General features: G+C 44.5%; 60 protein-coding genes (1 of these 60 cut by a window edge). 38 read left to right on the top strand and 22 right to left on the bottom strand.

All coding sequences use genetic code 11. From position 1 onward, the window contains the following. Positions 1-372: 372 nt before the first annotated feature. A complete protein-coding gene (gene yhfH / locus DYE48_RS13455; protein WP_074735206.1) occupies positions 373-501 on the bottom strand; it encodes a protein YhfH in 129 nt (42 codons plus the stop codon). Between the two features lie 120 nt (positions 502-621). Here yhfH and DYE48_RS13460 point away from each other — a divergent pair, with 120 nt between their 5' ends. From DYE48_RS13460 to DYE48_RS13480, 5 genes are all read left to right on the top strand, one after another. Beyond that, on the top strand, positions 622-1,353 hold the full coding sequence (locus DYE48_RS13460; protein WP_115824089.1) for an MBL fold metallo-hydrolase: 732 nt from the start codon (positions 622-624) through the stop codon (positions 1,351-1,353). A gap of 66 nt (positions 1,354-1,419) precedes the next feature. Then, positions 1,420-2,421, top strand: a complete 1,002-nt coding sequence (gene lplA / locus DYE48_RS13465; RefSeq protein ID WP_115824090.1) for a lipoate--protein ligase — start codon at positions 1,420-1,422, stop codon at positions 2,419-2,421. A 163-nt stretch (positions 2,422-2,584) separates the two neighbouring features. Further along, positions 2,585-4,126 carry a fatty acid--CoA ligase family protein gene (locus DYE48_RS13470; RefSeq protein ID WP_115824091.1) on the top strand — a complete coding sequence of 514 codons (1,542 nt, stop codon included), beginning with the start codon at positions 2,585-2,587 and terminating at the stop codon, positions 4,124-4,126. Positions 4,127-4,261: 135 nt separating this feature from the next. Further along, positions 4,262-5,197, top strand: coding sequence for a hypothetical protein (locus DYE48_RS13475; protein WP_115824092.1), 936 nt, complete (start codon positions 4,262-4,264; stop codon positions 5,195-5,197). 1,113 nt (positions 5,198-6,310) lie between these two features. Continuing rightward, entirely contained in the window at positions 6,311-7,057 is a 747-nt protein-coding gene (locus DYE48_RS13480; RefSeq protein WP_244199432.1) for an SDR family NAD(P)-dependent oxidoreductase, read from the top strand. Here the strand turns inward: DYE48_RS13480 and DYE48_RS13485 are convergent, their stop codons facing one another. Further along, positions 7,058-7,504, bottom strand: coding sequence for a DUF3939 domain-containing protein (locus DYE48_RS13485; protein WP_115824094.1), 447 nt, complete (start codon positions 7,502-7,504; stop codon positions 7,058-7,060). 307 nt (positions 7,505-7,811) lie between these two features. Between DYE48_RS13485 and DYE48_RS13490 the strand changes: the two genes are divergently transcribed. Further along, complete coding sequence (locus DYE48_RS13490; RefSeq protein WP_115824095.1) at positions 7,812-8,339, top strand: competence protein ComK; 528 nt, start codon at positions 7,812-7,814, stop codon at positions 8,337-8,339. Here DYE48_RS13490 and DYE48_RS13495 read toward each other — a convergent pair. Further along, entirely contained in the window at positions 8,260-8,676 is a 417-nt protein-coding gene (locus DYE48_RS13495) for a YhjD family protein (RefSeq protein ID WP_115824096.1), read from the bottom strand. The genes DYE48_RS13490 and DYE48_RS13495 overlap by 80 nt on opposite strands. Positions 8,677-8,887: 211 nt before the next feature. Between DYE48_RS13495 and DYE48_RS13500 the strand changes: the two genes are divergently transcribed. The 5 genes from DYE48_RS13500 to DYE48_RS13525 all read left to right on the top strand — a co-directional run bounded on the left by DYE48_RS13500 (position 8,888) and on the right by DYE48_RS13525 (position 18,454). Continuing rightward, the gene (locus DYE48_RS13500) at positions 8,888-9,535 is read left to right on the top strand and encodes a TVP38/TMEM64 family protein (protein WP_115824097.1); all 648 of its coding nucleotides are present in this window, start codon (positions 8,888-8,890) and stop codon (positions 9,533-9,535) included. A 54-nt stretch (positions 9,536-9,589) separates the two neighbouring features. Beyond that, a complete protein-coding gene (lepB, locus tag DYE48_RS13505; protein WP_115824098.1) occupies positions 9,590-10,126 on the top strand; it encodes a signal peptidase I in 537 nt (178 codons plus the stop codon). Between the two features lie 837 nt (positions 10,127-10,963). After that, positions 10,964-14,464 carry a helicase-exonuclease AddAB subunit AddB gene (gene addB / locus DYE48_RS13515; protein ID WP_115824100.1) on the top strand — a complete coding sequence of 1,167 codons (3,501 nt, stop codon included), beginning with the start codon at positions 10,964-10,966 and terminating at the stop codon, positions 14,462-14,464. Next, a complete protein-coding gene (gene addA, locus DYE48_RS13520; RefSeq protein WP_115824101.1) occupies positions 14,464-18,183 on the top strand; it encodes a helicase-exonuclease AddAB subunit AddA in 3,720 nt (1,239 codons plus the stop codon). The genes addB and addA overlap by 1 nt, the downstream gene beginning before the upstream one ends. Continuing rightward, positions 18,167-18,454 carry an HNH endonuclease gene (locus tag DYE48_RS13525; RefSeq protein WP_115824102.1) on the top strand — a complete coding sequence of 96 codons (288 nt, stop codon included), beginning with the start codon at positions 18,167-18,169 and terminating at the stop codon, positions 18,452-18,454. The genes addA and DYE48_RS13525 overlap by 17 nt, the downstream gene beginning before the upstream one ends. A 178-nt stretch (positions 18,455-18,632) precedes the next feature. Here DYE48_RS13525 and DYE48_RS13530 read toward each other — a convergent pair whose 3' ends face one another. The 6 genes from DYE48_RS13530 to DYE48_RS13555 form a co-directional block, all read right to left on the bottom strand. After that, on the bottom strand, positions 18,633-18,851 hold the full coding sequence (locus tag DYE48_RS13530; RefSeq protein ID WP_089654239.1) for a spore germination protein: 219 nt from the start codon (positions 18,849-18,851) through the stop codon (positions 18,633-18,635). Positions 18,852-18,914: 63 nt separating this feature from the next. Continuing rightward, entirely contained in the window at positions 18,915-19,319 is a 405-nt protein-coding gene (locus DYE48_RS13535; protein WP_244199433.1) for a spore germination protein GerPE, read from the bottom strand. Beyond that, positions 19,276-19,503: a spore gernimation protein GerPD gene (locus DYE48_RS21425; RefSeq protein WP_244199434.1), complete on the bottom strand. Its 228-nt coding sequence runs from the start codon at positions 19,501-19,503 to the stop codon at positions 19,276-19,278. The genes DYE48_RS13535 and DYE48_RS21425 overlap by 44 nt, the downstream gene beginning before the upstream one ends. Beyond that, the gene (gerPC, locus tag DYE48_RS13545; RefSeq protein ID WP_115824104.1) at positions 19,500-20,060 is read right to left on the bottom strand and encodes a spore germination protein GerPC; all 561 of its coding nucleotides are present in this window, start codon (positions 20,058-20,060) and stop codon (positions 19,500-19,502) included. Before gerPC ends, DYE48_RS21425 begins: the two co-directional genes overlap by 4 nt. Positions 20,061-20,104: 44 nt before the next feature. Continuing rightward, positions 20,105-20,332 carry a spore germination protein GerPB gene (locus tag DYE48_RS13550; RefSeq protein WP_089654243.1) on the bottom strand — a complete coding sequence of 76 codons (228 nt, stop codon included), beginning with the start codon at positions 20,330-20,332 and terminating at the stop codon, positions 20,105-20,107. Positions 20,333-20,343: 11 nt separating this feature from the next. Then, positions 20,344-20,565, bottom strand: a complete 222-nt coding sequence (locus DYE48_RS13555) for a spore germination protein (protein WP_089654244.1) — start codon at positions 20,563-20,565, stop codon at positions 20,344-20,346. Positions 20,566-20,652: 87 nt separating this feature from the next. Between DYE48_RS13555 and DYE48_RS13560 the strand changes: the two genes are divergently transcribed. The 3 genes from DYE48_RS13560 to DYE48_RS13570 are packed head-to-tail and all read left to right on the top strand — an operon-like array spanning position 20,653 to position 23,561. Further along, entirely contained in the window at positions 20,653-21,843 is a 1,191-nt protein-coding gene (locus tag DYE48_RS13560) for a DUF418 domain-containing protein (protein ID WP_115824105.1), read from the top strand. 18 nt (positions 21,844-21,861) lie between these two features. Then, on the top strand, positions 21,862-23,061 hold the full coding sequence (locus DYE48_RS13565; RefSeq protein WP_115824106.1) for a DUF2157 domain-containing protein: 1,200 nt from the start codon (positions 21,862-21,864) through the stop codon (positions 23,059-23,061). After that, positions 23,058-23,561 carry a GDYXXLXY domain-containing protein gene (locus tag DYE48_RS13570; protein ID WP_115824107.1) on the top strand — a complete coding sequence of 168 codons (504 nt, stop codon included), beginning with the start codon at positions 23,058-23,060 and terminating at the stop codon, positions 23,559-23,561. The genes DYE48_RS13565 and DYE48_RS13570 overlap by 4 nt, the downstream gene beginning before the upstream one ends. 41 nt (positions 23,562-23,602) lie before the next feature. Here DYE48_RS13570 and DYE48_RS13575 read toward each other — a convergent pair whose 3' ends face one another. Continuing rightward, complete coding sequence (locus tag DYE48_RS13575) at positions 23,603-24,799, bottom strand: ornithine--oxo-acid transaminase (protein WP_089654248.1); 1,197 nt, start codon at positions 24,797-24,799, stop codon at positions 23,603-23,605. 161 nt (positions 24,800-24,960) lie between these two features. On the opposite strand from DYE48_RS13575, the gene DYE48_RS13580 reads away from it, so the two are divergent. The 8 genes from DYE48_RS13580 (at position 24,961) to DYE48_RS13615 (ending at position 36,058) form a co-directional block, all read left to right on the top strand. Further along, positions 24,961-25,320, top strand: a complete 360-nt coding sequence (locus DYE48_RS13580) for a YisL family protein (RefSeq protein ID WP_115824108.1) — start codon at positions 24,961-24,963, stop codon at positions 25,318-25,320. A gap of 752 nt (positions 25,321-26,072) precedes the next feature. After that, the gene (gene asnB, locus DYE48_RS13585) at positions 26,073-27,914 is read left to right on the top strand and encodes an asparagine synthase (glutamine-hydrolyzing) (protein WP_115824109.1); all 1,842 of its coding nucleotides are present in this window, start codon (positions 26,073-26,075) and stop codon (positions 27,912-27,914) included. Positions 27,915-28,584: 670 nt separating this feature from the next. Next, positions 28,585-30,522, top strand: coding sequence for an N-acetylglucosamine-specific PTS transporter subunit IIBC (nagE, locus tag DYE48_RS13590; RefSeq protein WP_115824110.1), 1,938 nt, complete (start codon positions 28,585-28,587; stop codon positions 30,520-30,522). Beyond that, complete coding sequence (nagA, locus tag DYE48_RS13595; protein ID WP_115824111.1) at positions 30,515-31,699, top strand: N-acetylglucosamine-6-phosphate deacetylase; 1,185 nt, start codon at positions 30,515-30,517, stop codon at positions 31,697-31,699. The genes nagE and nagA overlap by 8 nt, the downstream gene beginning before the upstream one ends. After that, on the top strand, positions 31,696-32,433 hold the full coding sequence (gene nagB, locus DYE48_RS13600) for a glucosamine-6-phosphate deaminase (RefSeq protein ID WP_115824112.1): 738 nt from the start codon (positions 31,696-31,698) through the stop codon (positions 32,431-32,433). The genes nagA and nagB overlap by 4 nt, the downstream gene beginning before the upstream one ends. A 5-nt stretch (positions 32,434-32,438) precedes the next feature. Continuing rightward, positions 32,439-33,161: a GntR family transcriptional regulator gene (locus DYE48_RS13605; RefSeq protein ID WP_089654273.1), complete on the top strand. Its 723-nt coding sequence runs from the start codon at positions 32,439-32,441 to the stop codon at positions 33,159-33,161. 10 nt (positions 33,162-33,171) lie between these two features. Continuing rightward, on the top strand, positions 33,172-33,885 hold the full coding sequence (locus DYE48_RS13610; RefSeq protein WP_115824113.1) for an SIS domain-containing protein: 714 nt from the start codon (positions 33,172-33,174) through the stop codon (positions 33,883-33,885). 760 nt (positions 33,886-34,645) lie between these two features. Continuing rightward, entirely contained in the window at positions 34,646-36,058 is a 1,413-nt protein-coding gene (locus DYE48_RS13615) for an alpha-amylase family glycosyl hydrolase (RefSeq protein WP_167449515.1), read from the top strand. A 118-nt stretch (positions 36,059-36,176) separates the two neighbouring features. On the opposite strand, the gene DYE48_RS13620 is transcribed toward DYE48_RS13615, so the two are convergent. Both DYE48_RS13620 and DYE48_RS13625 read right to left on the bottom strand, forming a co-directional pair. Continuing rightward, on the bottom strand, positions 36,177-37,094 hold the full coding sequence (locus DYE48_RS13620; RefSeq protein ID WP_115824115.1) for a DUF4349 domain-containing protein: 918 nt from the start codon (positions 37,092-37,094) through the stop codon (positions 36,177-36,179). Between the two features lie 375 nt (positions 37,095-37,469). Further along, the gene (locus tag DYE48_RS13625) at positions 37,470-38,330 is read right to left on the bottom strand and encodes a DegV family protein (protein ID WP_115824116.1); all 861 of its coding nucleotides are present in this window, start codon (positions 38,328-38,330) and stop codon (positions 37,470-37,472) included. Between the two features lie 181 nt (positions 38,331-38,511). Between DYE48_RS13625 and DYE48_RS13630 the strand changes: the two genes are divergently transcribed. Together DYE48_RS13630 and DYE48_RS13635 are read left to right on the top strand one after the other, a co-directional pair. Next, a complete protein-coding gene (locus DYE48_RS13630; protein WP_089654259.1) occupies positions 38,512-39,357 on the top strand; it encodes a YitT family protein in 846 nt (281 codons plus the stop codon). A gap of 66 nt (positions 39,358-39,423) precedes the next feature. Next, positions 39,424-40,338: a BsuPI-related putative proteinase inhibitor gene (locus DYE48_RS13635; RefSeq protein WP_115824117.1), complete on the top strand. Its 915-nt coding sequence runs from the start codon at positions 39,424-39,426 to the stop codon at positions 40,336-40,338. Between the two features lie 28 nt (positions 40,339-40,366). Here the strand turns inward: DYE48_RS13635 and DYE48_RS13640 are convergent, their stop codons facing one another. Further along, positions 40,367-40,630, bottom strand: coding sequence for a NifU N-terminal domain-containing protein (locus DYE48_RS13640; protein ID WP_089654261.1), 264 nt, complete (start codon positions 40,628-40,630; stop codon positions 40,367-40,369). A 133-nt stretch (positions 40,631-40,763) separates the two neighbouring features. Here DYE48_RS13640 and DYE48_RS13645 point away from each other — a divergent pair, with 133 nt between their 5' ends. Beyond that, positions 40,764-41,591: a DUF2785 domain-containing protein gene (locus tag DYE48_RS13645; RefSeq protein WP_089654262.1), complete on the top strand. Its 828-nt coding sequence runs from the start codon at positions 40,764-40,766 to the stop codon at positions 41,589-41,591. 17 nt (positions 41,592-41,608) lie between these two features. Then, positions 41,609-42,034 carry a hypothetical protein gene (locus DYE48_RS13650; RefSeq protein WP_115824118.1) on the top strand — a complete coding sequence of 142 codons (426 nt, stop codon included), beginning with the start codon at positions 41,609-41,611 and terminating at the stop codon, positions 42,032-42,034. A gap of 31 nt (positions 42,035-42,065) precedes the next feature. On the opposite strand, the gene DYE48_RS13655 is transcribed toward DYE48_RS13650, so the two are convergent. Continuing rightward, on the bottom strand, positions 42,066-42,611 hold the full coding sequence (locus DYE48_RS13655) for a DUF6944 family repetitive protein (RefSeq protein ID WP_115824119.1): 546 nt from the start codon (positions 42,609-42,611) through the stop codon (positions 42,066-42,068). Between the two features lie 273 nt (positions 42,612-42,884). On the opposite strand from DYE48_RS13655, the gene DYE48_RS13660 reads away from it, so the two are divergent. Then, on the top strand, positions 42,885-43,706 hold the full coding sequence (locus tag DYE48_RS13660; protein WP_115824120.1) for an HAD family hydrolase: 822 nt from the start codon (positions 42,885-42,887) through the stop codon (positions 43,704-43,706). A gap of 755 nt (positions 43,707-44,461) precedes the next feature. Here the strand turns inward: DYE48_RS13660 and DYE48_RS13670 are convergent. The 3 genes from DYE48_RS13670 to DYE48_RS13675 all read right to left on the bottom strand — a co-directional run bounded on the left by DYE48_RS13670 (position 44,462) and on the right by DYE48_RS13675 (position 45,733). Next, positions 44,462-44,671 (bottom strand): DUF3813 domain-containing protein, encoded by a 210-nt coding sequence (locus tag DYE48_RS13670; RefSeq protein WP_089654266.1) that lies wholly within the window; start codon positions 44,669-44,671, stop codon positions 44,462-44,464. 2 nt (positions 44,672-44,673) lie between these two features. Further along, positions 44,674-44,820 carry a hypothetical protein gene (locus DYE48_RS21190; protein ID WP_167356111.1) on the bottom strand — a complete coding sequence of 49 codons (147 nt, stop codon included), beginning with the start codon at positions 44,818-44,820 and terminating at the stop codon, positions 44,674-44,676. Between the two features lie 94 nt (positions 44,821-44,914). Beyond that, on the bottom strand, positions 44,915-45,733 hold the full coding sequence (locus DYE48_RS13675) for a Cof-type HAD-IIB family hydrolase (RefSeq protein ID WP_181898588.1): 819 nt from the start codon (positions 45,731-45,733) through the stop codon (positions 44,915-44,917). 182 nt (positions 45,734-45,915) lie between these two features. Between DYE48_RS13675 and DYE48_RS13680 the strand changes: the two genes are divergently transcribed. From DYE48_RS13680 to moaD, 5 genes are all read left to right on the top strand, one after another. Continuing rightward, positions 45,916-46,680 carry an alpha/beta fold hydrolase gene (locus DYE48_RS13680; protein ID WP_115824123.1) on the top strand — a complete coding sequence of 255 codons (765 nt, stop codon included), beginning with the start codon at positions 45,916-45,918 and terminating at the stop codon, positions 46,678-46,680. 104 nt (positions 46,681-46,784) lie between these two features. Next, a complete protein-coding gene (locus DYE48_RS13685; RefSeq protein ID WP_089654274.1) occupies positions 46,785-47,069 on the top strand; it encodes a metal-sulfur cluster assembly factor in 285 nt (94 codons plus the stop codon). A 174-nt stretch (positions 47,070-47,243) separates the two neighbouring features. Then, on the top strand, positions 47,244-47,762 hold the full coding sequence (gene mobB, locus DYE48_RS13690) for a molybdopterin-guanine dinucleotide biosynthesis protein B (protein ID WP_115824124.1): 519 nt from the start codon (positions 47,244-47,246) through the stop codon (positions 47,760-47,762). Then, entirely contained in the window at positions 47,762-48,220 is a 459-nt protein-coding gene (locus tag DYE48_RS13695; protein WP_115824125.1) for a molybdenum cofactor biosynthesis protein MoaE, read from the top strand. Before mobB ends, DYE48_RS13695 begins: the two co-directional genes overlap by 1 nt. Then, entirely contained in the window at positions 48,217-48,450 is a 234-nt protein-coding gene (gene moaD / locus DYE48_RS13700) for a molybdopterin converting factor subunit 1 (RefSeq protein WP_115824126.1), read from the top strand. The genes DYE48_RS13695 and moaD overlap by 4 nt, the downstream gene beginning before the upstream one ends. Positions 48,451-48,515: 65 nt before the next feature. Here moaD and DYE48_RS13705 read toward each other — a convergent pair whose 3' ends face one another. Both DYE48_RS13705 and DYE48_RS13710 read right to left on the bottom strand, forming a co-directional pair. After that, entirely contained in the window at positions 48,516-49,334 is an 819-nt protein-coding gene (locus DYE48_RS13705) for an undecaprenyl-diphosphate phosphatase (RefSeq protein ID WP_115824127.1), read from the bottom strand. A gap of 194 nt (positions 49,335-49,528) precedes the next feature. After that, complete coding sequence (locus DYE48_RS13710; RefSeq protein WP_237417175.1) at positions 49,529-49,705, bottom strand: YjzD family protein; 177 nt, start codon at positions 49,703-49,705, stop codon at positions 49,529-49,531. Positions 49,706-49,837: 132 nt separating this feature from the next. Between DYE48_RS13710 and DYE48_RS13715 the strand changes: the two genes are divergently transcribed. Beyond that, positions 49,838-50,356 carry a hypothetical protein gene (locus tag DYE48_RS13715; protein ID WP_115824128.1) on the top strand — a complete coding sequence of 173 codons (519 nt, stop codon included), beginning with the start codon at positions 49,838-49,840 and terminating at the stop codon, positions 50,354-50,356. Between the two features lie 87 nt (positions 50,357-50,443). Beyond that, positions 50,444-51,400, top strand: coding sequence for a BMP family ABC transporter substrate-binding protein (locus DYE48_RS13720; RefSeq protein WP_244199435.1), 957 nt, complete (start codon positions 50,444-50,446; stop codon positions 51,398-51,400). 682 nt (positions 51,401-52,082) lie between these two features. On the opposite strand, the gene DYE48_RS21195 is transcribed toward DYE48_RS13720, so the two are convergent. Then, on the bottom strand, positions 52,083-52,259 hold the full coding sequence (locus tag DYE48_RS21195) for a hypothetical protein (RefSeq protein ID WP_160915310.1): 177 nt from the start codon (positions 52,257-52,259) through the stop codon (positions 52,083-52,085). A gap of 192 nt (positions 52,260-52,451) precedes the next feature. On the opposite strand from DYE48_RS21195, the gene DYE48_RS13725 reads away from it, so the two are divergent. Beyond that, positions 52,452-53,390, top strand: a complete 939-nt coding sequence (locus tag DYE48_RS13725) for a beta-ketoacyl-ACP synthase III (protein WP_115824129.1) — start codon at positions 52,452-52,454, stop codon at positions 53,388-53,390. Positions 53,391-53,408: 18 nt separating this feature from the next. Further along, a complete protein-coding gene (gene fabF, locus DYE48_RS13730; RefSeq protein ID WP_089654013.1) occupies positions 53,409-54,650 on the top strand; it encodes a beta-ketoacyl-ACP synthase II in 1,242 nt (413 codons plus the stop codon). 39 nt (positions 54,651-54,689) lie between these two features. On the opposite strand, the gene DYE48_RS13735 is transcribed toward fabF, so the two are convergent. After that, on the bottom strand, positions 54,690-55,685 hold the full coding sequence (locus tag DYE48_RS13735) for an LCP family protein (protein WP_244199436.1): 996 nt from the start codon (positions 55,683-55,685) through the stop codon (positions 54,690-54,692). A gap of 181 nt (positions 55,686-55,866) precedes the next feature. On the opposite strand from DYE48_RS13735, the gene DYE48_RS13740 reads away from it, so the two are divergent. Both DYE48_RS13740 and DYE48_RS13745 read left to right on the top strand, forming a co-directional pair. Beyond that, positions 55,867-56,067, top strand: coding sequence for a YuzI family membrane protein (locus DYE48_RS13740; protein WP_089653932.1), 201 nt, complete (start codon positions 55,867-55,869; stop codon positions 56,065-56,067). 90 nt (positions 56,068-56,157) lie between these two features. Next, complete coding sequence (locus DYE48_RS13745) at positions 56,158-56,919, top strand: YjbA family protein (protein WP_115824130.1); 762 nt, start codon at positions 56,158-56,160, stop codon at positions 56,917-56,919. Positions 56,920-56,945: 26 nt separating this feature from the next. Here the strand turns inward: DYE48_RS13745 and trpS are convergent, their stop codons facing one another. Further along, a protein-coding gene (trpS, locus tag DYE48_RS13750; protein WP_115824160.1) for a tryptophan--tRNA ligase crosses the window boundary here: on the bottom strand, positions 56,946-56,980 show its end. It continues 967 nt past the right edge of the window; only the last 35 of its 1,002 coding nucleotides appear in the window; its start codon lies beyond the right edge, outside the window; it ends in the stop codon at positions 56,946-56,948.

Below are 56,980 nucleotides of genomic sequence, written 5' to 3' on the forward strand. Positions count from 1 at the left end.
AATAAGGCGTGGGAATAGGGTCTGGGAAACGTCCGCATGAAAAGCGAATGGAGAAACGAACGTGTGTGTTTTTCTACTGACTGATCCAAAACACCGCAAATCGTCGTTTCCCTGACCCCGTATCCATGGCCAGGAATGGTCATTCATTATTTCAACTAGGCAAGGCTTCCCTTAAGGGTTCGCGATATGCGCTCACCGCACTCCCGCGAAAAGCGAGCTAATCCCCGCAGCCCCCATGCACTCACCAAAAGTCTCGAAACTGAGTCTTCCACAATAGGGAGCTATTATGAAAAAGGGGCAAAAAAAATAGCAGCCTTTGACAGCTGCTCCAAATCTCATGTTCTTTCTTATGTTTTTTGTGGAATACTAGACTTAGCGGGCCGGATGGTCACATTCGTCGCAAATGTTGCCGTAGCAGTCAGCTTTTTCCTGGATCACATTTCCACAGTTGGAGCAGTGCTTTTTCGGAAGGTTACGGAAGAACTCAAGAACACTCATCATCTGTAAATCGCCTCCAATTAATTTTTAATGTAAAACCATTGTATTATAACAATATTCAGAAATCAACCATCTGTTATAAAACAATCTACAATTAGGCAAAAAGTTTTAGGAGTGATGAAAATGAAAGTGACAATTATCGGTTATTGGGGAGCTTACCCTGCGGCGGGTAGTGCAACTTCAGGGTATTTATTTGAAAAAGACGGGTTTTCGATGCTAGTCGATTGTGGGAGCGGTGTGTTATCACGACTGCAACAATTTAAGAAGGTAGATGAACTGGATGCGGTCGTTCTTTCTCATTATCATCATGACCACATTGCAGATATTGGACCTCTTCAATATGCCTGCCTTGTTCAGAATACCATTGCAGAGACAAACAAAACGCTTTCAATCTATGGCCATAAAGAAGAGAAGGGGAAGTTTGAAACGTTAACACATCAATATACGAAAGGAATAGCTTATGACCCTGATAAAACGCTGGAAGTAGGTCCTTTTTCCATCCAATTCCAAAAAACGGATCATCCAGTCTCTTGTTATGGTATGCGGATTTCTGATGGTAATGACACGGCGGTTTACACAGCAGATACAAGCTATTTCAAAGAATGGGCGACATTTGCCAAAAATGCGGACCTTCTGATTACAGATACAAACTTTTATAAAGACATGGACGGAAAGAAAGCGGGGCATATGACGAGTACAGAGGCAGCCACCATCGCTGAAGAGGGCAATGTGAAGACATTATGGCTCAGTCATTTGCCACACTTTGGGCAGCTGACGAGGTTGCGTCAGGAAGCGGAGGATATCTTCGGCGGAACCATTCAATTGGCGGACGAAGGGCTTACATGGAGTAAATGAATTGTTTCCAAGCTCCTAAACGATTACAATGGTACATGGACATTACGGACTGAAAGGATGAAACGCATGCTTTTTATTGACCATGAGGGGATTAACGATCCTCGCATTAACTTGGCCATTGAAGAATACGCATTAAAAAATCTCGATATCAACGACACTTACTTACTGTTCTATATCAACGAACCTTCCATCATCATTGGTAAAAATCAAAATACGGTGGAAGAAATCAATACAAGCTATGTAGAGGAAAACGGGATCCATGTTGTTCGTCGTCTTTCCGGCGGAGGTGCGGTATATCATGATCTAGGAAACTTGAACTTCAGTTTCATTACGAAGGACGATGGGGACAGTTTTCATGATTTCGCTAAATTTACAAAACCGGTAACGGAAGCACTGAAGAAATTGGGTGTAAACGCAGAGTTGTCCGGGCGTAATGATATTGTGGCAGAAGATGGCAGGAAAATTTCAGGGAATGCCCAATTCTCAACCCGGGGCCGTATGTTCAGTCACGGTACATTAATGCTTGACTCAGAAATTGAGAACGTTGTTTCTGCTTTGAACGTGAAAACGGAGAAGATCAAGTCGAAGGGAATTAAATCGATTCGTAGTCGTGTCGCAAATATTTCTGAATTCCTTGATGAAAAAATCTCTATGGAAGAGTTCAAGAACTTGATCCTCCGCTATATTTTCAATGTCAAAGATGTGAAGGATGTTCCTCAATATAAGTTGACGAAAGAAGATTGGGAAAACATTTACAAGCTGGCAGAAGAACGCTATAAAAATTGGGACTGGAATTACGGCAAGTCTCCGAAGTTCAACATTCAGCATACGAAACGAATTGAAGGTGCAGGCAGCTATGACATTCGTCTCGATGTAGCCAAAGGGCACATTCAGAATGCGAAGATCTTTGGTGATTTCTTTGGTGTTGGAGACATCAATGAGATTGAAGAAAAACTAATTGGCACGAAGTATGAACGCCAGGCGATATCTGAAGCTCTAGGTGATGTGGATGTTTCTCACTACCTGGGTAAAATCAGCAAAGAAGATTTTCTTGATATGGTATATTAACAAAAAAGGAACGGTCCTCACCTAAGGACCGTTCCTTTTTTGTTAATTTCACTCCAGGTGTCTTAGGACGACAAATGTTGCTAAATAGTTTTCAGTATTTTATAATTATATTGAAAATTAATATAATGAATGACTATTCATTCATAATCAAGGGGGAGCATACATGAATCTAAGCGAACAACTGTCGCTTACGGCTCAGCGTCATCCCGCTAAAGATGCCTACATATTTCAAGGCGAGCGGGTGAGTTATCAAGAGTTTGATGCAACAGTCACTAAATTCGCTTCTAAGTTGTCTGAACTAGGTTATGGAAAAGGAGATCATTTGGCGCTTGTGAGCGGCAACAGTCCTTTGTTCATGATTGGACTTTACGGAGCACTCCGAGCAGGAACAACCGTCATACCAATTAATCCTACGTACACCGTTGATGAAATGAGTTACATTTTGAAAAATGGAGACGTCAAGGCTGTGATGACGATGGATGTATTGATCGAGAAGTTTGAAGTTATGGACCATGACCTCGATGTTGGCCACTATTTTGTAGCAGACACCGGAACAGGTGTGGATTTGGAGACTTCTTCATTAACCGAAAAAATGAAATCGTTTACAAGTGTTGTTGTAGAGGGAAGTTTAGATTATAAAGCCTCTCCACTTGATGATCAGGACGTGGGAGTTATTCTGTACACATCCGGAACAACAGGAAAGCCGAAAGGCGCGATGCTCACACATCAAAATTTATACTCGAACGCGACGGATGTAGCGGATTACCTGCAAATCACTTCAGATGATCGTGTGATTGCTACGTTACCAATGTTTCATGTTTTCTGCTTGACGGTCTGTTTAAACGCTCCCGTCATGAATGGCGGAACCGTTCTAATCGTACCTAAATTCTCTCCTCAAGAAGTATTTGCAACGGCGGAAGAACACCAGGCAACGGTGTTCGCGGGTGTACCGACCATGTATAACTATTTATTACAGACTGGAAAAGAACAGGCACAAACGTTCCGCCACATGCGTCTTTGCATTTCTGGAGGTTCCTCCTTGCCGGTCGCTTTATTGGAATCATTTGAAAAACAGTTCAACGTACGTGTTTCGGAAGGTTATGGACTCTCAGAAGCCTCACCTGTTACAGCTTTCAACCCCTTGGATCGACCAAGAAAAGCAGGATCCATCGGGCAAAATATTAAAAATGTCGAAAATAAAGTGGTGGATGAACTGGGCGAAGAGCTTCCTGACGGTGAGGTAGGCGAATTGATTGTCAAAGGTCCGAATGTCATGAAGGGATATTATAAACTTCCTGAAGAGACTGCTGTTACGATTCGGGATGGTTGGTTATATACAGGAGACATGGCTCGTCAGGATGAGGACGGATATTTTTACATCGTCGATCGTAAAAAAGATATGATCCTTGTTGGAGGATATAACGTCTATCCAAGAGAAGTAGAAGAAGTATTGTACCAACACGAAGATGTCACTGAAGTTGCAGTTGTAGGAACACCTGACCCTGAATTAGGGGAGACGGTCATCAGTTTTGTCGTTTCTAAAAATCCAACGTTAACAGAAGCACAACTGACCGAATATTGCCGGGATCATTTAGCGAAGTATAAGGTTCCTTCGCGCATTGAATTTATGTCAGAGCTCCCTAAAAATACGACAGGAAAAATCCTTCGCAAAAATTTACGGGAACAACTTACGAATTCTAAATAAGATCACACTATACAAAAAGCTCAAAGTCTCTCAGACTTTGAGCTTTTTAAATCTTCCTCTTCGCTTGTAATGTTATTGGGGATGGTTGGAACTTTTTCTTTTGCGAGACGTAGAAATTAGAAAGGGGGAAGAGTGATGGAAGAATTACATGAATCATTAATGGAAGCTAGAAGAAGATATCTCGAGAAAGAACGTCTACATAGAGAGAGGGAACAATTGAAAAAAGAACATAAAGAACTGTGTGCTAAAGAACAGCACTACTTAGAAAAGCTCAAGGAAGAACAAGAAGATGTCGAAAAGCTGGAACGTATGAGCCTTACCAATCTATTCGTTACGATAACAGGTAAGAAGCTGGAGAAAGTGGAACAAGAAAAGCAAGAGGCCCTGGAGGCACGTTTGAAATGGAGAGAAGCCCATCAATCCGCTTTTGAGGTGGAGAAAGAAGCAGAAGACCTTTCTAAAAGAATCACAGCTTGTGGAAATCCGAAAGCAGAGTATGAGGGGTTGTACCAGAGAAAAAAGCAATTCCTTATTTCTAAAGGTGAGGAAAAAGGCGAGCGGTTGCTTAAACTTAGTGAAAAACGTTCCTTGCTCCAGGCGGAGTTGGTTGAAATTAATGAGGCGATCCATGCAGGGAAGTCCGCCATGCAATCCTTGGAAAAAGCATCGGTTTCGTTGACTTCTGCTGAAAACTGGGGAGCACTGGATATGCTGGGAGGGGGGCTTTTGACTACGGCCGTCAAGCATTCGCGTGTAGATGATGCAGATACCGCCATCCATACCGCACAAAGACACTTGCGGAAGTTCGCAAATGAAATTGAGGACCTTGGCAATCATTACGATATTAACCTTCGTATATCTGGTGGTTTGACAGTTGGTGACTATTTTTTGGATGGTTTACTTGTGGATTGGTTCGTCCAGAATAAGATTCAATCTTCTCATGAAGAAGTAAGGGAAATTAGAAAAAAGACTTGTGAAGCTCTTCTTGATCTCGAATCACTTCAACGTCAATTTGCAACAGAAGAAAACCAATTGACAGAGGAGATGGATCATATTGTCCGATATACGTAATTGGAAGATTCAGTTGTCGCATGTCATTTACTAGAAAATTCGCACCAGTTTGCGGACCTCCGCAACTTTTTTTCGGTGAATCCGGACCTAGGATATATTACAATAGAAACAGATAAGCGGTGATGCTTATTTATCTCATAACTATTTATGATTTGGTTGTCATAAATAGGTCAGTAACGTTGTTTACTGATGAGTGTCATGGAAAAGTCTTTCCTCTCAAAAGAACTTTTCCAACAATTTATTCCCTCACTCAAAAGTTAACCAGTCGTCTCTTTTGGCCCATGCTCACGCGAGCATGGGCACTTTTTTTTCTTTTTTTGTCTTTTCTTATCCCACAAAAGCTCCCGTTTGTGGAAGACTCAGTTTCGAGACTCTTTCGGGTTTCGTTGCTGGGTTGAGCGTCAGGGGTGGTTGAGAAGCTACTCGCTTTCCTGTGGGGGAGTGGCGAGCTTCCTTGGACTACGTCCTGCGGGATCTCGCCTATCTCCTTTCTCCCACGGGAGTCTCGCAGCTTCCCAACCACCCCATTCGATATAGGTGCGTAACGAACCCCTTTACCAAGTTGGATTTGCCTTCCACGATCCCACTGTTAGAAGCATAAAGCGCGCTGTAACAAGCTTTCAGGATTCTAACACCTGAGCATGGGAGTTTATTCTTACAATTCCATCAAGCTGAATGGCTGCTTATTAGAGAAGTGGTTTCGAGACACTTAAATAGTAAAGGGGCGGAGGGGAATGGCGAGACTCCTACCTTAAGTGTACAGGCGCCTCGGTCAGCGGCGTATGGACTGGACTGAGCTGGCGGAGATAAAGGAAACACGAAGAACGGAGTGATTCGATGTTGACTTATCGTACAGAAGCGAGGGAAGTCTCACTAGCCGCTAGGCGCCGGAACCGGATATCTAATAGGAAAAAAGTGCATGGTGAGACCCCGCAGAGCGAAGCTTGAGGAGGCTCACCGCGCTCCCGCGGAAAGCGAGCTATTCCCCGCAGCCCCATCCACTCAACAAAAGTCTCGAAATCGAGTCTTACACAATCCTGCCAAATACTTTAATAAACTTTGTTGATTGTGTGAAAAATAACGGAATGATGGATGGAAGGGAGCTTAAACAGGGTGAAAAAATTAGAGGGTCAAGTTGTGTTGGTGACTGGTGCAAATCGTGGACAGGGAAAGGCAATTGCGGAATATTTGTTATCTCTTGGCGCAAAGGTGGCGTTTGGAGCGCGAAATGTCAACCTTGCTGAAAAGGTGGTAACATCTACAGGATCTTCGGAAGCATCTGCTGTACAGTTAGATGTTACGAAGAACGAGGAATGGATAGCTGCAACGGATAAGGTCGTGAAGAAATTCGGCCGGTTGGATGTGCTTGTGAACAATGCTGGCTTATTGATCCGCAAACCTTTTATAGAGATGAAAGCGGAGGAGTATGAGCAATTGATCCAAGTAAATCAGCTGGGGGTCTTTTTCGGAATGCAGGCAGCTATCCCTTATATGATCGAACAAGGCAAGGGTTCCATCGTGAATAACTTATCTATCTCTTCTTTCGCTCCGATTAGTCAGTCATCTGCATACGCAGCAACGAAAGCCTCTGTAGTGGCGATGTCGAAAGCTGCAGCTATTGAACTCGGACCGTCAGGGGTGCGTGTCAATATGGTTCACCCAGGTGGAGTGGAGACTGAGATGGCAACAGAGGGAAAAGGGGTTCCGGAATTTTATGATTCGATCCCTCTCGGCAGGATCGGGCAGCCCCGGGAAATAGCTAAAGCTATTGCTTTCCTTGCTTCTGACGATAGTTCTTATTGTACGGGAACGGAAATCGTTGTGGATGGTGGGATGACTTTAGGAACGTCTGATCGATGATCATTTAGGTTTTTTGTAGGTGATCATAAATTCTTCTTTTGTAAGATAAAAGTCACGTTCTGGTCTGCGTTGTAACAAATGGTGATTTTCGAGCTTATAATAACTTATCCGTTTATATGGGTCATCATCTATGACAGGAAGCTCCTGTGTCTGTTTCATATATTGGTCGACGGCATGTTGAACAAGATCGATATCCAGCGCAAGATTCCGGTCCTGTTCTTCAAACAACTCATAGGTTTCCCGGGACATGTAGAAGTTTTGAATAGGCACAGCCTTTAAGTAGGGGGCTAAAAGTTCATAATCCAAGGAAAGGTCCTCTTTGATGATCACACTCAGAGGAACATCTTTTGGTTTGGCATCCGCATAGGCATGGACGGCTTTTCGGACATCGTGGATGGATAAATCCTTCTTCTCCAGTTTCGGCTTCTTGTTTTTTCGGCTCCACATGTTGTATTCCTCCTAAATGAAATTTTGCTTGAGAGGTGTTTCAAATGAAAGATCAACCGGTTCAGCCTGAACTCGATTTCTTCACATTACTTAATCCTGACTTTGGTCGTGGTGAAGAGCAGAGAGGAAACAAAGGGCAGAAAGAAGAAAAGGTGTAATTGTAGTATAGCAGAATCGTCGAAATGAAACATTTTTTAAGAATGTTTAGACTTTTGTCGGGTGATTTGGTAAATTAAAGAAGATGAGCGGTAGGTTCGACCTGAGTGTAGAGCTGCCGCCACTTGAAATGAAAGAGGTGTTGTAGTGGATGACATATGTTCATGGAAAAGAATACGAGATTAATCCTCAGACCATTGCTCTTATTGCCACAAACAATGAGGATGGACAAGCTTTTACAGAAGTTATGGAAACGGATGAAAGCTTTGTCATTTCAAAATGGCCAAGTGATCTTATTGATCGTTCCTGCCGTTACTTTGCAAGCAGCCTTGATGGCCGGATTGCTGGCACAAAGCAATTGACCGGTTACACGCACAAACCACCGATTGTCATATCAGAAGCGATGGGCATTTATTTCTTCCCGATTATCTCCCCGAAACGAAAAGACTGCTCCTGGATCGCCCACAAATATATCCGCTCCTACCGTGGAGAGTCCAATAAAACGACGACTGTTCAATTCACGAACGGTATGACCGTGAATCTACCGGTTTCTGATGGCATGTTTGCCAATCAAGTGCAGCGAACCGCTCATTTGCGCGTCATTCTTGAGGACCGTTTCCATTCGACACCTGTGGTTGCTGACCATCGTGCCGAACGGATCGCTGAGACCTTCTCATAAGCTCGAACAAAATGTTTTCCACTTTTTTTCTGATGGCTGGATTGAAATAGTTGCGCTTCTCTTCATATCCATGAGCTAAAAAAAGGAAAGAGGTAAATGAATCGTTCCTTCCTGATTCAACCACCTGCAATTTCATCTGGTCCATTTGCTTTCTCAGTTCTCTCCGTTCCTTTCGCGCTTCCAGTTCCATTTTACCAAGCATCTCCATGTACGGCTCCTTGATTTTGAATTTCCCTTGTTCCATGTGTTTCCGATCCTGCCTAATCACAGTGATGGCCATAGATAAAAACAAATAGCGGGAAGCGAGATCCAATTCGTTTTGCTTTAGATACCTCATGTCATTCTCCTCCGAATACGAACAAGTGTTCTTGTTTGTATTATACCACGGAAAGGTCCAATGTATGCAAGATAGTTTTACAAAAAGGTTGAAAGTGGCAAGAGGGGGAAATACTAGATATGGGCTCACATACTGGTAGGCATGGAGCAGAATTTCAGATAAAATAAAGAAAAGCATACACTGGTCGCTAGTGTACATAAGGAGCAGCATCATGGATTCAGTGTTTGAAAAAATAAACCAATGGCGCCATTTAGCGGAGAATGATCAATTATTTGATTACATCATCAGGCAGCTTGAAGGATTGGAACGGTTTGGACCAATTCCGGGCATCCTATTTCCTCTTATCGAAGCGTTTTTGCCGATTTTGCCACTTGTCGCCTTTGTTTTAGCCAATGCTGTCGTGTATGGGTTATTCAAAGGGTTTCTTTATTCATGGCTTGGGGCTGTTTTCGGATCTTTGTGCGTATTTTTTATTATTCGCCGATTAGGGGATAAGCGTTTGTTCAAGAAGATTACGAGGCAAAAGCAAGTGAAGAAAGTGACGAAGTGGGTGGAAGAGCATGGGTTTGGCCCATTGTTCTTGCTCATGTGCTTCCCCTTTTCTCCATCCTCGATCATTAACGTGGTTTCTGGGTTATCCAATGTCAGTCGACAGCAATTCATTCTAGCCGTCCTTTTGGGCAAAGCAGTCATGATTTTCACAATTGCCTATGTAGGTTCGAGTATCGCATCGTTTGCGCAGAATCCAGTGAAATCGATTGTCGTCGGCGTTTGCATTCTGCTTTTCTGGGTGCTTGGGAAGTATATTGAGAAAAGAATACAAATAAAGGCGGAGCAGAAAGCGTACAGCGGGGATTAAGTTTGTCTCAGCAAGGGTAAAATGTTGGTAGCATAACACCTGGAGGCGCAAACTATGAAAAAATATCGAAGAGCGATCCGAACGGTATTAATCGCCCTATTGCTGGCTTTTGTATTCCGCTCTTATTTATTCGCAAGCTACATTGTAGATGGCGAGTCAATGGAACCGACGCTCTATGACGGGAATTTATTAATGGTCAATAAAGCAGTCTATGATTGGCAGGATATTGAAAGGCAACAGGTCATCGTTTTTCACGCAAATGAACAAGAGGATTATGTGAAGCGGGTCATCGGAATTAGCGGGGATGAAATTGCCGTTCGGGATGATCAGTTATATATCAACGGTGAACGTGTCGACGAAAGTTACCTCGATCCACTCCGTCCGAATGATGGCCTTCCTTTTACGGAAGATTTCACCTTGGAAGATGTGACGGGGCATCAGAAGGTCCCTGAAGGTCACTTATTCGTAATGGGGGACAACAGACGGGACAGTCTGGATAGTAGATATTTTGGGTTTGTACCCGCTGATACCGTCGTCGGAAAAGTGGATGTACGCTACTGGCCTATGAATCAACTCGGCGTGCAGTTTTAACCGCAACCGTCCTCAAAGGGCGGTTTTTTTATGTCTATCGTTATTCAACAATATGGCAGGATTGTGGAAGACTCAGTTTCGAGATAACCCGGGTTCGTTTGCCACATTTGGAGTCAGGGGTAGTTGGGAAGCTACTCGCTTTCCTGTGGGGGAGCGCCGAGCTTCCTCGGACTACGTCCTGCGGGATCTCGCCTGTCTCCTTCTCCCACGGGAGTCTCGCAGCTTCCCAACCACCCCATACCATGAAAGTGAGAAACGAACCCATTTACTGGGGGAGGGTGCCTTCCACTATCCTGGTCTTATACGCAAAAAGCGCTCTATAACAAGCTTTTTGCATGCAGAATAGTGTGCTTAGGAGTTGATTCCCCTCCAATAACTATGTGCATAAAAGCAGCTAATTCCGAAAGTGGTTTCGAGATACTTAAATGGCAGAGGGGCGGAGGGGAATGGCGAGACTCCTACCTTAAGTGTGCAGGCGCCTCGGTCAGCGGCGTATGGACTGGACTGAGCTGGCGGAGATAAAGGAAACACGAAGAACGGAGTGATTCGATGTTGACTTATCGTACAGAAGCGAGGGAAGTCTCACTAGCCGCTAGGCGCCGGAACCGGATATCTAATAGGAAAAAGTGCATGGTGAGACCCCGCAGAGCGAAGCTTGAGGAGGCTCACCGCGCTCCCGCGGAAAGCGAGCTATTCCCCGCAGCCCCATCCACTCAACAAAAGTCTCGAAATTGAGTCTTCAAGAAAAGGGAGCGATTGTTGAAGAGCGGGAGAGCATCATAAACGGTGCAAAAATGATAAAATATAAACAGAATGAGAAAGAAAGGAGCGGTCGGTATGGGGCTGCGTTTTTTGCTCGGTCGTTCAGGAGCAGGGAAAAGTACACGTTGCTTAAATGAAATAGAAGCAAAGTTAAAAGATGACCCACGAGGACCAGCGATTATTTATATCGTGCCGGACCAGATGACCTTCCAACAGGAATATGGCCTTCTGAAAAGAGAGGGAGTGGAAGGATCGATTCGTGCTCAAGTCTTCAGTTTTTCAAGGCTGGCCTGGAGAGTGCTTCAGGAAACCGGAGGGGGGACGAAGAAATTTATCACGTCTACAGGGGTTCAGATGATGCTGCGCAAAATCGTGGAGGAACGGACGTCTGATTGGCGTGTTTTTCAAAAAGCGGTTGAGAAACAGGGGTTCATTGAACAGCTGGAGGGGATGATCACAGAATTCAAGCGTTACCGAATTACTCCCGAGGACCTCCAAGCACAGATGGACGCGCTTGATCAGTTCGTTCACACCACGAGTCAGGAACAGGGTTTGAGAGACAAGTTGGATGATATGACATACATTTATGACCGTCTTGTTGATGCGCTGAAAGATCAATACATAGATAGTGAGGATCAGCTCCAGCTTCTTGCCAGCAAAATTCCTGAGGCTTCTTTTTTAGAAGGAGCAGAAGTGTACATTGACGGGTTTCATAGCTTCACGCCTCAGGAGTATCAAGTCATTGAAACCCTGTTGAGAAAGGTGAAGAAGGTTCATATCACGTTGACGACAGAAGAACCGGCAGGAGAAGAGAATCCTGAGCTGGATTTGTTTCATGAAACGAAACAAACGTACCTTGATCTGAAAAGGGTGGCTGAGGAAGCAGGTGTCCGCTTGGAAGATACGGAGGTGCTTGACCATACGTCAGGCCGGATGAAAGACCAGCCGGCATTTCTTCATTTAGAAAAGTACTATGATGTACGACCAGCGGACCCGTTTGAAGGAGAAGTGCCGATTCAGATTGCAGAAGCGGTCCACCCTCGTGCAGAAGTTGAAGGGGTCGCGCAGGAAATTCTTCATCTTGTTCGTGATGAAGGCTACCGTTATAAGGATATGGCTATTCTGATGCGTGAGCCGGACGTTTATCATAGTCTGATTGAAACGCTCTTTGATGATTACAATATTCCTGTATTTATTGATGAAAAAAGGACAATGCTCAACCATCCGATGATTGAACTCGTCCGTTCTGGGCTCGATGTCGTAGAAGGGAATTTCCGTTATGATGCTGTTTTTCGACTGTTAAAAACCGGTTTTATTCCAGCGACAGACCGCAAGTATCCATTGAATGAAGATGGGATTGACGAACTCGAAAATTACGTACTTGAATACGGCATACGGGCGCGCAGTCAATGGTTTTCAGATGAGCCCTGGGTTTATCAGCGTTTTCGTGGATTTGAACAGTCTGCACAGACGGATGAAGAAAAAGCGAAACAAGCGCGGATTAATGCGTACCGTGAACAAGTGCGCCAGGCGCTCAAGCCATTTGATGAGGAGTTAAGAACAGCCAAAACGATTGAAGAGCGTGCACGAGTCATTTACTCATGGTTGGAAGGTTTGCGTGTTCCGGATCAGCTCGAGTCGTGGCGTACGTTTTATGATGAAAAAGGAGACATCGAGCGCGGGAGGGAACAGGCGCAAGTATGGGATGATTTCCTGCAACTGCTCGATGAAATGGTGGAAATGGCCGGCGACGAAAAAATGTCACTCCAAGTTTTTCGCAGTACGATTGACAGTGGCTTGGAATCGTTGACGTTCGCCCACGTTCCGCCAAGCATGGACCATGTCATCGTCGGAAGTGTTGACCGTTCAAGAATGACGGGCATCAAAGCGTCATTCCTTCTCGGTGTCACCGATGGGATGTGGCCGATGAAGCCGCCAAGTGATGGCATGATTTCTGAACAGGAGCGTTCCTTGCTTGCGGAGCACGGCATTCAACTTGCCGATGGCAGCAATCGCCAGCTGCTGGATGATCGTTTTTATGTGTACTTGGCTCTGACAATGCCCGCCGATAAATTGTGGGTCAGCTATCCGCTCAGTAATGAGGAAGGAAAGTCAAAGGTTCCGGCGACCCTCATTCAACGGATTGAGGAATTGTTCCCGCATACGAAGGAGCATGTGCTTTTACAGGATCCTGATGATTTGTACGATGCGGAGCGCTTCATTACGAATCCGCAAAAGACACGTTCGGCACTCACCTCGCAGTTTGCCCGGTACTTGAAAGGTTATTTGATGCAGCCGGTCTGGTGGGAGTTGCTGAACTGGTATATTGATCATGAGCCTTCCCATGGATTGACGAACCGTGTATTGCAAAGTCTTTTTTACAAAAACAAACCGGTGCCTCTTTCCAAAGAAACGACAGGGCAGCTGTTCGATAAGCAGGTGAAAACGAGTGTTTCACGACTGGAAACGTATCATCGCTGTTCGTATCAGTATTTCGCCCAGCACAGCCTCGGGCTTGAGGAACGAAGGACGTACAAGTTGGATGCCCCTGACATCGGCCAGCTTTTCCACGAAGCGCTTAAGCAGATTACGGAATGGGTTCAAGCTGAAGGACGTGACTTTTCTCAACTGGGACGTCAGGAAACCAACCTCTATGCAGAAAAAGCGACCAATGAACTGGCACCAATACTACAAAATCAAATCTTGAAAAGTTCGAACCGCTATCAATATATTCAGAAGAAACTGCAACAGGTCATTGCACGAGCGACGTTCGTCCTTAGTGAGCAGGCAAGGAGTAGTCAGTTTTCTCCTGTCGGTCTGGAACTAGGCTTTGGCACCGGGGGAGATGCGAAACTTCCACCATTGTCTTTCGACTTGCCGAATGGATATGAACTCATGCTTCGCGGACGTATCGACCGTGTAGATAAAGCTCTTTCAGAAGAAGATCTATTTCTAAGAATCATTGATTACAAATCAAGCAGCAAGGGCTTGAGTCTCGTTGATGTCTTCTATGGTTTGTCACTGCAAATGCTCGCTTATTTAGATGTTGTGCTGACGAACGCTGAGCATTGGCTCGGAAAAAATGCATCCCCTGGAGGCGTGCTTTATTTCCATGTGCACAACCCGATGATTACAGGAAAACAGCTTCTTAAAGATGAGCAGATTGAAGAAGAGATTTTCAAGAAGTTCAAAATGCAGGGCCTGCTTTTAGAAAATGAACGTGTCGTTCAGATGATGGATACTGGTCTTGATAAAGGATACAGCCAAATCGTGCCGGCCGCTTTGAAAGCGAAGGGTGGATTTTATAAGAGTTCAAAAACAGCGGATGAAGAGCGTTTTGAACAATTGAAACAGTACATCCGCGGGTTGATGACAGAAGCAGGGACGAGAATTACGGATGGGGCGGTCGATCTTGACCCGTTTCAGAAAAAACAGCAGGTCGCCTGCGAGTTTTGTTCATACCGGTCCGTCTGTCAGTTTGACCCGACATTGGAAGAACACAACTATCGGAAACTCCAGGACATGAAGGATGAAGATGTCCTGGAGAGACTGACGAAAGGGAAGGAGGATGCGTAATGGTCAGTTGGACAAAAGAACAGGAGAGGGCGATTTATTCGCATGGATCGAACATCCTCGTAGCTGCGGCTGCGGGCTCAGGGAAGACAGCGGTTCTTGTAGAGCGGATTATTCAAAAACTCCTTCATAAAGATGACCCTGTCGATATTGACTCCCTGCTTGTGGTGACGTTCACAAATGCCGCGGCACAAGAGATGAGAAACCGTGTAGGGCAGGCATTGGCGAAGGCTTTAGAAGAAAATCCAGGTTCCCATCATTTGAAAAAACAGCTATCCTTGCTGCAAAACGCTTCCATCTCCACGCTCCACTCGTTCTGTATGGAAGTGGTGCGTCGCTATGCCTACTTGCTTGATTTAGACCCTGGCTTCCGGATTGCGGATACGGTTGAATCGGATTTGATTCAGCAGGAGGTGCTTGAAGAGCTGTTTGAGGACTGGTACGGAAAAGAAGGCGAAGAGCAGCAACGCTTTTTTGATGTGGTTGAACGGTTTTCAAGCGACCGGAGTGATTTGGATGTAGAGAAACTGGTGCTCGATTTGTACACGTTCGCTACACAAAACCCGTGGCCGGATGCCTGGATCGATCAAATGGTAGAGATGTACAATGTGACCCATGTCGAAAGTGAGACGGACCTGCCATGGCTTAACCTGCTGAAACAGGAAGTGGAAAGTCAGCTGAAGGCGATGGAAATAGAAGCACAGCAAGTGATGGAACTCACAAGAGATCCGGATGGTCCCTATGCTTATGCGGAAACAGCAGAATCGGACCTTGAGCTGATTCAGCAGGCGAAAGGAGCACTTGCTCATTCCTGGTCAGAGATGCAAAGCTTTATGGCTGGACAGAAATTTGCCACGTTATCCCGTAAAAAGATGGATTGTGATGCAGATAAAAAAGAACAGGCGAAAAAAATTCGCGACCGTTATAAGAAACGTTGGAACGAGGTCCGTGATGAATGGTTCTCCCGTTCACTCGAAAGCTACTTGAAAGATATGCAGGACCTGCATCCCGTCATGGAACAGCTCGCCGTGATCGTGAAAGACTTTAAGGAGCGGTACGAGCAGCTGAAGAAAGAAAAAGCGATCGTTGACTTCTCTGACTTGGAGCACTATTGCCTGCACATTTTACTCGATGAAACAGCGACTCCTGTGGACCTTGTGCCTTCCCCTGTGGCGGAAAGTTTTCAGAAGCAGTTTTCAGAGGTGTTGATCGATGAATATCAAGATACGAACCTCGTACAGGAAACGTTACTTCGTCTGTTAACGGAAGGAAAAGATGCCGGTCACCTATTTATGGTCGGAGATGTGAAGCAGAGCATCTACCGGTTCCGACATGCTGAACCCTCCTTGTTTTTAAACAAGTACAAACTTTACGGAAATGAAGGAAATGACGGGGAGCGGATTGACCTTGCCCGTAACTTCCGGAGCCGAAAACAGGTGCTCGATGCGACGAACTATATCTTCCGCCAAGTGCTTGATGAAGAAGTAGGAGAAATGGAGTATGAGAAGGACGCCGAGCTCATTTACAGCAACAAAATTTATGATGAATTAACGGCTGATGATGCCGATACGGAGCTTTTCCTCATCGACCGTGAGTCACAGGAAAGTGACAGTGACGAGGATGAAGCTTATAAAGATTTGGAGAAAGCTCAGCTCGAAGCCCGCGCCTATGGAAAAATGATTCGCAAATGGCTCGGATATGAAGGCGGGGAACCACTCCAAGTCGTGGATAAAGAAACCGGAACGAAGCGTCCATTACAGTACAGGGACATCGTCATCCTGATGCGTTCGATGACGTGGGCTTCAACCATCGTAGACGAACTGAAGCAGCAAGGCATTCCGATTTATGCAGAGCTCTCGACGGGATATTTCGAAGCGATTGAAATCAAAGTGATGCTCAGTTTACTCAAGGTGATTGATAACCCGATGCAGGATATCCCGCTCGCATCTGTACTCAAATCGCCGATTGTTGGTCTTAATGAAGATGAGTTGGCACAAATTCGTCTCGTGAAGAAGCGGGCAACCTATTACGAAGCCATGCAGGCTTATGCAGCCAAGGATGAACTGGGGCGGAAAGTGGACGAGTTCCTGGGATTGTTGAAAAGCTTTCGGGAAAGGGCGCGTCAAGGGGCGTTGTCTGAACTCATTTGGGACATTTTCCGTGAAACGGGCTACTACGACTTTGTCGGTGGAATGCCGGGAGGGCGTCAGCGTCAGGCAAACTTGAGAGCTTTGTACGACCGTGCACGCTCTTATGAATCCACCTCTTTCCGTGGGTTGTTCCGCTTTCTTCGTTTTATTGAGCGAATGGAAGAAAGAGGAGATGACCTCGGAGCGGCCCGTGCCCTTGGTGAGCAGGAAGATGTTGTCCGGATCATGACGATTCACAAGAGTAAGGGGCTTGAGTTCCCTGTCGTCATTCTTGGAGCTATGGACAAGCAGTTCAATATGATGGACTTGAAGAATCGATACTTACTCCATAAAGATTATGGATTCGGTTCCCGTTACATCAACCCGGAAAAAAGGATCATGTACCCGACGCTTGCCTATCACGCGTTGAAAGAAGCCAAACGCCGTGAGCTCTTAGCGGAGGAAATGAGAGTGTTGTATGTAGCTTTGACAAGAGCGAAGGAGAAACTCGTCATGGTCGGCAATGTCGCCTCTTTTGAGAAGAAACAGGAGAAGTGGCAGAACTTTGCAGATGCTCGTGACTGGGTGCTTCCGCCTCACGACCGCCTTGAGGCAAAGTCTTACCTAGATTGGGTCGGCCCCGCGCTAATTCGTCACCAGCACACGATCGACCTTCGTGGTGATGTGGAAGTGATGACGGCTGAGGAAATTCACTATGACGAATCTCAGTGGCGGGTGCACATTGCTCACGGAAGTGAATTTAGTATCCTTGATGAAGTGAAAGAAAAGCGGGATGAACAGTTGCAGCAGGCGGTTGAGGAATGGAAACCTGTGGAGGTCCCTGAAGCAGTGGATGAAGCGTATGTGAAGCGCCTCGACTTTGTTTACCCACATGAAAAGGCGGCCCATACCCGCGCCAAGCAGACCGTTACCGAAATTAAACGGCAACGTGAGACGAAAGACGAATACTCAAGCGACCAGCTGCTCGTTCCTTACCGTGCGCCCATCGTCAAGCGCCCTCGTTTTATGCAGGAGGAAAAACAACTGACTGCAGCGGAACGCGGAACTGCGATGCACACCGTCATGCAACACTTGCCCTTTACAAAAAAATGGACGAGTGACGAATTGGAAGAGTACGTGGAGCACTTGGTTCTAAAAGAAGTGCTCCGGCGCGAAGAAGCGGATGTGATCGATTTTCAAGCCGTCGAGGACTTCTTCGAAACCGATATAGGGACGTATGTATTGCAAACGGATCAGATTGAACGCGAAGTTCCATTCAGTCTGACTTTGCCCGCCGATGAAGTTTATGCGGACTGGGAAGAATCGACAGAGGAGCAAGTCTTCATTCAGGGTGTCATTGACGCTATGATTCCATATGAAGACGGCTGGATGATTCTAGATTATAAATCCGATGCGATTCCTGAAGGTGCAGAGGACGCAGCACCGAAGTTGGCAGACAGATATCGCACACAATTAAGCTTGTACCAAACCGCTCTCGAAAAGATTTGGAAGCAGCCTGTTCGCAAGAGTTGTTTATATTTCTTTGAGGGATCCATCATGGTGGAGGTCGATACACATGGGAGAAACCTGTGATTTATGCGCCCGTTCTCCGGTCAAAACGACAGAACATCACTTGATTCCGAAACAATACGGTGGTGTGGAAGGACCGACGGCGATGCTGTGCAGTGCGTGTCATCGTCAGATTCACGCGTTATTCACAAACGAAGAACTGGCAGCCTTTTACCATAGTGTAGAACGTTTAAAAGATCATCCGGATATGCAGAAGTATTTACGCTGGGTGAAGAAACAGGATCCAGAGAAGAAAATATCGACAAGGAAATCGAATCGAAGGAAGAGAAAATGAAGAAACCGGACACGTGTCCGGTTTCTTTTTTTGATAAAGGATGAGGGGCTGCCTATCTTCCTGACCCAAACAAACCGATCGTGGAAAGTGTCCCAACGCCGAGGAAAAGTGACTTAACCCAAAACGGCCAACTAAAGAGCAAAAAAGCGCCCTGACGATCCAGTGCGCTTCAGTACCTCTAAGCATTCGCAGTAAGATTTTGATCTGCAACGTCAGGATCAAACGGGTTCGTAGAGCTGAGTCCATTGTTTGTAATAATCCAGTTTCCAGTGTTCAGTGCTCCTGATCCGGCATTCGTTTTAGAGGTAGCTTTCGGTGACAGGTAGAAGGAGTCTCCGAAGTTAACGACACCACCCCCTACACTGTTAATACTGATGGGTCCGACAATAGCCGGCATCGCAATCGCCTCCTTTTTGGTGCGATTCAAGCATTATATTTACAACGTATGAAAGTTGGGCATTTATTGTTCTTCATCTTGGAGGTCGCGGAAGTGCTTCGTATAGTTGAGGGCATCGACATGGTCCACCCCACCCACTTGAAAAGTCCCCGCTGTCGATACACCGAGGACTCGTACTTGGTCAACCTGGATGGCACGGTGGTGATAATGGAATGACTCCACTTGGACAGGAGGAAGGGGAGGTGAGCTTTTCATAGAGAAAATAGAGTAGTCGTCAAAATCATAAATATCAGATTCTACGCCGCCTTCCTTTTGTACCGCTAAAATCCTTGAGTAGGGAGCGGCACGGTGGACGTCTCCAATTTCGATAACGGAACCGATGGTCAATGACTTGGTTTCGATCTCATCTACATAAACCATCCGTTTAAGCATTTTGGCCGTTTCCGCTTCCTTCATTGTCTTCAACATTGGCATTGGCTTCTACTACAGTTGGGCCCTGCGTCCTGACAATCAATGATTCTGGGGGCGTATCAAAAAAAGACTGTAAGCGAACGGTCTTCGTGTCGCCAATCAAAAATAGAGAAGAACCTGAAACGCCCGTCACACGGATATTTCCGACGTGAAGGCCGTAATTGTGAACAACATGGTTCATGCCTCACCATCTCCTTCAAAAGTTTCAAAATACTGGGCAATGGAGTGTTGAATTTCCGTTTGAATTTGATGGAACAGGGTTTCTGGCGGAGCCTCTGGATTCTCATTTCGATAAAACTCAAGTCGTTGAGGCAGTTGTTTTCGGATATCTGCGATCATGCGCTCTTTATGTTTATCACTAACCTCAATGTCATGATCTCGGACGTATTGGTTCATCCACCCAGGAACATCGGATGTCATATACTCCTGCAGAAAATGTAAGGCCTGATCATCGGTTTGAGGAATTTGTTTATTTTGATTTTGATTGTTGTAAAGGTCACCGATATCGGACATGTCGGATCCGTTCGGAGTAAGACCAATCTGCAGGGTTCCTTCGAGCGTCTCGATTTTCAGTTGATCAAATTTGTATTCAATTTTCTCAATAACCGTCCTCGGTGGGTGTTCGACCGATTGAAGCTCCTCGATTTTCTTTTGCAATTGATTGATCATTTTCTGCTGTTGTTCCATTTGATTCATCATTTGCTGGATCCATGACTGCCAGGATTGATATTGGTTCAAGTCCGCTCACCCCCTATCCTATCTTTATGAAAAAAGGGGGACATCTATGTTATGGAAAGTGGAACAAGCGTGCCAGCGCCAGGTTCTGGTATGAGAATTTCTCCATCCTGTGGCTGGGCTTCCGGTGCAGGCTCGACGTACCCCCCTGAGTTATAGAGATCAGCTTTTGCCTGGATGACTCCTGAACTTCCGATTTGGACTACAGAGGAATTTGCAACCGTACCGATTCTTAAGAAATGGATGTAGATCGATTGATGAACGGTGAGATTCATAGAAAAACCTCCTACGCATTATTGGCAATCGGCTGATCAATAACTTCCGAATCGTTGATAAACGTATCCGCTCGATTCAGTCTGATCCGAATGCCGTCACCAGTATTAAAAGACCCACCTCCAGCAAAGGTCTTTGCAGAAGCATAGGGAGCCATATTGTACACATCACCGATATTGAAGATGCTCGAAGACGAGAGAGAAATCACTTTAACGGCTCCGACTTTTGCTGGCATAACGAAAAACTCCTTTCTACAGTTTATGAAACTTCATTGTCTAAATGACGTAAGAAAAGTAAAATAACTATCATAGGGGGAATACATATGAAAAAGAAAGGTTCACCTCTCCGCGAATCAGAAAGGCTCGACTGGATCGATGCGGCCAGGGGGCTTGCGATTCTTGGAATCTTTATGGTCAATGTGCCCGCTTTCAATGCTCCATATTTTTTGTATGGAGGAGCAGCGGAATTTTGGCCATCGTCTCTCAGTCATACCGTGCAAAATTTTATTGATATTTTTTTCCAAGCAAGTTTCTATACGCTGTTTTCCTTCATGTTCGGATTTGGCATACAAATGATGAAAGACCGCCTTGTTGAGAAACAGATCGCATACCAGAGCGTAATTTTCAGGCGTCTCCTTGTACTTACAGGATTCGGTCTCATTCATGCGTTCCTTATCTGGCATGGCGATATTCTGCTTTCTTACGGCGTGATGGGTTTTGTGCTTTTGGCATTTTTCAATGTGAAAGATAAAACGCTGTTAAGTTGGGCGTTCGGGATGCTTGCTTTCCTTGTACTGCCGCTGACTTTTTCACTGTACATGGTCAGAGATCAGGTGCAGGGCATCGTGAACCGGCCGGCGATTCAGGAAGCCCTGGTGAACTATGGAAGCGGATCTCTCCTTGATATATGGCGTCAAAACTTAGCGGATTGGGTATATGCCAATCAATGGGGAAACCTTCCATTTCTCGCTTTGAGTTTAATTCCGATGTTTTTATTCGGCATGTATTTTTGCCGAAAGCGATGGCTTCATAAACCGAATCACCATTTGCGTTCGATTAAAAACGTATGGGTGCTGACAGGTCTATTGTTCCTCATTTTCAAAGCAGGTCCGCATCTATTCGGAAGCCCGGAATGGTTCCAGCTGGCCCAGGATAGTATCGGTGGTTCAGCGTCAGCTGTTTTTTATGTCTTATCTATTACTCTATTGTTCCAGACATCAATTGGTGCCCGTATCGTTTATCCTTTAACATGGGTCGGCCGGATGTCTTTGTCAAATTACATTTTGCAGTCCCTGATCAGCTTTATCCTTTTTTATTCCGTCGGTTTTGGACTATATGGTGACGTCCCACCGATTGGAAGCTTGATCATCGTTATGGTTATCTTTACTGGTCAAGTCTTTGCGAGCAAGGCCTGGTTGAATAAGTTCCGTTATGGGCCGTTGGAATGGTTATGGCGGACATTGACGTACGGGAAGAAGCAGCCACTGAAAAGAAAAAGTGAGGCGGCTTCATAAGAGAAAGGGGCAGTTGTCTTGAATCGTGATCACCTCGTTAAAGAAAGCAAGAAATGGGTAGAAAATGCGATTATCAGTGAAGGTCAACGCGAGCAGTTGCTGGAACGCTATCCTAAAAAACAAAACAAACCCGTGCTGCTCACTTTTGCAGCTCTTTTTATAGGTCTTGCGTTTTTGACTTTCGTCGCATCAAACTGGTCGTATTTGACGGATCTTGGGAGAATGGTGATTCTTCTTGCTTCATTGACGGCCTTTTATTTGAGTGGAGATTGGGTGTACAGGAAAAAATCCAAACGTGTCGGAACCAGTCTCATCCTGATTGCCCTTCTGATCTTTGGTTCCAGTATTTTTCTAGTCGGTCAAATGTACCACTATACATCGTATAGTGCTTTTCCATTTTTCTTATGGTCGATCGTTGCTTTAGGTTTGTTTCTCATTTTTAAGGACGATTCATTTTTTTACGCGACACTTGTGATTATGACGGTCGGACAGCTGTACAGCGGACTTGTTTTTCAACACTTCCACATATGGCTTGCCCTTCTATTCATTCTGGGGTTGGGATGGTTCGTATTGAGTTCACGGAAAGTGACTCAATTAGCCGCATTTGGAGTGAGTTACACGCTTCACGCTGTCATTCTTGTATTTAGTGAAGGAATGCCTTACTATTGGTTGATTGCGTTTTTCTTACTGCTTTATGTAGTAGAGGATTTCCTCCTTGAAAAAGGGAATGTGCGCGTATTTAAGACGTTGAGCATTTTGTCTGTTTTCACCATGTTGGTTTTGCAAGTCTTTTTCCTCGGAAACGAATACGTCGGTGAACTGACGGAGTCCTCGCTTTATTTCTTCCTTGCCTGGGCCATTCTGTTCTTCTTCTCTGTGGTAAGGTCTGCCATGAGTTCGACCAACTACTACTGGATCGATTTGCTTTTGTTTGTACCCGTCTTCCGATTTGAAGCCGGCGACATGCTTTCCCTCCTCATCTTATTTCTTTATGCACTTCTGTGGTTGATCTCAGGTTACCAGCAGGAAGTGTCAAGGTGGGTCAACAAAGGGACGATCGCTTTTCTTCTGACTACGTTTATTGCTTATTTTCAGCTCGCCTGGGATTTCATGGATCGTTCATTGTTCTTCTTGATCGGCGGCGTTTTATTGTTTGCACTCAGTTACTTCCTTGAGAAAAAACGGCGCACCATCCATAAAGGAGGGGAAGAGAAATGAAGCAGCGCTGGTGGTTTTATGGACTTGTCACTCTGCAACTCTTGTTTCTTCTTCTCATGTCCGCCTCTTATTATGCGATGGATATCTGGGGGCAGAAGATTACACTGAAGACGACACCCGTGGATCCGCGTGACCCTTTTTACGGGGATTATGTAACGTTGGACTATGCCATTGAACAAATTCCTGAAGAGAAATGGATGATTGAAGAACCTTTGAATCGAGGAGAAAAAGTGTTTTTGCTGCTCGAAGAGAATGACGAGGAAATCTATGAGCTTGTAGAAGCTTCCACTTTGTGGCCTGAAACAGAAAGCAATCAAGTGGTTCTTTCTTCTAAATATCAATGGTCTGATCCTTCACTTCAGCAATATCAAGTGGATATTGGCCTTGGAAGGTATTATATTGAAGAAAACACAGGGACGTTTTGGGAACGGAGAGAAGAGCGGGAGGTGGACATTGTTCTTGCCCCCTGGAAACAAAAGAAAATCGCTTCTCTTAAATAACGAAGACGGCAGCCCACTGGGTCTGCCGTCTTTTATCATACTTAGCTTAAAACTGCTTTAATTTGACTGATGGCCCAGTCCAGGTCATCCTGCTCAATAACGAGAGGAGGAGCAAAACGAATCACATTTTCATGTGTTTCTTTACAGAGCAGTCCTTTTTCTTTTAACTCTTCGCAATACTTGCGGGCAGGTTCTGTCATTTCGACACCGATAAAGAGACCTTTTCCGCGCACCTCTTTAATTTTCGGGTTGTTGATCGATTTGAGCTCCTGCATCATATAGTTTCCAAGTTCAAGCGAACGTTCTGCCAGTTTTTCTTCTTCAATCACTTCAAGGGAGGCCACTGAAACGGCGCAGGCAAGTGGGTTACCACCGAAAGTGGAACCATGGGAACCTGGATTGAAGACACCGAGCACTTCCCTGTTTGCAACCACACAGGAGATCGGGAAGACGCCACCGCCTAGAGCTTTACCGAGAATGAGCATGTCTGGACTGACATTTTCCCAATCACAAGCAAACATCTTACCACTGCGCCCAAGTCCTGCCTGTATTTCATCAGCAATGAACAACACATTGTTTTCTTTACACACATCATAGGCTTCTTTAAGGAAGCCTTCCGGTGGCATAACAATGCCGGCTTCTCCCTGGATTGGCTCAAGCATAAACCCGGCCGTATTTTCTGTGATCGCTTCTTTCAGGGCATCAATATCTCCGTATGGGACGAGCTTAATGCCTGGAAGCATTGGTCCGAAGCCGCGTTTGTATTCTTTTTCAGAAGAAAGGGAAACAGCCGTCATTGTCCGGCCGTGAAAGTTTCCTGTACAAGCGATGATTTCCGCTTGATCTTCTTCCACTTTTTTAACATCATAAGCCCAGCGTCGCGCCGCCTTAATGGCTGTTTCGACCGCCTCAGCTCCTGTGTTCATTGGAAGAGCCATCTCTTTATTCGTCAGCTTACAAATTTTCTCATACCAGGGACCAAGCTGGTCGTTATGAAAGGCGCGGGAAGTCAAGGTTACACGGTTCGCCTGATCGGTCAGCGCCTGGATGATTCTTGGGTGCCGATGCCCCTGATTGACGGCAGAGTAAGCGCTTAACATATCCATATAACGATTTCCCTCAGGATCCTCTACCCATACACCTTCCGCTTTAGCAATGACAATCGGAAGTGGATGATAGTTCTTTGCACCATATTCCTGGGTTTGATCAATAATGTTCTGACTACTAATTACAGACATGCAATCCCTCCATTTTCATTTCAGTCTTTCATCATTATAACAGGTTTGCTTCTTATTTTCTTATAATTTAGAAAATGAAGCCAACATCAAAATGATAGGAATATGCGCAACAGTCGTGGTATCATAACCGTAGATTCATATGAAAAGGAGGATAACAAAATATGGCGCACTTACATATTACTTCATGGGTCATCGCATTCTTACTTGTCGGTCTTGTAACCATGTTCACCCGTAAAGGCAGTGAAAAAGCGGCAAAGATCTCTCACATGATTCTTCGTCTTTTTTATTTGCTTATTCTTTATTCCGGTGGTTCACTTTTTGCAAGTTACGCCGAATACGGCCCGCTTGTGATCATTAAACTGCTCGTCGGTCTATGGGTCATCGCTTCCATGGAAATGGTAGCTGTTAAATACAAGAAGAAGAAACCGACAGGCACCTGGTGGGCTCAGCTTGTCATCGCTGGGATCATCGCCATCGTTCTTGGGTTTGGTTTCTTACCAGCTGGAATTCTGCCAGCATAAAAATAAAGCTGCATGCGACAATCGCATGCAGCTTTTTAATATCGAAAAAAAGGGGGCTTTGTTTTTGTGTCTGATGTTCGTCCGTTATTTGGGGGGTAACGGTGATAACTATTATCAATTAAAATGATAATCATTCTCATTATATATGTCAACACTTTTCTCTTGCTTTTTTCTCTATTTGAGAAAAACTCCCGATAGTGGAAGACTCAGCTTCGAGGCTTTTGGTGAGTGGACGGGGGCTGCGGGGAATAGCTCGCTTTCTATTGGAGTGCGAAGAGCACCTATTAAAAATCCATAAAGGAGACCTTGCCTAACTGAAATAATGAATGACGATTCCTTGCCATGGATACGGGGTCAGGGAAACGACGATTTGCAGTGTTTTGGATCAGTTCGTAGAAAAAACACACACGTTCGTGTTTCCATTCGCCTTTCATGTGGACGTTTCCCAGACCCTGTTCCCTCGCCTTATTCGTGCAGGATCTTTGGTTAAAACAACTCTATAACGGCGTGGGTAAACAGGTCTTCCTTACAGAACTCGGCAGGTTACTGTTAGAGGGATTTTGAGCACCTAAACTCCCACAAAGTCTCGAAATCGAGTCTTACACAACTCTGCCATTATCTTTAATAGTGCAGGAGGTTTCATAAGAAAAACAATGCCATCATATAGTGAGTCATGATGGTTTTTTTATGTAAAAATCCAGCGCTGGAGCGTGACTTGCGCATTTCGTACTGAAAAAGGATGGTGAGGCTAGATGTGTGGAATTGTCGGATGGATCGATGCAGCACATAAAACAGAGGAAAAGGCTTCGATATTGGATCGGATGGCAACCACGTTGCAGCACCGCGGGCCTGATGATTACCAGAAATGGATCGAGGGTCCAGCTGCGTTCGGTCACCAACGTTTGATTGTTGTAGACCCTGCCGGAGGTAAACAACCGATGATCCGCAAGGCCAGGGATGAAGAATACATTTTATGCTATAACGGAGAGCTTTACAATACAGAGGATGTCAGAGACCAACTGAAGGCAAAAGGATGGACGTTCCAATCCCATTCAGACACCGAAGTGGTCCTCGTCAGTTACATGGAATGGGGAACCGCGTGTGTTGACTATATGAATGGCATCTTTGCGTTCAGTGTCTGGGAGAAAAAGCGAGAACGGCTTTTTCTAGCCCGTGACCGTTTGGGGGTCAAGCCGCTTTTTTACAGTGACAGAGGGGACGGGGTCATGTTTGCCTCTGAAATGAAAGCCTTATTAGCCCATCCTGAAGTTTCATCTGCTGTAGACAGCAATGGTCTCCATGAACTCTTATCTTTGGGGCCGTCGAGAACTCCGGGGGAGGGAATTTTCCAGGAAATCAATGAAATACGCCCAGGTCATCGAGCTGTCTTTGAACATGGGAAATTAAAGATCGATAGGTATTGGAACGTAGAGAGTGCTCCTCATGAAGATTCATTTGATGAGACGGTTGCGCGCGTACGCGAATTATTTATGGATGCTTCGCAGCGTCAGCTCGTTTCTGACGTGAAACTTGGAACATTTTTATCTGGAGGCGTCGATTCTAGTGCCATCACGGCCGTGGCCGCTGAAAAATATAAACAAGATCAATTAGGCGCACTGCAGACGTTTTCCATCGACTATAAAGATCAAGAGAAATTTTTCAAGAAGAATGCATTTCAACCAGATCGCGATGAGGCGTTCATCAATCTTGTCAGTGCCCAAAATCAAACAAAACACTCCGTTATGGAAGCGAGGACGGAGGACCTTGTTTCGCGTTTGAAGCGGGCGGTGGAACTCCGGGATCTGCCCGGAATGGCGGACGTGGATTCATCTTTATTGTGGTTTTGTGAGGAAATTAAAAACCATGTGACCGTTGCCCTTTCCGGGGAATGTGCAGATGAAATCTTTGGAGGGTACCCTTGGTTTTACCGGAAAGAAGATAAAGAAAGAAAAGGGTTTCCTTGGATCCGCTCTCTCAATGAGAGGGTTAGCCTTGTCCGTCAAGACTTAAAAGGGGATATTGATATTGAATGGTATATGTTGAAACGATATCAGGAAACCGTTGCAGAAACACCGCTGCTTGCAGGTGAGGATGAAGATAGTAAGAAGCACAGACAAATGTCTTACTTGAATATGAACTGGTTTATGCAGACCTTACTGGAGCGGAAAGACCGGATGAGTATGGGGGCGAGTCTTGAGGTACGTGTACCATTCAGCGATCATCGTCTCGTTGAATATGTATGGAATGTGCCATGGAGCATGAAGTTTCATAATGATCAGGAGAAAGGTCTCCTGCGTCAGTCGTTGCGAGGGATTTTGCCGGATAAAGTACTCTTCCGGAAAAAGAACCCGTATCCGAAAACCTTCCACCCTGACTATACAAAAGCTGTTTGTATGTGGATGGAAGAGACGCTTGTGGATCCGAATGCGCCTCTGTTTGATATTTTTGATCGTGATCAAGTGCGGAAGCTAAATGATTCGGAAGGGAAGTCGATTGATACGCCTTGGTTCGGTCAGCTTATGACAGGGCCGCAGCTCATTGCTCATCTTTGCCAGATTGACCACTGGCTCAAAACCTACAAAGTCACCTTCTAACCAAACCGTCCTCACTCAGGGCGGTTTTTTCAATTCTCCCAATCCCACATAACCTCCCGATTGTGGGAGACTCAGTTTCGAGATGTTTCCGGGATTCGTTGCCTGGTTGAGTATCAGGGGTGGTTGGGAAGCTACTCGCTTTCCTGTGGGGGAGTGGCGAGCTTCCTCAGACTTCGTCCTGCGGGATCTCGCCTATCTCCTTTCTCCCACGGGAGTCTCGCAGCTTCCCAACCACCCCATTCGATATAGGTGAGTAACGAACCCCTTTACCATGTTGGATTTGCCTTCCACGATCCCACTGTTAGAAGTAAAGCGCGCTGTATCAAGCTTTCAGGATTCTAAAACCTGAGCATGGGAGTTTACTTACAATTCCTTTCAAGCTGAATGGCTGCTTATTTCTAGAAGTGGTTTCGAGACACTTACATGATAAAGCGACTCATTCCCCGCAGCCCCATCCACTCAACAAAAGTCTCGAAACTGAGTCTTCCACAATACTGCCATTTCTTTTAAGAGGGTTAAATTATGGAAAGGTGTAGAAAATGAAGAGTGGGATCATACCCTTGAAATCTAATAGAATATTCAAACATTATTAACTGGTATAGACAACTAGAAACCATGGTGATAAGATGACTTCAGTAAAACGTTTTCAATTTGAAGGAGGCTATCGACGATGCTAAGTTTTTTACAACGAATAGGTAAATCATTAATGTTTCCGATCGCTACATTGCCGGCTGCGGCTTTGCTTGTCCGTTTAGGGATGGAAGATATGTTGGATATTCCTTTTATTACGGCAGCCGGTAACGGAATTCTCGGAAATTTGGCTCTTATATTTGCCATCGGTATTGCGATGGGGTTTGCGAAAGATGGGAATGGAGCGGCTGCTCTAGCAGGTGCTATTGGTTATTTGGTCCTTGATGGTGGAATAGAGGCTATAAATAAGGATGTGGATATGGGGGTTTTTGCCGGTGTCATTGCTGGTGTGATCGCGGGAATGTTGTACAACAAGTACAATGATGTAAAGTTCCCGGACTTCCTTTCTTTCTTCGGAGGCAAGCGCTTTGTTCCGATCATCACCTCAGCAGTTATGGTCGTGCTTTCCTTTGTTTTCGGATATGTATGGGTGTATCCACAAGCCGTTCTTGATTCTACGGCAAACTGGATTTTGAACGGGGGAGAACTTGGAGTAGGTGTTTATGGCGTGCTGAACCGTCTGCTTATTCCGGTAGGTTTACACCACGTAATGAATGCTTTGATCTGGTTTGATTTCGGTACATTCACCACAGAGGCTGGAGAGGTTGTGCGCGGGGAAATCAATCGTTTCTTAAATGGAGACCCTTCTGCAGGTTACTTCCTGGCTGGCTTTTTCCCTGTCATGATGTTCGGTCTTCCGGCTGCATGTCTAGCTATGTATGCAGCAGCAAAAAAAGAGAGAAAAGCAGCAGTCGGAGGAATGTTTTTGAGTATCGGTTTGACCTCTTTTATTACAGGGGTTACCGAGCCGATCGAATTTTCTTTCATGTTCCTTTCTCCACTTTTATATGTCGTTCACTCCTTACTAACCGGTGTGTCGATGATTCTTGCTTTTGTGTTTGATGTCAGACATGGTTTCGGTTTTTCGGCAGGATTGATTGACTATTTACTGAACTACAATATTGCACAAAATCCATTTACTCTGATTTTAATCGGATTGTTTATGGGAGCGATTTATTTTGTGATTTTCTATTTCCTTATTGTCAAACTGGATTTGAAAACACCAGGGAGAGAAGACGAGGAAATTGAAGAGGGGTCCACAGAAACAGAAAGTAGTGATTATGATGCGAAAGCTTACCACTATCTATATGCGTTAGGTGGACCTGAAAACATTGAAACGCTGGATTATTGCACCACTCGTCTTCGTCTTGAAATGAGAGACCGAGAGAAAGTCGATGAAAAAGAGTTGAAGCGTCAAGGTGCCCGTGGAGTCATGAAACTAGGAAAACGAAACCTTCAAGTGATTGTAGGTACTTCTGTTGAGTTTGTCGCTGATGCGATGAAAAAACAGATGGAACATGGTCATCACGTTCCTGAAGGTGTACAGGATGAAAAAGTTCCACCTGTAGAACAAGAAACAGAAAAAGTTCCATCAAGGAAAGTAAAAGAAGAAGATTTTCAAATGCCGTTGAATGGAAACGTACTTCCTCTCTCTGAAGTCCCAGATGAAGTTTTTGCCCAAGGAATGATGGGGCCAGGCTTTGCCATTGATCCGTCTGAGGAAACTTTCCATTCACCTGTGAACGGGAAAGTCCTTCAAGTTTTCCCTACGAAGCATGCCATCGGTCTTGAGCTTGAGAATGGATTGGAAATGCTGATTCACGTTGGTTTGGATACGGTCAAGCTTGATGGAGATGGGTTTGAAGCCCTAGTTGAGTCTGGACAGAAGGTGGAACAAGGAACGCCATTGCTGCGTGTGGACCTTGATTTTGTCAAGGCGAATGCGCCTTCTGTAGTGACACCGTTTATCTTCACGAATGCTGAAGGAGCAACGGTGGAACTTTTGAAAAAAGGATACCTGGAAAAAGGACAAAAAGGGGTAATGAGAGTAGAGGAAGGAGGCAAAGGAAATGAGTGATCTGGTGATTGCAAATGTAACCGTTGTGACGGAAAACGGGACGATCCCCTCTGGATCTGTAACAGTTAGCGATGGGAGAATAAAAGAAATTCATGAAGGCTTCGTGGTTAAGGATGGGGATTCTGTCATTGATGGGACAGGCAGAAACCTTACACTTCTTCCAGGCTTCATTGACGTACACATCCATGGGGCGAATGGTCATGACGTCATGGACGCTACGATGGAAGCTTTACAAGGGGTGGCGGTTCAGCTCCCTAAGGAAGGGACAACGAGTTTTCTGGCCACAACGATGACGCAATCAAGAGAGAGGATTTCTAAAGCAGTCATAAATGCAGGGACGTATATAGAACATCAGCAAAGAGATGGGCAAGCAGAAGTTCTTGGAATACACCTTGAAGGTCCCTTTATTTCACCATCCAAAGCTGGGGCTCAGCCTGTAGAGCATATTATTGAACCATCTCTCGACCTTTTTGAACAATGGCAAAACGAAAGTCAACAACAGATCAAACTCGTAACCTTAGCTCCTGAATTGGAAGGAGCTCTTCCATTTATTGAAGAGCTTAGGAAAAAAGGAGTCATCTGTTCTTTGGGACATAGCGAAGCCACCTTGGCCGAAGCGAATGATGCGGTTGAAAAAGGGGCAAGCCATGTGACACATTTATACAATCAGATGAGTGGTCTGCACCACAGGGAACCGGGCTTGGTTGGTGCTGCTTTTACGAACCAGGAGCTTCTCGTTGAGATGATTGTCGATCACATCCACATCCATCCTGAAGCGGTCCGATTAGCCTATCAGATTCTTGGAAGTGACCGAACGATCCTAATTACAGATGCGATGAGGGCCAAATGCCTTCCTGCTGGCACCTATGATCTTGCCGGACAAAATGTGACGGTGAATCATGGAGAAGCCCGCCTCTCTGACGGTACACTTGCGGGCAGTATATTAACCTTAGAAGAGGCAGCTCGGAAAATGCGCACCTTTGCCGGTGTTGATCTCAATGAATTGGTTAAAATAACTTCTGCCAATGCAGCTCATGAGCTTGGGGTATATGACCGAAAAGGGAGTATAACGAAAGGGAAAGATGCAGACCTCGTCCTTTTGGATGAAGAGGGTTGCGTGATGACAACGATTTGCCGTGGAGTCATCAGTTATAATGGTAAGGGGGGAGCATCATGAACATCATCGTTGCAAAGGATTATAAGGAAATGAGTCAGGCGTCTTCCCGGATGATTGAAGAACAAATTACAAAGAAGCCAGATGCTGTGCTAGGCTTAGCTACAGGCGGAACCCCTCTTGGTACCTACAAAGAATTAGTTAGGAGTTATAAGGAGGGGCGTGCGGATTACCGTTTTTTATCTACGATCAATTTAGATGAATACGTTGGTCTGGACCCCGAGCACCATCAGAGCTACTGCTATTTTATGAATCAAAACTTCTTCCAGTTTATCAACATTGATAAAAAGAACACGTACATCCCTTATGGAAAAACAGAAGGTTTGGAACAAGAATGCAGACGTTATGAAGAAGTGATTGACACCGTCGGCCCCCCTGATTTACAGCTTCTCGGGATTGGAGAAAATGGCCACATCGGTTTTAATGAACCAGGCACTTCCTTTGATAGTGAGACCCATATTGTGCACTTGACAGATTCAACAAGAGAAGCCAATGCCCGTTTCTTTGAATCTATGGAAGATGTACCGACGAAGGCGATTACGATGGGCATCCGTTCCATAATGAAAAGTCAAAAAATCATTCTTTTGGCTTCCGGTGAACGAAAAGCGGACGCCATTTACCAACTGATTCATGGTGAGCCTGACGAACAGTTTCCTGCTTCTTCACTGAAAAACCATGATGACCTTACTTTAATTGTTGATGAGGATGCGTATAAGAAAGTCCAACGGAAAGGATGAATCCTTTGTTAAAGAAAAACGTTCCGTTACCACTGTATTATCAGATTGAAGAGTACTTGAAACAAAAAATAGAAGAAAAAGAGTTTGAGGTCGGTAAAATGATTCCGTCCGAGCGTGAGCTTTCCGAGCGTTTTGAAGTGAGTCGCATGACCGTAAGACAGGCAGTGACGAATTTAGTGAACGCAGGTGTCCTTTATCGTGAAAAAGGAAAAGGGACGTATGTCGCAGAAAAGAAAATCGAACAGCCGCTTAAAGGTTTGACAAGTTTTACGGAAGATATGAAGCGGAGAGGAATGACATCGAGCAGCCTACTGCTGGCCTTTGATGTCATTGAAGCACCAAGAGACGTCCGTAAAAAACTGGATTTAAGCGAGGAGGGAAAAGTGTACTGTATCCAGCGAATAAGGATCGCAGACGACAAACCAATGGCAATCGAAACTACTTTTATGCCTCAGGAATTGCTGCCGCATTTAACCGAAGATATTGTGCATGGGTCTATTTATCAATATGTAGAGCACGATTTAGGCATGGCCATTAGTCAAGCACGCCAGATTATCGAGGCACGTGCAGCAGATGAAGAAGAAGCTGAATACTTGAACATTTCTCCTCATTCGCCGGTACTTCATATCGAACGGAAAAGTTTTCTTGCTCAAAGTGTTCCGTTTGAGGTCGTTAAATCTACCTATCGTGCCGATCGGTATAAATTCATCACAGATATTGACCGATAAGGAGTCCGAGATGAGCTATTTAACAAAAGTTTCCCAGAAATTGTTGGAGATTGAATCTTCCCAGTTCCATAACTTCGTTAAAATTAGTAAAAACCTCTCCCGAATCATTCAAGCAGGAGGAATCATCCATACATTTGGTTGTGGCCATTCCAGTTTACTAGCTCAGGACGTTTTTTACCGGGCGGGAGGACTTGTACCTGTACATCCAATATGGATCGAAGAATTGATGCTACATGAAGGAGCAAGGCAGGCCAGTGAAAGTGAACGTAAACCTGGAGTGGTTCAGCAGTATTTGGAAAAGGAAGATTTGCAGAAAAAAGATGCGGTCCTGATTATTTCTACTTCTGGTCGAAATCCAGCCCCTATAGAAACAGCCATTTACTGTAGGGAATTAGGTTTGTACACAGTGGCGTTGACCTCACTCTGTTATTCACAAAGTCAACCTTCACGTCACAGCAGCAACCAGAGACTTGAGGATGTCGTAGATGATGTCATCGACATGGAAGTTCCTGTGGGAGATACGATCATGCAAAAGGGAGCTCGATCTTATTCACCCGTTTCTTCTGTAGTAGGAGCGGGAATTTTACACGAACTTATGACAAAAACGATTGAGAGAATCGAGGAAATCGGAGAAACGCCCCCTGTTTTCAAAAGTGGAAATGTCGACGGATCTGACCAACACAACCAAAACATGATGCAAGCCTACAAACGTATCTCTTTCTAAAAGAATTGTTGTTATTCAATAATATGGCAGGATTGTGGAAGACTCAGTTTCGAGACTTTTGTTGAGTGGGTAGGGCTGCGGGGAATGAGTCGCTTTCCGCGGGAGCGCGGTGAGCCTCCTCGAGCTTCGCTCTGTGGGGTCTCACCCTGCACTTTTTTCCCGCAGGAGTCTCCCCATTCCCCTCCGCCCCTTTACCATGTGTGGTCTCTCGAAACCACTTCTCATAATCTCTGCTTGTATGCTCAATCGAAGTAGATAAATTAAAGCTTCCCCCATTGATCATTCCGATGGTGAAAGCTTGATGTAAAGCGCTTTTCACCAGATTCTGATTGGGGAGTAAGACGTCCCATCATGATAGAGAGGTTCGTTTCTCTCATTCATCGAATGGGGTGGTTGGGAAGCTGCGAGACTCCCGTGGGAATAGATTGGCTGGCGAGACCCCGCAGAGCGAAGCACGAGGAGGCTTGCCGTCATCCCCACAGGAAAGCGAGTAGCTTCCCAACCACCCCTGACTCCCAATTATGGCAAACGAAGCCCGGAAACATCTCGAAACTGAGTCTTCCACAATCGGGAGCTTATGTTTAGTTATTATATTTGGAATTTGAATCTGCTTCCTACAGACCTTTCGTGGGTCTGTTTTTTTAATGGAGAGAAGGAGACCTGTGTCAATTTCTTGGAGAATTGAGCAGGAGATTGACGGAGGAAGGTAGGAAGGGCTACTCTAGAATGAGGTATGACATCTGTAAGGGGGACACAGAAGATGAAAAGAACAATAATGCTGTGGGCATGCCTCCCGTTTTTGCTAGGGTTGCCTATGGTGGCAGAGGCTCAAGAAAGCGAAGAGAGGCAATGGCAGGATGAAAGCGTTTATTATATTGTTGTTGATCGATTTATGAACGGAGACATGAACAACAATGAGGGTGTAGATTTGGAAGATTCCAATGCTTATCATGGCGGTGATCTATCAGGGATTGTCGATCAGTTGGATTACATAAAAGAATTGGGTTTTACTACTATTCAACTTTCCCCGATCATGCAGAATGATGGAGATAGCTACCACGGTTTCCATGTTTCAGACTTCCGTAATGTTGAGGAACATTTCGGGACGATGGAAGAAGCGAGGCAAGTTGTGGAAGAAGCTCATGCCCGCGATATAAAAGTGATTTTTGATCTTCCTATAGGATTTGTATCTGAAAACCATCCCTGGGCAGAGAATGATGCAAAGTCTGAGTGGTTGACAGGAGAAGAGGTATCCAGCGAGCATCCGTGGTTTAATCAATTGCTTCAAGTTGATGTGAATCAGGAAGGGGTAGGCACTTACCTCCAGGAAACCATGGATTTTTGGAAAGAAAAAACAGGGGTGGATGGTTTCAGAATCATTACGAATGGTTCGGATTTAAGTGAAACAACTTTGCAGAATTATCCGCTAATCATGTACACCTCGTCTATTAAAGAGGATCACACGTTCAGAACAGTGACAAGGGAAGCTTTTAATCAAGCAGGAAACTCTTTAAACGACCTGTTAACAGAAGAGGATCTTACCCAGCCCCACCAGCTGGATTTTTACGATGTGTCCCGTTTTACACATGAAGCTGTTGTAGAAGGACAAAACCCCATCACAAGGTGGCAGCTGGCTTTAACGTATGTTTTTACGGCCCCGGGAGTCCCAGTCGTTTACTACGGAACGGAAACCCCATTAGATGATGGGGGAGATCCGCAAAACCTCCCAATGATGAATTTTAAGGCCGGGGATGAAAAGCAGAAAAAACGGATCGAAAAACTGACTTCGATGAGAGAACAGTTTCCAGCCCTCACCAGAGGGGATTATCGTGAACTGTACAACGAGGACGGGCTTGCGGTTTTCAAACGCACGTATGAGGATAATGAGATGATTATTGCAATCAATAATGCGGAAGAGACCCGAACAATGACCTTGGAAGGGCTGGAAGATGACCACCAGTTGAGAGGCTTGCTTCACGATGGCCTTGTCCGTCAGCAAAACGATGGCTCCTACCGCCTTGGTATGGAACGTGAAACAGCCGATGTCTTTATTGTAGAGCCCAATAGCGGCTACAACTGGTTGTTTATAGGATTTGTCGGTGGTGTACTCTCTTTGTTTGTCATAGCGGTCACGGCGATTAGTTTGAAGAATCGTAAAGAGAATAAAGGTTAACAAAAAACAGGCCCGGACCCGGGCCTGTTTTCTTATTTGGTGGTCTTCTTAAGAGTAAATGCCCTCTTTCTCCTGTTTTAATGTCCTCTAACCCGAATCAGACACATAAGGAAAGCATTTATTCGTCATCAGACCTGTTCTTTTTTTTCTTGCGACGCCACATCCATAGGGCGATAACGATTAGCACCGGAACAAGGACTGGTGAGTAACCGACTGCTGCTACGAACAACCAGGAAGCGACATTTGCTATTCCATTGATGCTGTTGAAAAAGGCTTGTTTCGTTCGATCCCATGTGTTCAAATCTTGTTGATCGACCCCACCGACGAGGACCTTGGTTTCAGTAAAGGAAATGGTTATGGTGGAAAAGTCACTTTGATTTTCTAAATAGTTCATCTCGCCTTTAAGAGATTCAATGTCTGATTGTACGCGTTCAAGATCCTGGGATATTTTCACTAAGTCTTCCGTGGCGCTGGCTTCTTCCAAAAAACTTAGAAGTCTTGCTTCGATTTCTTCCTTTGCTTTCAACCTGGATTCAAGGTCCACGTAATTCTTGGTCACGTCTCTACTATTGATATTCCTGGATGCGATTTGATCTGATATGTTCTCAAAGCCACTTAACAAACTTTCGAAATTCGATTGAGGGACACGGATTCGAATATGACCTTGCCTGTTTCCTCGTTCGGTCCTTTGAACATTGGTTTCCACCATATAAGCTTCATGTTCACTCATTTGTGATTGGAGATTTTGTTGGAACTTGTCAAAATCTTTGGTTTCAAGATCGATGTGTGCTTCGTAGATCATCATTCTTTCTTGCTGAGCTTGCGTCTGCCCAGTTTCGTTTTCTGTTGCTTCCGATAGTCCACTTTTCGATGCATCTTCTGTCTCTGTGTTCATCGAGTCATTAGCACTGTCAACATTACTTTCACTTGTGGATTCTTCACTTGTGATTTCTTCGCTGCTGTCTTCTCCGCTGCACGCGGCAAGCAGCATGATGAGGGTGAAAATAAGTAAGATCGTTATTCTGTTTCTGTACATAAAAAGACCCCCTAAATTAGACTAGCAAGCCAGGAGGAGGATCGCTCTCCATAGAAAGAGCAATTCCAACCTCCCTGCGCCTTTAGTTATCCGGCTTCAGTGTCCAGACACTCGAGACATAAGTCATTCCACTCTGTGGCAAAAATCGCCACGACGTGGCCTGACTTATGCTTGTCGTGTCTACCAGGACACTTCCGCACTTAATGGATATCCAGCTCCGGGAGGTAGACCTTCGCGACATAAGCAATCCATCTGCGTGAAGGAAAAGCACTTCACTCCGATGTCTTGCTTATGCGAGTCAGGTCTCCCAACCTCCCTGCGCCTTTAGTTATTAGTCGTAATTAAGGGAGTAGGGTTACATGTATTTGGGAATGTTTATTTATAAGTGTCGTTCAAGAAGAATAGGGCAATGGTGCCTGGTCCGGCGTGGGCTCCAATGGTTGCTCCCACATAATCAATGTGAATTTCTTTTGTCCCATAGGTTTCTTTGATCATTTCAGCGAGCTGTTCGGCTCTTTCCAGGTCGTCTCCGTGGCTGATGGCCATCCGTTGGTTTTGAAAGTCTGCTCCACGTTCATCCATGACTTCGAGCATACGTTTCAATACTTTTTTTGAACCGCGGATTTTTTCAAGAGGAATGAGTTTTCCTTCCTCCATATGCAATAGGGGTTTGATTTTCAGCAACCCGCCAACAAATGCGGCTGTTCGGCTTACACGGCCACCGCGCTGTAAGTATTCCAGGTCATCGACTGTGAAGATGTGTTCCATATGAGTGGAGTGGTATTGTCCAATTTTAAGCACTTCATTGTAAGAAGCGCCCTCCTTTGCCAATTCTGCAGCTCTTAGAACAATCAGTCCGTAGCCAAGGGAAGCGGCTTTTGTATCGATCACTTCAAATTGGGCATCCTCATATTCTTCTTTTACTTCTTGTTCAATCATCTTTGCCGTTTGGTATGTACCTGATAGTTCGGAAGAGAAAGCGAAATAAATGAAAGGCTGCCCTTTTTCAGCTAAAGTAGTGAACGTTTCCCGAAAAGCTTGAGGGGATACTTGCGCCGTTTTAGGTGCCTCCCCATTCCGCATCCGGTCGTAGACTTCTTTTGGAGTGATGTCGATTCCGTCTTCATATTCTTCTTCGTTAATGATGACTTTTAAAGGAAGGGAATGGACGGAAAACTGATCGAACATTTCTTGGTTCAAATCACTTGCAGAATCACACAATACTTGTACATGCATACGCGTCACCTTCTATTTTTTAGGATGTACTTTTAGTTTAGGCACAAACCGTGAGATAGTCAAAATATACTTTTTGCAAACCATCCGACAAAACTTTACATGATTCTACCAAAATTATCTTGATTTTACTCTACTACGGTGATAAAAATGAATAGATGAATTTAGGCAAGGAGGTTCGCTATTGTTTACAGTTGAAATAAAACGTATATTGATCGTTCTGTTCGGCGCCGTGTTAAATGCGGTATCGCTGAATTTATTCTTGATTGAAGCCAATGTTTATGCAAGTGGGTTTACAGGGGTTGCCCAGTTGCTCACAAGTATTTTGAATGATTTTGCCGGAATACCGGTCAGTACAGGTATTCTACTATTTTTACTTAACATTCCGGTTGCCATTCTTGGTTGGCTGAAAGTAGGAAGAGGTTTTACGGTCTACAGTGCGATATCTGTCGCTTTTACCACGTTATTTCTAGAATTGATACCTGTTCAACAGTTATCAGGAGATATTATCCTCAATGCTGTGTTTGGGGGAGTTATCGGTGGAATGGGTGTTGGAATTACCTTGAAGTGGGGTGCTTCCACCGGTGGTCTCGATATTGTAGCGATGGTTCTGTCCCGGATGAAAGACCGTCCGATCGGCATTTATTTTCTTATACTTAATAGTGCGATCATTGCGATTGCAGGGTTATTGTACGAGCCTGAGAATGCGCTCTACACTTTACTGACTTTATACGTGACTACAAGGGTCATTGATGCGGTCCATACACGTCACGAGAAACTGACGGCTATGATCATTACATCGAAAGCAGCCGATTTAGAAAAAGCCATACATGGGCACATGGTACGTGGAATTACCACATTGCCAGCGAGAGGAGCTTTTACGCAGCAGGATAAGAATATGCTTGTCATGGTCATAACAAGATATGAACTCTATGATTTGCAGCATATTATTCAGGAAGTGGATCCTCAAGCGTTCACGAACATTGTCCAAACGACTGGTATTTTCGGTTTCTTCAGAAAAGATGACTAATAGTGTAACCTTTTCCATAAACATACGACTCATATATTAAATAGAAAAAAATAGAGGAGTGGGGTCATGAAAAAGTTTTTGGCCATTCTGTTAGGAGCTATGGTGCTTTCGTTAGCAGCATGTGGAAATGAAACTGAAAATGAAGCGAGCGGAGAAGAAAAGGAGGATCAGATGACGGAAGAACCATCTGAACAAGAACCAGAAGTGGATATGGAAGGTCTTATTGAACAACTAGCCATGGACGCGACAGTTGACACGACAGCAGACACGGCAACCTTCAACTTTTCCTTGGAAAATGCAGGGGAAGAGCCGGTCACGCTTGGATTTACTTCCAGTCAAAAGTATGAAGTGCAGGTCAAGAATGAAGCGGGAGAGAGTGTTTACACCTTCTCTGCTGATAAAATGTTCACCCAAGAATTGACGACAGAGGAATTGGCGCAAGGGGATGTCTTTGATGTGAAAGAATCGTGGACGGGAATCGAAAAACCTGGAAATTATGAAGCGACGATGACGTTTCTTGTGAATACAATCAATGACCAGCCATTGGAAGCGAATCCTTTCCAAGTGACTCAAAGCTTTACGATTGAGGAGAACACAGAGAAGGAAGAAGAGTCAGCTGAAGAAGGTTCTGAAAAAGAAGCACCAACTTCTCAACATGATGGAGATGGCCAGGCTTTCCGTGATATAACCGTCACAGGAGAAAAAGGTTCCTATGTCGTTAAGGGAGAGGCACGTGTCTTCGAAGGAAACTTCATGTACAGTGTCGAGGACGGTCATAATGTGCAAGTGGAACCAACAGCCTTCCAGGTCGATGAAGGAGCTCCGACATGGTCGACATTCGAGCTTGAGATTGATATTCCAGAAGAAGATCTGCCGATGTTTGGGACACTGACCCTTACATTGTTTGAAGAAAGTGCAGAAGATGGAAGTCCGACGAATGTGAATTACATCCCATTAGAAAACTTCCAGCCAGAAGAATAAAAAAATCCGCCATCATGGCGGATTTTTTTTAATAGCCGTATTCTTCTAGTGTACTCATCACTTTAGGAGTCAACTCGTCCCAGTCAGCCTGAGGGAGCTTATTGACTGTGATGAAGTTTTGGAAGCCGAAAACGTTATCGACGCCGTCCAGTTCCATCAAGTCATTCATGATTTTGTGCTCGCTGGTTTGACCAGGCATGACAGACACGCTGCCGTCCCCTTGGAATATCATAGACTCAGTCGTGAATTTGCGTGCATTAGGGTTTGGTGTTTCCTGTACTTGAATTGCCATAATAGTATCCTCCTCTGTTACGTCTCTTCTTATTTTATCAAAAAATAATAACCTTCAAAACTCTGAACCTCATGCATATATGATTGCCCTGCAACTGTGGTACAATGAGAACAATGTTTAGGAGGTGTGTGCAATGGAATCAAGATTGATCGAAGTGTTGCAGCCGATTAAAGATAATGATTACACGCTACCTGAAGGTCAGAACTTACAAGAGCTCACCACTATGATGCTACAAAAAATCGGATCTGTCCATCCTGTATTGCGAGATGATTTGATCCATAACATATTTACGAGGTTTATTGAACGTGGCCATTATTCAAATGAACAGTTAAAGAATATTCTGCAGTCTGTGTTGAATAAAAACTATTTATTCTACAGAATTGGAACTTCGAAGAAAGAAGAGGATGCTGTGTTTAAACGCAGTTTTTCTGTATTGCTGATTCCGCCCATCATGGAAAAGCACAGACATTCCCCATTTTTGAAGGAAGAAGAGGTCCACCGTGTATGGGATCACTTGAAAAAATATATGCAGCAAGAAAAAGACCACCGCGGGTATGTGAAAGATAAAGGATGGGCTCATGCGATGGCCCATGCGGCTGATGCGATCTACAGTGTCGCTGCATGTGAAGAAATTACAAAAGAAGAAATCCTGGAGATGCTGCCTGTAATCAGAGAGCAGTTTATGATTGATCATCCTTATCTCTTTGATGAAGAGGAGCGGATGGTGACAGCGGTTATGAAAATGTTTGGTAAAATCAGTCATGCAGAGCGGGTCGAATGGCTGGAAACATTGCTCTATATTCGTGACAGCTGGCAGAACCCGAATGAGGATATCATCATCAATAACAGCAAGCACTTTATGAGGGCTCTTTACTTCCGTATGCTCGAAGGGGATTATCGAGAGCTCAGGCAGGTTTTAGAGATGCTATTAAGGGAACTTAGGAAACAGGAAGCTTACTAAAACCTTGGAGGATGCTTATGTTTCGATGGGGAATCTTTATAGGGACAACATCAGGAATTGTTCTTGGGTTGTTTATGTGGTTTGTAGAGAAAATAACAGGGAAGAAAGTTTACACATTGCTTATGAATGTGGACTTTATCCCTGTTATCGGTGACATCGATTGGCCTGTTTTGATGGAGTGGCTTTTCCACATGATCATTTCCTGGATCATTGGTATCCTATATAGTTATGCCTTTATGCGTAAGTTGAAGGAAACCAATCGGAACCGGTGGGGCTTTGCCATTCTCCTCACAGCCTTTGCTGCCACGACATACGTTCCGCTGACGGTTCTCGCCATTAAAGAGACCCCTGCTTTAACAGATGGGACAGCGATTTTATACTGGCTGATCGGGCATGTCCTATATGCATTCACATTAAAAAAATCGTATTATAGATTCGAGTAGAAGGCCGGGAATGTCCCGGCCTTTATGTATTTTATGCTAACCTCCGTTCCTGTTTGGTAATGGTAAGGGCTACGATAATGGCCCCGAGCGCTTGAATCCAGCTTCCGAGTGCAGAGAAATAACGGGCATCGATTCCTTCTAACTCACGTCCAGCTGCAATAGCCTGAATAGAGTTCCCAATGACTTCTAGTAATTCTCCGTTTAATTTGTAAGCATACGCCAAAGTAGGAGCCGCTTCGTATGTTTCAGAGAATCCAATAAGCCCGCCTAAGGCTTGTAACAGATTTCCTTTTATCACAAGGTTCAGATCGTCTCTTCTTTCTAAGTCCGCTAGAATACTGTAAATGATCGTAGAGTTTCCTGCTGCCTGAATGATATTCCCTGACGCAGAGAGGATGGATCCTGAATCACTGGCAACGACTCCATTTCCAGTTGCCTGCAATGTATTCCCGATGAGATTAAGACCCTCATCATCGTCACCTGTATTAGCATTGATCGAAGCATTTATGGCTGAAGCTACGGTCCCCGCCGCAACGATCCAAGAACCGATTTGGGTGTGGTTGTTCTTACTGCCCATGTTCATTCCTCCTCTCTTTATGGTACTCCGGAATGGTTTAAGGGTGATAAGGAGAAGATGAGGATGGAAAAGAAACCCCTTTGACACTCGATTGTCTAATCAAATAAACAGAGAAAAGGATTGATATGGGGGTGGGTTTCTGACGGTGTCATTCCAAAAGGTTATTCATCCTTAAGGAGCATGAAATGATTAAAATATATCCATGTCATTATCATTTTCTGAAGCTTTTTCTCCAACAAAGATATTTGAAAAGTTTCGTGGGAGGTTAGACTCTTGATTGAAAAAGCGAAGTGTTTAATTTTTGACCTTGATGGAACGTTGTATGAGGATGTCGAACATTTCCAATACTATGCGGCCCTTTTAAAAGAACGGGTGAGTCAAAATGATCAAGTGAATTTTGATGAAGATTATCAGGCCATATTAAATGGGGAGCATTTACTTACGATCGGTAAAGTGTATGACATGGAGCAAGATACGATTGTGTCCGTAGACCCATTCACGAATAAAGTGGAAAAAGTGACCTCATGGTATGGAGACTTGTGGGATAGAGAAGCGGTGAGAAAGGCGTATGCACATCCACTTCAATACGATTTTGAGCGGCTTATAGCTATCGGAGATGGATGGTGGTTACCTTTCGCTGTAGCCATGCACTATGGGGTCGGAATTGAAGAAGCCCGTGAATGTTATGTGAAAACGAAAGATTTCATGACGACTGAAGAGTTTCTCATGTCTAAAACAAAAGGGCTGAAAGCAGCGCTTGAAAGGTGGAAAGAGAATAAGCTGCTTATTCTTCTAACGAACAGTGAGGACTATGATGTAGAGAATATACTGAACAGAATCGACCTCTCCGGGTTATTTCATAATCATATTCTTTCAGCATTCAAACCGCAAAAGACTGAGGAGCACTTCCAGGCGATATTGGATCGGTACAATTTGAACCCTGAAGAAGTCGTCTCCATAGGAGATAATTTTCTTAATGAGATCGCACCTGCGTTAAATATGGGGATGAAAGCTGTTTTTGTTCAGCCGACGGATGTGAAGTTTGACTATCCCAACCTCCAAGTCGTGAAAAGTTTAGAAGAAATTTGTCCATAAATACATCGAAGCGCCCGATTGTGCACTCAATCGGGCGCTTCGATGTATTTAGAAAATCATTAGGGGGTACTCATTATATACCCGAATAGACAAGTTTATAACTTCCTCAACCACACTCAAATAAAAACACTTATTATTACTCATAGTTTTTCAACAATATGGCAGGATTATGGAAGACTTGATTTCGAGATGTTTCGAGGTTCGTTTGTCGTGTTGAGCGGTGGGGGTGGCTGGGAAGCAACTCGCTTTCCTGTGGGGGAGCGCCGAGCTTCCTCGGACTACGTCCTGCGGGATCTCGCCTATCTCCTTCTCCCACGGGAGTCTCGCAGCTTCCCATCCACCCCTTTCGAGAAATGAGATAAACGAACCCACGTACATGAATGGAGAGTCTAACCGCTGCTTTCTATTTGAGAAGCGCTCTATAAGCAAGCTTTAGAATACAAAAGACTAGCGTGTTAAAAGTTGAATCCACTGAGTTCCAATACGCTGGAATTCTGCTTATTCTGGAAGTGGTTTCGAGATACTCTTATGGTCAAGGGGCGGAGGGAAACGGTGAGACTCCTATGGGGTGTGCGGGACAGCTGAGACCCCTCAGGACGTAGTCCGAGTAGGATCAGCGCCCGCCCCATGGAAAGCGAACCTTTTCCCGCAGCCCCTATCTCACACAAACATCTCGAAACTGAGTCTTCAAGAAAAGGGAGTTTTAATTGAAAAAAGATCAGGCCGTTTGTAAACGGCCTGATCCTCTACGATGGTTATCGTAAGTTGTTGTGATGAGCTTCCACTTCTTGTTCAAACTGCTGTAGCTGTTGTTTCTCTTCTTGAGAACATTGGCTATAGGCAGACTGAATCGCTTGTTTCGCGGCTTCCATATCATGTTGGCTAGTCGCGTCGTGTTTGCCCCCACGTTTTTGGGTGAAACGGTTGACCGCATCGCGAGCGTTTTCAAAAAGGTTTTTCTCCATGGTTAAAACCCTCCTACCGTATGCTGATCAGATTCGATTTCTTTACGATTCGCTTCTGAAAGCCTTCTCGGCTCCATCTCGCTTTCGTCGAATTTTCGAACTTCTGTCCAGCGATCCTGTTTACGATTGGTTTTCTTTTGCTGCTCCATGACAAGACCCTCCTGTCATAAAAAAGCCTGAACGCTTTCACGTTCAAGCTTAGTATGGCAGGAGGGCCTTTTTTTACGCGAGGAAAAATGTACCTTATATCGCACGCTTGTTTATTTTCAGATAGTCATCGAGGAATGCGCCGATTCCATCTTCTTCATTCGTATGGGTGACGTGATTGGCAAGGTCTTTCAGTTCATTGATGGCATTTCCCATCGCTACACCCACACCGGCATAATCAATCATTTCAAAATCATTGTCTTCATCACCGAAGGCGATAATGCGATCATTCGGGACGTGAAAGTAACGGGCGATCTTATCCAGACCGACGGCTTTGTTCATGCCTGCCCTTACAATTTCAATGACATGCCACGGAGCACCCCATTTACGGTGATCGATCAGAGAAGCGTGATCGTCCAGTTCATCGCGAAGCCTTTGAATTTTTTCTTCTTCCGGATGGATGAGAATGGAGGTAGGGTCTTCTTTCAAGTTTGATTGAAGACGCCCGACTGTAATGGGATCGTTTTTTGTTTGGAAAATACTCATGATTTCCTCGTCATATTGATCTAAATACACATCATCTTTTACTTCAGCAAGAATGTTTTTAACACCGAGCTCCTGACAGGTGTGAATGATTTTATGAGCTGTACGGATACCTAAAGGAGAGTGAATGGCATCCCAGCGGTGGTCTTTCGGATGGTGAATCAGTGCTCCGTTGAAGTTTACCATAGGTGTATCGAGGCCGAGTTCATGATAATAATCGATGCTCGCCCTGTGTGGTCTTCCAGTCGCTATGACTACGATATGACCTTGCTTCATAGCTTGGAGGACTGTATTTTTCGTTTTTTCACTAATGACTTTCTCATCGGTTAACAATGTTCCATCTAAATCTAAAGCAATCAGATGTTGTTCCATAATCTTCACCTCATTTGTATGTATAGTTTATCGGGGAGAACGGTGGATTGTAAAGAATTTCCCTTGTGACTACCTAACACTTTCCAATTAAAGATGGCAGTGTTACGATAAATATTATATAAACCATTTATAAACACAACTTAAACAAAACGTAAAGTTTTTGGAGAAAGGAAATAGGAACAATGATTGGGATTTACCGTAATACTTATAAAAATATACCCGCTCTAACTGTTGTCGATTCGACGAAACAAGACGAGCCATTGCCCGTGTTCATCTACTTCCATGGGTTTACCTCCGCAAAAGAGCATAACTTACCCCAAGCTTATCTCCTTGCTCAAAAGGGGTATCGGGTCATCCTTCCTGATAGCGCTCATCATGGAGAACGTGATGATGAACTGCCGAAACAGGAACTGAACTTCAAGTTTTGGGATATCGTGTATCAAAATTTGAAAGAGCTTCAAGATATAAAAGATGAACTCGATCGCCAGGATCTTATCAAAGATCGACGCATCGGTGTCGGCGGAACGTCTATGGGCGGCATTACGACGAGTGCTGCATTGACGATGTATCCTTGGATTCAAGCTTCTGCTGTTATGATGGGATCACCCAAGCCTGTTGAATTTGCCAGAAAACTCATACAGGACGTAGAAAATACCGGGATCTCACTCCCTCTGAAAGAAGCAGACCTTGATGAACTATACAGATCGCTTGAAGGCATTGACCTTTCTAAGCAAATGGATAAACTTTATGGTCGTCCACTGTTTTTCTGGCATGGCGATGCGGATCCAGTTGTTCCGTTCGAACATTCCTATGATTTTTATAATGAAGCCATCGATCAATATAAGAACCCTGAAAATATTCGTTTTTTGAGAGAGGTCGGGCGTGATCATAAAGTCAGTCGTTTTGCGGTGCTCGAAATGGTCAATTGGTTGGAGTTAGTATTGTAACCAGTGGGAATATTTTATTCTCTTTGAAATTTTGTTTATAATAGAGTTTGAAGAATTGTGAAGGGGGAACTAATGTGAGTACAACTGCACTTGAAGAAAATGCAATGGGTGCCCTTGAGAATGTCATTGACCCTGAGCTCGGCATTGATATCGTCAACTTAGGTTTGGTCTATGGCGTCGATATAGATGACAATGGCGACACAACGGTAACAATGACTTTAACGGCTATGGGCTGCCCGCTTGCGGGTCATATCGAACAGGACGTCAAACGATCTCTTGCTGACTTGCCTGAATTGAATGAAATAAAGGTCAATATCGTTTGGAATCCACCTTGGACCAAAGATCGTATGAGCCGTTATGCGAAGATAGCTCTTGGAATTCCAGATTGATTTATGGAAGCTGTGCCCCTGCCGTGTGAACGACGGTAGGGGTTTTTACATAACAAAGGAAGTTAGATCCGGCGAAGAGCGTTGCCTTTTCTGTTCCGTTCGCGGTCCAGTGCACATCATCCAAGCCCCATTGTTATTGAACGTGTGCGAGTGATTACCAAGGAGGGAAGACGAATGGCCGAAACGCCGGTTTTTCAAATTGTCGGTTACAAAAACAGTGGAAAGACATCACTGCTTTCAGATTTGATTGCCTATGGAACGGACCGTGGAGAGAAAGTGGCTGCGATTAAGCATCATAGCCACGAGGAACCGCTGAAAGTCATGCATCTTGATACAGATAGTTATCGTCTGCATGAATCTGGTGCTTTTATGACAGGAGTGGATAGCCCGCGGAGATTTCAGCTTGAATTATCTCACGAAGATGACTTTCCGCTTACACAACTCGTGAACATATATCAGCATTTTTCTCCTGATCTAATTGCTGTGGAAGGATACAAGCAGGAGGACTTTCCGAAAGCTGTCATCATAAAAAGGGAAGAAGATCTGCCTCTGCTTGAACAGTTGACGAACATACAATTAGTCATTTGCTGGGATGAGCGCATGATTGATCGGGTATCCTTTCCTGCCATATCGCTCAGAGAGTGGAGAAAGCGCTTACCAGAAGTCTATCGTTTAGCGAAGGAGGGGGCTTGATGGAACAACAATGTTGGATTACCACAGAACCACTTGAGATTGAAGAAGTAACAAAAAGGGTAATTAGAAGAGAGGCGGGTGCCGTGAATACGTTTATCGGCACGGTAAGAGAATTCACGAAGGGCAAACGGACACTTTTCTTACAATATGAAACATATAAAGAGATGGCGGAAAAGAAACTAGAACAAATCACCAAAGAAATCGACCAGCAGTGGCCGAGCGCAGAAGTAGCCATTGCCCACCGGATCGGGCGTCTTGAGATTACGGATATAGCTGTAATCATCGCCGTTTCCACTCCACATCGAAACGACTCGTATGAAGCAAGCCGGTACGCAATAGAAAGAATCAAGGAAATCGTTCCTATTTGGAAGAAAGAGTATTGGGAAGACGGTGAAGAGTGGATTGGAGATCAAAAAGAGGTCCGTCCGGGAGTTCCGTTGAAGGAGGAAATCAAATGAACACACTCTTATTTTTTGCGGGATTGAAGGAAGCGATTGGAACCGATGAAGTAAGGCTGGTAGCAGCAGGCATGACGTTGGGAGAAGTGAAGGAAAAAGTGCGTGCCGAATATTCTCTCGACCAAGTGAACAATTGTATGATGGCAGTCAATGAAGAATTTGCTCCCGAGGATACAACGATCACCGAGGGAGATACGATTGCTTTTATACCTCCGGTCAGTGGGGGATAACTCCATCCAGTCATTCCTTTTAAAAAAGCCAGTACAACTATTGATGTTGTACTGGCTTTTATTATTTATAAGAAGAGAACGACTAGTCCACCGACGATAAAGCAGTAAAACGCGAAGTATTTCAAATTCCCACGGGCCATGATGCCCATGAACCACTTTAATGAGAAATACGAAGCAACTACGGATCCGGCAAAGGCCATGATATAAGCAAACCAGGCATTCCCAGCACTTGCATGTTTGATCACATCTTCGATGGATAGAAGCATTGTCCCGAGACTGACAGGGATAAATAATAAGAACGAAAAACGGAGCGCCGTTTCTTGTTTCATACCTAAAAACATGGCCGCAACAATCGTGGCTCCTGAGCGGCTGATTCCTGGTATGAGTGCGACCGCTTGTCCAATTCCTACAATCAAGGCATCCTTCCAAGTTAATTGTCCGTCGCCTTTCCGTCCTCTCAGGTTACGAATTAACCAGAGGGCAATTCCTGTGATGATCAGGGTGATTCCTACCGTTTGAACGGTAGATAAAACTTCAATAGCATCTCCTAAAAGAACGCCGAGCACTCCGGCAGGAATCGTTCCTATGATCAGGTATATTATGAAATCAAAATCGTCTTTCTGCTGTTGATCGCGTTGGCTGCGATTGAATAAGTATCCGAATCCATTTTGAATCAATCGAATGAGATCTTCACGATAGATGATTAATACCGCTACGAGAGACCCAAAGTTCACGAGCACCTCAAACGTAAGTCCTTCCAGTCTAATTCCTAGTAATTCCTGGGCAATGACCAAATGACCACTGGACGAAATTGGAATCGGTTCAGTGAATCCTTGAAAGATCCCCAAAAATAAATATTTAATAATTAACCATAGTTGTTCCATAATGCTTGTTCCTCCTGCCCGTCTGTATTCCTATTTATATCTATATTTATAATTTGTGTTGATAGAACAATTGTGATGATGTTCACGCACTCTACGATTATAAAGGAACCTTGTCCTTGTGGCTAGAGGAGGATTTCATCATTTTCCAAATGAAAAACGTTGCCTCCCGAAGGATAGCAACGCTTGAGTGTGGCTTATGCTTCTTCTTTGATAATTCCTTCCCCAAGAACAACTGCAGCCAGTGTGAAAAGAATTGTCATAATGATGACTTGAGAGAAAGCGAAACTGCTCCCAGCCATGTTGCTGACTACATAAGCGGACATGAAGCTCAATAGGAAAGCCCAAATGATTGTCCAAATCATCCGCATCATTATTCACCTCATTTTTTACACAATCTACTCTTATCTTATCAGAGAGTAAAGGAAAAGGAAATATGAAATCGCTTCATGATTGACGTTTCCATTGAATAATATGTAGGAAGACAAGGAAGAGGAGGATAGCCTATGATGGTGACCGTTAACCCTTGCTTTCATTGGATTGGATATCATTTGACATCAAATCTTCTTCAAGAAGGAATCGAAGTCATCGGTATTGACCCCATCGTGGATGCGAAGAGTGATCTATTATATATGTATGTCGGCAGAAACAGTAATTTTCAGCATTTCTTTCAAAGAAGTGACAAAGAAAATCACGTCCAACAATCGAATGACGAGTGGGAAGTGGACGTGGTCGATGACGGCTTGCTAGTCAGGCAAGGAGATAAAGAAAGAGATTGGATCGAGCTTCCCCTTCTTTATGGTGAATGGATGGATCTCCGGAGGGCAGGGGTACAAGAAAAAGATGAGCTTGTGCAATGGGTCATAGATCACCAGGCGACCTATATTGGAACTTTCATGGAGACCTTCCTGGAGAGATTCTTCGATCAACCGCTTCGCATTGAGGAGCGAGTCGAAGACAAGGATACCATCACAGAAAGAGTGGATGCTTTGTGGCGCTGTGAGCAGCTGCTTCGCAAAATCTAGAGCTTTCCATGTTGGTCATTTACTTTTGTTATGAAAAAAATGTAGAATAGGGAGAGGATATAAGTAGGTACTTAGGAGTGCTTGAATGTGAAATTACAGTCCATCATGATCCTCTCTCTATTATTTTCCCTTGTCGCATGTCAAGGCCTCCCGGATTATAAGAAAGATATAAAGGTCGGGATGCTTGTCGAAACGACCATCCATGATAAAGCATGGGGGCAGCAAGGGTACAAAGGATTGCAAGCGATCCAGGAGGAATATGGAGTAGACATTTATTTTAAAGAAGGCATACGAACATACAAACATACAGCCGAGGCGATCGATGAGTTTGCAGCTAAAGGCATTGACGTCATCTTTGGACATAGCAGCTTATATGGAAATCATTTCAGGGAATTGCATGAGGTTTATCCTGAGATGGACTTTGTCTATTTTAATGGCCAATTCTCAGCCGAAAATGTAACAAGTCTCAATTTTGATGCGCAAGCGATGGGATTTTTCGCAGGAATGGTAGCTGGGGAAATGACACAAACGGATCGTGTTGGAATCATTGGAGTATTTGAATGGCAACCAGAAGTAGAGGGGTTTTATGAAGGCGTCATTTATCAAAATCCAGAGGCCGAAGTAGACATTTCACTTACGAACAGCTGGGAAAATACGGAGATGGCCCTCATGTATTATGAATCGATGAACAAAGAGGGAGTGGATGTGTTTTATCCAGCGGGAGATGTTTTTAATGTTGCTGTCATTGAACAGGCTCAAAACGACGGGAATTATGCCATCGGTTATGTACAGGACCAATCTTCGGTGGCTGAAAATACGGTGCTCACGAGTACCGTCCAAAAGGTAGATGAAGTATATAAATTAGCGATGGAGCGTTATATGAACGAAGACTTACCAGGAGAAATGCTTACGTTCGATTTTCAGGAAGGTGCTATAAAGATGGGGGAATACAGCCCGAGTATCCCAGAAAACTTCCGTAGTAGAATGGAAGAAGTCGTAGAAACTTATAAAGAAACAGGAGAGCTCCCTGAAAAAGACCTCTGAAGCACACAAATGGCTTCAGAGGTTTTATTATAGATTCATATCAGAGTATGGCTCATTTCATATAAGCTCCCGATTGTGGAAGACTCAGTTTCGAGACTTTTGGTGAGTGCATGGGGGCTGCGGGGAATAGCTCGCTTTCCGCGGGAGCGCTGTGAGCACATACCGCGCATCCTTAAAGAAAGCCTTGCCTAGTTGAAATAATGAATGACAATTCCTGGCCATGGATACGGGGTCAGGGAAACGACGATTTGCGGTGTTTGGAATTAGTCAGTAGAAAAACACACACGTTCGTGTCTCCATTCGTTTTTCATGCGGACGTTTCCCAGACCCTGTTCCCACGCCTTATTCTTACTGGATCTATGGTTAAAACGACTCTATAACGGCTTTAGTGAAAAGGGACTTTTTACAGAGCACGGCAGGTTACTGTTAGAGGGATTTCGAGAACCTCATAGGGCAAAGGGGCGGTGGGAAACGGTGAGACTCCTGTGGGAAGTGCGTGGTAGATGAGACCCCGCAGAGCGTTAGCTCGAGGAGGCTCATCACTCGCCCACGGAAAGCGAACCTTTTCCCTCCGCCACTGAACTCCCACAAAAGTCTCGAAATCAAGTCTTCCACAATCCTGCCATATAGTGGAATAACTTAAATTGATTATTAATCTAAAGGAGTTTCATGGAAATGATTTTTATTTCTTGAACTTATCGATCATTGGTTTGATCATCGGTGACACTGACTTCCACGTTTTTGAAGCTTCTTGAAAGAGATCATTGAGTTTCGGTTGCGAATCTTTCTCTCCTTCGTTTTCTTCTTGCTGACGGAACCCCCAAAAATCATCAAAGGGGGATGACTTTCTTTTGCCCATACAAGCACACCTCCTCTGTTACAATTTATGAAAGATCTCCCTGTGTTTTGTAGGCAGGTACAACAAATATTAAAAAAAGTACAAGTTCAAGGGTAGCCTTTTGCAAAACTTGCAGATTGGTCCAAGATGAATTAAAATTAGTACCAAGTCATAAGAATTGATATTAGATATTACCTTTAAGGGGATGAATATATGAACGCAGGATTCTTGGGCGTTGGACACTATGCGCCGGAAAAAGTGCTGACGAATAAAGACTTGGAGAAAATGGTAGAGACGAGTGATGAGTGGATTCGTACGCGAACTGGAATTGAAGAACGCCGTATCGCTTCAGACGAAATGGATACTTCTGATCTAGCCTTTCGTGCAGCGGAAGAAGCTTTGAAAGATGCAGATATGAAAGCAGAGGAACTTGATATGATCCTCGTTGCTACTGTTACTCCAGATACGCCATTCCCATCTGTCGCCACCATGCTTCAACATAGGCTTGGTGCCAACAAGGTCGCGGCTATGGACTTGAGTGCAGCCTGTGCTGGGTTCATGTATGGAGTCATCACAGCTAAACAATTCATTGAAACGAATGCCTACAAAAATATTCTTGTCGTAGGGGTTGAGAAACTTTCAAAAATCACGGACTGGACAGACCGTAATACATGCGTTCTTTTTGGTGATGGAGCAGGAGCTGCTGTCATTGGACCGGTAAGTGATGATAAAGGAATTCTTTCCTTTGAACTTGGGGCCGATGGAGCAGGTGGACCTCACTTGTATCAGACGCCTGAAGATACCTTGTCCATGAATGGTCGTGAAGTATTCAAGTTTGCAGTAAGACAAATGCCTGAATCCTCAGTCAATGTCGTTAAAAAAATTGGCCTGAGTGAACAGGATGTTGACTATTTAGTGCCACACCAGGCGAACATAAGAATTATGGAAGCAGCCAGACAACGCTTAGGAATTCCTGAAGAAAAAATGTCTACGCAGGTGAAGCGTTATGGAAATACTTCTTCAGCGTCTATTCCGATTGCTTTGTCAGAGGACGTGAAGGCAGGTAAAATAAAAGATAATGATCTAGTCGTTCTTGTCGGATTCGGTGGCGGACTCACATGGGGAGCCGTGGCCCTTCGATGGGGGAAGTAATCAAGGAGGAATGGAATGATGGATAAACATCGTGTTGTCATTACCGGAATGGGAGCGGTGACTCCTGTCGGTAATTCAGTAGAAGAAATGTGGAATAATATTAAAAATGGCGTGTCCGGGGTAGGAGAAATTACGAAAGTCAATAAAGAAGACTACCCTGTCCATGTGGCAGCAGAACTGAAAGATTTTGACCCTTCTGATTATGTTGATCGTAAAGATGCACGTCGTATGGACCCATTTGTCCAGTATGCAATGGTCGCTTCTCATATGGCTGTTGAGGATGCGAACCTTGAGATCACAGATGATGTCGCTCATAGAACAGGGGTATGGATTGGTTCTGGAATTGGTGGAATGGGAACGTATGAGTCTCAATTTGAAACGTTCCAGAAAAAAGGCTACCGTCGTGTCAGTCCGTTTTTCATTCCTATGATGATTCCGGACATGGCAGCAGGCCAGGTATCCATTGCGCTCGGAGCTAAAGGGATTAATTCCTGTACAGTGACCGCCTGTTCTTCAGGTGCAAACTCAATCGGGGATGCTTTCAAAGTCATCCAACGTGGCGATGCGGATATTATGATTGCCGGTGGTACAGAAGCACCGATGAATAAAATGTCATTTGCTGGATTCGCCGCTGCACGTGCGTTATCCCTCAATGAAGATCCGCAAACAGCCAGCCGTCCTTTTGATAAAAACCGTGATGGTTTCGTCATGGGTGAAGGAGCAGGCATTCTTATTATGGAAACGCTGGAATCCGCGAAAAAGCGTGGAGCGAAAATCTATGGCGAGCTGAAAGGCTATGGTTCTACAGGAGATGCCTATCACATCACGTCTCCAGCACCTGAGGGTGACGGAGCGGCGCGTGCGATGAGACAAGCTATTGATGATGCAGGCTTGAAGCCGGAAGATATCGATTACTTGAACGCTCACGGAACGTCCACAGAGCTCAATGATAAATTTGAAACACATGCGGCCAAGACGGTATTCCAAGAGCATGCGAATAAATTTGCGATTTCTTCAACGAAATCCATGACTGGTCACCTTTTGGGTGCTGCAGGTGCGGTTGAAGCGCTCATTTCTTTAAAGGCAATTAACGACGGAATACTGCCACCGACGATCAACTACGAAACTCCAGATCCGGAATGTGACCTTGATTATGTTCCGAATGAGGCGCGTAAACAAGAAATCAATACGGTGATGAGTAATTCACTCGGATTTGGCGGCCACAATGCTAGTCTGATTTTCCAAAAGTACGAAGAATAAAGAAAACCCGATGTCTGCGATTCAGACATCGGGTTTTCTTTATTCTTGTTCAAAAAAATTTTGTAACGTTTGTTTCGTAGATTCCTCATCGTGGTTAAGCACTAGGCCGATCGGATAAGGCTTTCGTTCATCCCATACATTATCTGTCGTAGGGATGCTGATCATATCCATGGATTCCACAGGGTTCAGCAAAAGGTCTTTACCAACCTGGATCATTTTACTTCCACCGAGGTTCGTATCAATATATGGCTGAATGTTTCCAATCAAACGTGGTGCTTTTAGAACTCCCTGGAAAGAGAGGAGTTCATCCTTCAGCAATTGAATAACCTTCTGCTGTCTCTCTACTCTGGCGAAATCTCCCCGGGCATCACTGCGATACCTCACATAACCAAGAAGTTCTTCACCGTCGAGGGTTTGTATCCCTTCTTGCAACTGGATGTCTGTCGTTCCATCCCCGGAACGGTATTGCATGTTCTTTTCTACATCCACTTGCATTCCATCTGGTGATAAAGTATCTACGATTTGCGTAAACCCTTGAAAGTCGACGATCGAGTAATATTCGATTTCAATACCTAGATTCACTGCAATGGTCTCACGGAGAAGCTCCGGGCCGCCTAGAGCGAATGCGGCATTTAGTTTGTTGTATCCGTGGCCTGGGATTTCAACGTAAAGGTCTCTCATTAAAGAAGCTAGCTTTGCTTCTTTTGAAGCGGGATCATATTCTGCAATCATGATCGTGTCCGTCCTTGGAATCTCTGCCTCTCGCTGATCGACTCCCAATAGAAGGACGGTCATCTTCCCGTCCCCGTTATCTTTTCCGTTAAAGTCTTCTTTGTAAACACTTTCGACCGTTTCTACCTGATCGATACTTTCAGCAGCGGAAGCCTGTTGACTCATTGCTTGATGCTTGCCTGCTAAGTACTCGTACCCGGAGTAACTGATGATTAGTAGAAAAATAAGAGCATACATACCAATAAATAGCTTGCGTTTTCGCCTTCTTTTGCTGCGCTTCCGCAAGGATCTCGACTGTGACAAAGTCATCATCCTTTCAAACATAACTCACCCAAAAAGCTTGTTTATAAAAGTCTGTCTGTAATTAAATGTACCTGTTCTTGCCAATGAAGTAAAGACTAGGATTTAAAGGGAATTCACCGCATGACAAAGCATTTCCTTTCATAAGATAGCAATAGGAGGACGAGCCGGAGGGGATGAAGTTATGTGGTACTGGATGCTGTTATTGACAGGTTTCGGTTTCGCTGTCGCAGGAGGAACGGTAACAATCACGTATTTGAATCTCGTTCCTGCCGGGTTGAGTTGGATTGAATTCTTTATCCTGATTCGTACACGGGTGGAGTGCTATTTTTTTCCTATCGGATTGATATTGATTACGACAGCCTTAATTCTTATGGAAGATTAATTTTCTAAAATATGGATTCAAAGAATAAAAAAGCCAGCATTGGTCATAATGTAACCAAAAGAGATCACCGAGTGAAAGTGAGGGTCCGAAATGTTATACATGCATGATCTGTGGGTGAACTGGTTTGAAGGTGAAGAGAATGGGTATAACGTCTGTCGTTTTCATGAATGGCGCAAAGAGGATGGAATTGAGCTGATCGATCAAATTCCTTTGATTTTAATCAGTGATGAATTGTTTAATTTTATTGAGAATGATTTGCAAGATCTACCAGCATCGCTGCTACAGGATGTCCATCGGAAAACGTATATGAAGAAAAATCAAGAACGTCATACGGTTGAATATGCAGCGGTCGTCACAAATGGCAAAGATGTTATTGTATTTGATACGATTGGCTACACGCTTCCTGTTAAGAAGAGCCGTTTAATACCTAGACAAGAGCGTCTAGTGTTCGAAATGGTTCAAGGCAAAGAACGTGAGCACTATTTAATAGAAGAAAGAATGTTAAAAGAACATCATATTTTATCATTAGACCCAAGGAAGATGTCTGGATTGACGCGGAGAGAAAGGCAATTGAAACAGCTTTTGATGATGGCACTCGATCAATTGAAGCAATCCGATCACCCGGAAGAAATCCGCTATTGGCTGACGGAATGGAATCCAGCTCAATATCCAACAATCAAGCAGTTCTCCAACGATGAAGCATGGGATCGTTTATATGAAGGAACATGTAATGGATGGTCGATGGCCCACGAAGAACTATGCAAAAAGATGGTGAAAGGGCAGCCTTTCTTTGAAACCATATGGCAGGGAGAAAATGAAGGTGTCTCTCAACATATGAAAAGCCAGAATTGAGGAAAATACTCAATTCTGGCTTTTTGTTATTTCTTCTTCTTGACGCGGCCAAGGCCCATGG

Origin of the sequence: Halobacillus trueperi, from assembly GCF_003386945.1 — a bacterium.
Lineage (GTDB): Bacteria > Bacillota > Bacilli > Bacillales > Halobacillaceae > Halobacillus > Halobacillus aidingensis.

Bases quoted from the DNA above. Each gene is read 5' to 3' on its own strand.
- DYE48_RS13650 (WP_115824118.1), top strand. From the start codon at position 41,609: ATGTTTCGATGGGGAATCTTTATAGGGACAACATCAGGAATTGTTCTT.
- DYE48_RS13535 (WP_244199433.1), bottom strand. From the start codon at position 19,319: ATGTTGAAGACAATGAAGGAAGCGGAAACGGCCAAAATGCTTAAACGG.
- moaD (WP_115824126.1), top strand. From the start codon at position 48,217: ATGAACACACTCTTATTTTTTGCGGGATTGAAGGAAGCGATTGGAACC.
- DYE48_RS13680 (WP_115824123.1), top strand. From the start codon at position 45,916: ATGATTGGGATTTACCGTAATACTTATAAAAATATACCCGCTCTAACT.
- mobB (WP_115824124.1), top strand. From the start codon at position 47,244: ATGGCCGAAACGCCGGTTTTTCAAATTGTCGGTTACAAAAACAGTGGA.
- DYE48_RS13495 (WP_115824096.1), bottom strand. From the start codon at position 8,676: ATGAGGTATCTAAAGCAAAACGAATTGGATCTCGCTTCCCGCTATTTG.
- DYE48_RS13490 (WP_115824095.1), top strand. From the start codon at position 7,812: ATGACATATGTTCATGGAAAAGAATACGAGATTAATCCTCAGACCATT.
- DYE48_RS13725 (WP_115824129.1), top strand. From the start codon at position 52,452: ATGAACGCAGGATTCTTGGGCGTTGGACACTATGCGCCGGAAAAAGTG.
- DYE48_RS13470 (WP_115824091.1), top strand. From the start codon at position 2,585: ATGAATCTAAGCGAACAACTGTCGCTTACGGCTCAGCGTCATCCCGCT.
- DYE48_RS13530 (WP_089654239.1), bottom strand. From the start codon at position 18,851: ATGCCGGCTATTGTCGGACCCATCAGTATTAACAGTGTAGGGGGTGGT.
- DYE48_RS13620 (WP_115824115.1), bottom strand. From the start codon at position 37,094: ATGTACAGAAACAGAATAACGATCTTACTTATTTTCACCCTCATCATG.
- DYE48_RS13705 (WP_115824127.1), bottom strand. From the start codon at position 49,334: ATGGAACAACTATGGTTAATTATTAAATATTTATTTTTGGGGATCTTT.
- DYE48_RS13740 (WP_089653932.1), top strand. From the start codon at position 55,867: ATGTGGTACTGGATGCTGTTATTGACAGGTTTCGGTTTCGCTGTCGCA.
- DYE48_RS13560 (WP_115824105.1), top strand. From the start codon at position 20,653: ATGAAAAAGAAAGGTTCACCTCTCCGCGAATCAGAAAGGCTCGACTGG.
- DYE48_RS13625 (WP_115824116.1), bottom strand. From the start codon at position 38,330: ATGCATGTACAAGTATTGTGTGATTCTGCAAGTGATTTGAACCAAGAA.
- yhfH (WP_074735206.1), bottom strand. From the start codon at position 501: ATGATGAGTGTTCTTGAGTTCTTCCGTAACCTTCCGAAAAAGCACTGC.
- DYE48_RS13670 (WP_089654266.1), bottom strand. From the start codon at position 44,671: ATGGAGAAAAACCTTTTTGAAAACGCTCGCGATGCGGTCAACCGTTTC.
- nagA (WP_115824111.1), top strand. From the start codon at position 30,515: ATGAGTGATCTGGTGATTGCAAATGTAACCGTTGTGACGGAAAACGGG.
- DYE48_RS13500 (WP_115824097.1), top strand. From the start codon at position 8,888: ATGGATTCAGTGTTTGAAAAAATAAACCAATGGCGCCATTTAGCGGAG.
- lplA (WP_115824090.1), top strand. From the start codon at position 1,420: ATGCTTTTTATTGACCATGAGGGGATTAACGATCCTCGCATTAACTTG.
- DYE48_RS13615 (WP_167449515.1), top strand. From the start codon at position 34,646: ATGAAAAGAACAATAATGCTGTGGGCATGCCTCCCGTTTTTGCTAGGG.
- DYE48_RS13550 (WP_089654243.1), bottom strand. From the start codon at position 20,332: ATGAATCTCACCGTTCATCAATCGATCTACATCCATTTCTTAAGAATC.
- fabF (WP_089654013.1), top strand. From the start codon at position 53,409: ATGGATAAACATCGTGTTGTCATTACCGGAATGGGAGCGGTGACTCCT.
- addB (WP_115824100.1), top strand. From the start codon at position 10,964: ATGGGGCTGCGTTTTTTGCTCGGTCGTTCAGGAGCAGGGAAAAGTACA.
- DYE48_RS13640 (WP_089654261.1), bottom strand. From the start codon at position 40,630: ATGGCAATTCAAGTACAGGAAACACCAAACCCTAATGCACGCAAATTC.
- DYE48_RS13570 (WP_115824107.1), top strand. From the start codon at position 23,058: ATGAAGCAGCGCTGGTGGTTTTATGGACTTGTCACTCTGCAACTCTTG.
- DYE48_RS21425 (WP_244199434.1), bottom strand. From the start codon at position 19,503: ATGAACCATGTTGTTCACAATTACGGCCTTCACGTCGGAAATATCCGT.
- lepB (WP_115824098.1), top strand. From the start codon at position 9,590: ATGAAAAAATATCGAAGAGCGATCCGAACGGTATTAATCGCCCTATTG.
- DYE48_RS13610 (WP_115824113.1), top strand. From the start codon at position 33,172: ATGAGCTATTTAACAAAAGTTTCCCAGAAATTGTTGGAGATTGAATCT.
- nagE (WP_115824110.1), top strand. From the start codon at position 28,585: ATGCTAAGTTTTTTACAACGAATAGGTAAATCATTAATGTTTCCGATC.
- DYE48_RS13645 (WP_089654262.1), top strand. From the start codon at position 40,764: ATGGAATCAAGATTGATCGAAGTGTTGCAGCCGATTAAAGATAATGAT.
- DYE48_RS13555 (WP_089654244.1), bottom strand. From the start codon at position 20,565: ATGCCAGCAAAAGTCGGAGCCGTTAAAGTGATTTCTCTCTCGTCTTCG.
- DYE48_RS13675 (WP_181898588.1), bottom strand. From the start codon at position 45,733: ATGGAACAACATCTGATTGCTTTAGATTTAGATGGAACATTGTTAACC.
- DYE48_RS13655 (WP_115824119.1), bottom strand. From the start codon at position 42,611: ATGGGCAGTAAGAACAACCACACCCAAATCGGTTCTTGGATCGTTGCG.
- DYE48_RS13575 (WP_089654248.1), bottom strand. From the start codon at position 24,799: ATGTCTGTAATTAGTAGTCAGAACATTATTGATCAAACCCAGGAATAT.
- DYE48_RS13580 (WP_115824108.1), top strand. From the start codon at position 24,961: ATGGCGCACTTACATATTACTTCATGGGTCATCGCATTCTTACTTGTC.
- DYE48_RS21190 (WP_167356111.1), bottom strand. From the start codon at position 44,820: ATGGAGCAGCAAAAGAAAACCAATCGTAAACAGGATCGCTGGACAGAA.
- DYE48_RS21195 (WP_160915310.1), bottom strand. From the start codon at position 52,259: ATGGGCAAAAGAAAGTCATCCCCCTTTGATGATTTTTGGGGGTTCCGT.
- DYE48_RS13485 (WP_115824094.1), bottom strand. From the start codon at position 7,504: ATGTGGAGCCGAAAAAACAAGAAGCCGAAACTGGAGAAGAAGGATTTA.
- DYE48_RS13695 (WP_115824125.1), top strand. From the start codon at position 47,762: ATGGAACAACAATGTTGGATTACCACAGAACCACTTGAGATTGAAGAA.
- asnB (WP_115824109.1), top strand. From the start codon at position 26,073: ATGTGTGGAATTGTCGGATGGATCGATGCAGCACATAAAACAGAGGAA.
- nagB (WP_115824112.1), top strand. From the start codon at position 31,696: ATGAACATCATCGTTGCAAAGGATTATAAGGAAATGAGTCAGGCGTCT.
- DYE48_RS13475 (WP_115824092.1), top strand. From the start codon at position 4,262: ATGGAAGAATTACATGAATCATTAATGGAAGCTAGAAGAAGATATCTC.
- DYE48_RS13685 (WP_089654274.1), top strand. From the start codon at position 46,785: ATGGGTGCCCTTGAGAATGTCATTGACCCTGAGCTCGGCATTGATATC.
- DYE48_RS13715 (WP_115824128.1), top strand. From the start codon at position 49,838: ATGATGGTGACCGTTAACCCTTGCTTTCATTGGATTGGATATCATTTG.
- DYE48_RS13635 (WP_115824117.1), top strand. From the start codon at position 39,424: ATGAAAAAGTTTTTGGCCATTCTGTTAGGAGCTATGGTGCTTTCGTTA.
- DYE48_RS13710 (WP_237417175.1), bottom strand. From the start codon at position 49,705: ATGATGCGGATGATTTGGACAATCATTTGGGCTTTCCTATTGAGCTTC.
- addA (WP_115824101.1), top strand. From the start codon at position 14,464: ATGGTCAGTTGGACAAAAGAACAGGAGAGGGCGATTTATTCGCATGGA.
- DYE48_RS13525 (WP_115824102.1), top strand. From the start codon at position 18,167: ATGGGAGAAACCTGTGATTTATGCGCCCGTTCTCCGGTCAAAACGACA.
- DYE48_RS13745 (WP_115824130.1), top strand. From the start codon at position 56,158: ATGTTATACATGCATGATCTGTGGGTGAACTGGTTTGAAGGTGAAGAG.
- DYE48_RS13460 (WP_115824089.1), top strand. From the start codon at position 622: ATGAAAGTGACAATTATCGGTTATTGGGGAGCTTACCCTGCGGCGGGT.